53 protein-coding genes (1 of these 53 running past the window's edge) are annotated in these 56,932 nt (G+C 58.6%); 31 read left to right on the top strand and 22 right to left on the bottom strand.

Annotated features, from left to right (window positions below; genetic code table 11):
- Positions 1-405: 405 nt before the first annotated feature.
- From dctP to AR306_RS08700, 8 genes are all read left to right on the top strand, one after another.
- Positions 406-1,422: a TRAP transporter substrate-binding protein DctP gene (gene dctP, locus AR306_RS08735; RefSeq protein ID WP_101497186.1), complete on the top strand. Its 1,017-nt coding sequence runs from the start codon at positions 406-408 to the stop codon at positions 1,420-1,422.
- 75 nt (positions 1,423-1,497) lie between these two features.
- Positions 1,498-2,196: a TRAP transporter small permease gene (locus AR306_RS08730; protein WP_101497185.1), complete on the top strand. Its 699-nt coding sequence runs from the start codon at positions 1,498-1,500 to the stop codon at positions 2,194-2,196.
- Positions 2,197-2,199: 3 nt separating this feature from the next.
- On the top strand, positions 2,200-3,507 hold the full coding sequence (locus tag AR306_RS08725; protein ID WP_101497184.1) for a TRAP transporter large permease: 1,308 nt from the start codon (positions 2,200-2,202) through the stop codon (positions 3,505-3,507).
- A 299-nt stretch (positions 3,508-3,806) separates the two neighbouring features.
- The gene (locus AR306_RS08720; RefSeq protein WP_101497183.1) at positions 3,807-5,066 is read left to right on the top strand and encodes a D-amino acid dehydrogenase; all 1,260 of its coding nucleotides are present in this window, start codon (positions 3,807-3,809) and stop codon (positions 5,064-5,066) included.
- Positions 5,067-5,074: 8 nt separating this feature from the next.
- Positions 5,075-6,160 carry an alanine racemase gene (gene alr / locus AR306_RS08715; protein ID WP_101497182.1) on the top strand — a complete coding sequence of 362 codons (1,086 nt, stop codon included), beginning with the start codon at positions 5,075-5,077 and terminating at the stop codon, positions 6,158-6,160.
- Positions 6,161-6,544: 384 nt separating this feature from the next.
- Complete coding sequence (locus AR306_RS08710; protein ID WP_101497181.1) at positions 6,545-7,888, top strand: aspartate aminotransferase family protein; 1,344 nt, start codon at positions 6,545-6,547, stop codon at positions 7,886-7,888.
- Positions 7,889-7,986: 98 nt separating this feature from the next.
- On the top strand, positions 7,987-9,477 hold the full coding sequence (locus AR306_RS08705) for a CoA-acylating methylmalonate-semialdehyde dehydrogenase (protein ID WP_101497180.1): 1,491 nt from the start codon (positions 7,987-7,989) through the stop codon (positions 9,475-9,477).
- Positions 9,478-9,832: 355 nt separating this feature from the next.
- Positions 9,833-10,738: a LysR family transcriptional regulator gene (locus AR306_RS08700; protein WP_101497179.1), complete on the top strand. Its 906-nt coding sequence runs from the start codon at positions 9,833-9,835 to the stop codon at positions 10,736-10,738.
- Positions 10,739-10,895: 157 nt separating this feature from the next.
- Here AR306_RS08700 and AR306_RS08695 read toward each other — a convergent pair whose 3' ends face one another.
- The 6 genes from AR306_RS08695 to AR306_RS08670 form a co-directional block, all read right to left on the bottom strand.
- On the bottom strand, positions 10,896-11,798 hold the full coding sequence (locus AR306_RS08695) for a c-type cytochrome (protein ID WP_101497178.1): 903 nt from the start codon (positions 11,796-11,798) through the stop codon (positions 10,896-10,898).
- On the bottom strand, positions 11,791-13,170 hold the full coding sequence (locus AR306_RS08690; protein WP_101497177.1) for a cytochrome c: 1,380 nt from the start codon (positions 13,168-13,170) through the stop codon (positions 11,791-11,793). The genes AR306_RS08695 and AR306_RS08690 overlap by 8 nt, the downstream gene beginning before the upstream one ends.
- A 197-nt stretch (positions 13,171-13,367) precedes the next feature.
- On the bottom strand, positions 13,368-15,833 hold the full coding sequence (hrpB, locus tag AR306_RS08685) for an ATP-dependent helicase HrpB (RefSeq protein WP_101497176.1): 2,466 nt from the start codon (positions 15,831-15,833) through the stop codon (positions 13,368-13,370).
- Positions 15,834-15,917: 84 nt separating this feature from the next.
- The gene (locus AR306_RS08680; protein WP_101497175.1) at positions 15,918-16,451 is read right to left on the bottom strand and encodes a DUF523 domain-containing protein; all 534 of its coding nucleotides are present in this window, start codon (positions 16,449-16,451) and stop codon (positions 15,918-15,920) included.
- On the bottom strand, positions 16,448-17,353 hold the full coding sequence (locus AR306_RS08675) for a TIGR01777 family oxidoreductase (protein WP_101497174.1): 906 nt from the start codon (positions 17,351-17,353) through the stop codon (positions 16,448-16,450). The genes AR306_RS08680 and AR306_RS08675 overlap by 4 nt, the downstream gene beginning before the upstream one ends.
- Before the next feature lie 125 nt (positions 17,354-17,478).
- Positions 17,479-18,201 carry a 16S rRNA (uracil(1498)-N(3))-methyltransferase gene (locus tag AR306_RS08670; RefSeq protein ID WP_101497173.1) on the bottom strand — a complete coding sequence of 241 codons (723 nt, stop codon included), beginning with the start codon at positions 18,199-18,201 and terminating at the stop codon, positions 17,479-17,481.
- A 227-nt stretch (positions 18,202-18,428) separates the two neighbouring features.
- On the opposite strand from AR306_RS08670, the gene AR306_RS08665 reads away from it, so the two are divergent.
- Positions 18,429-19,784: an adenosylmethionine--8-amino-7-oxononanoate transaminase gene (locus AR306_RS08665; protein WP_101497172.1), complete on the top strand. Its 1,356-nt coding sequence runs from the start codon at positions 18,429-18,431 to the stop codon at positions 19,782-19,784.
- Between the two features lie 137 nt (positions 19,785-19,921).
- Positions 19,922-20,239, top strand: coding sequence for a DMT family transporter (locus AR306_RS08660; RefSeq protein WP_101497171.1), 318 nt, complete (start codon positions 19,922-19,924; stop codon positions 20,237-20,239).
- A gap of 24 nt (positions 20,240-20,263) precedes the next feature.
- On the opposite strand, the gene AR306_RS08655 is transcribed toward AR306_RS08660, so the two are convergent.
- Together AR306_RS08655 and rarD are read right to left on the bottom strand one after the other, a co-directional pair.
- Entirely contained in the window at positions 20,264-20,623 is a 360-nt protein-coding gene (locus AR306_RS08655; RefSeq protein WP_101497170.1) for a hypothetical protein, read from the bottom strand.
- A gap of 48 nt (positions 20,624-20,671) precedes the next feature.
- Entirely contained in the window at positions 20,672-21,568 is an 897-nt protein-coding gene (gene rarD, locus AR306_RS08650) for an EamA family transporter RarD (protein ID WP_101497169.1), read from the bottom strand.
- A 384-nt stretch (positions 21,569-21,952) separates the two neighbouring features.
- Here rarD and AR306_RS08645 point away from each other — a divergent pair, with 384 nt between their 5' ends.
- Positions 21,953-22,564: an SCO family protein gene (locus AR306_RS08645; protein WP_101497306.1), complete on the top strand. Its 612-nt coding sequence runs from the start codon at positions 21,953-21,955 to the stop codon at positions 22,562-22,564.
- Positions 22,565-22,767: 203 nt separating this feature from the next.
- On the opposite strand, the gene AR306_RS08640 is transcribed toward AR306_RS08645, so the two are convergent.
- The 4 genes from AR306_RS08640 to AR306_RS08625 all read right to left on the bottom strand — a co-directional run bounded on the left by AR306_RS08640 (position 22,768) and on the right by AR306_RS08625 (position 25,135).
- The gene (locus AR306_RS08640; RefSeq protein ID WP_101497168.1) at positions 22,768-23,385 is read right to left on the bottom strand and encodes a LysE/ArgO family amino acid transporter; all 618 of its coding nucleotides are present in this window, start codon (positions 23,383-23,385) and stop codon (positions 22,768-22,770) included.
- Between the two features lie 99 nt (positions 23,386-23,484).
- Positions 23,485-23,751, bottom strand: a complete 267-nt coding sequence (locus AR306_RS08635) for a cytochrome C oxidase subunit IV family protein (RefSeq protein ID WP_101497167.1) — start codon at positions 23,749-23,751, stop codon at positions 23,485-23,487.
- Positions 23,752-23,757: 6 nt separating this feature from the next.
- Positions 23,758-24,351 (bottom strand): cytochrome c oxidase subunit 3, encoded by a 594-nt coding sequence (locus AR306_RS08630; protein ID WP_101497166.1) that lies wholly within the window; start codon positions 24,349-24,351, stop codon positions 23,758-23,760.
- Entirely contained in the window at positions 24,329-25,135 is an 807-nt protein-coding gene (locus tag AR306_RS08625; RefSeq protein ID WP_101497165.1) for a CbbQ/NirQ/NorQ/GpvN family protein, read from the bottom strand. The genes AR306_RS08630 and AR306_RS08625 overlap by 23 nt, the downstream gene beginning before the upstream one ends.
- Positions 25,136-25,383: 248 nt before the next feature.
- Between AR306_RS08625 and AR306_RS08620 the strand changes: the two genes are divergently transcribed.
- The 13 genes from AR306_RS08620 to AR306_RS08560 all read left to right on the top strand — a co-directional run bounded on the left by AR306_RS08620 (position 25,384) and on the right by AR306_RS08560 (position 37,489).
- Complete coding sequence (locus tag AR306_RS08620) at positions 25,384-27,108, top strand: cytochrome D1 domain-containing protein (protein ID WP_101497164.1); 1,725 nt, start codon at positions 25,384-25,386, stop codon at positions 27,106-27,108.
- 59 nt (positions 27,109-27,167) lie between these two features.
- Entirely contained in the window at positions 27,168-27,482 is a 315-nt protein-coding gene (locus AR306_RS08615) for a c-type cytochrome (protein WP_101497163.1), read from the top strand.
- A gap of 65 nt (positions 27,483-27,547) precedes the next feature.
- Positions 27,548-27,844 carry a c-type cytochrome gene (locus AR306_RS08610; RefSeq protein ID WP_206167986.1) on the top strand — a complete coding sequence of 99 codons (297 nt, stop codon included), beginning with the start codon at positions 27,548-27,550 and terminating at the stop codon, positions 27,842-27,844.
- Entirely contained in the window at positions 27,841-29,037 is a 1,197-nt protein-coding gene (locus AR306_RS08605; protein ID WP_101497161.1) for a cytochrome D1 domain-containing protein, read from the top strand. Before AR306_RS08610 ends, AR306_RS08605 begins: the two co-directional genes overlap by 4 nt.
- Before the next feature lie 9 nt (positions 29,038-29,046).
- Positions 29,047-29,511: an Lrp/AsnC family transcriptional regulator gene (locus tag AR306_RS08600; protein ID WP_101497160.1), complete on the top strand. Its 465-nt coding sequence runs from the start codon at positions 29,047-29,049 to the stop codon at positions 29,509-29,511.
- Positions 29,508-30,011 (top strand): siroheme decarboxylase subunit beta, encoded by a 504-nt coding sequence (ahbB, locus tag AR306_RS08595; RefSeq protein ID WP_101497159.1) that lies wholly within the window; start codon positions 29,508-29,510, stop codon positions 30,009-30,011. The genes AR306_RS08600 and ahbB (AR306_RS08595) overlap by 4 nt, the downstream gene beginning before the upstream one ends.
- Before the next feature lies 1 nt (position 30,012).
- A complete protein-coding gene (locus AR306_RS08590; RefSeq protein ID WP_101497305.1) occupies positions 30,013-30,456 on the top strand; it encodes an Lrp/AsnC family transcriptional regulator in 444 nt (147 codons plus the stop codon).
- Positions 30,431-30,937 carry a siroheme decarboxylase subunit beta gene (ahbB, locus tag AR306_RS08585; RefSeq protein WP_101497158.1) on the top strand — a complete coding sequence of 169 codons (507 nt, stop codon included), beginning with the start codon at positions 30,431-30,433 and terminating at the stop codon, positions 30,935-30,937. The genes AR306_RS08590 and ahbB (AR306_RS08585) overlap by 26 nt, the downstream gene beginning before the upstream one ends.
- Positions 30,938-30,942: 5 nt before the next feature.
- On the top strand, positions 30,943-32,124 hold the full coding sequence (gene nirJ, locus AR306_RS08580) for a heme d1 biosynthesis radical SAM protein NirJ (protein WP_101497157.1): 1,182 nt from the start codon (positions 30,943-30,945) through the stop codon (positions 32,122-32,124).
- 208 nt (positions 32,125-32,332) lie between these two features.
- Positions 32,333-33,814 (top strand): esterase/lipase family protein, encoded by a 1,482-nt coding sequence (locus tag AR306_RS08575; protein WP_101497156.1) that lies wholly within the window; start codon positions 32,333-32,335, stop codon positions 33,812-33,814.
- 382 nt (positions 33,815-34,196) lie between these two features.
- A complete protein-coding gene (locus AR306_RS08570) occupies positions 34,197-35,888 on the top strand; it encodes a cytochrome D1 domain-containing protein (protein WP_101497155.1) in 1,692 nt (563 codons plus the stop codon).
- Between the two features lie 76 nt (positions 35,889-35,964).
- Positions 35,965-36,579: a NapC/NirT family cytochrome c gene (locus AR306_RS08565; protein ID WP_166627847.1), complete on the top strand. Its 615-nt coding sequence runs from the start codon at positions 35,965-35,967 to the stop codon at positions 36,577-36,579.
- A 34-nt stretch (positions 36,580-36,613) separates the two neighbouring features.
- Positions 36,614-37,489: an ethylbenzene dehydrogenase-related protein gene (locus tag AR306_RS08560; RefSeq protein ID WP_101497303.1), complete on the top strand. Its 876-nt coding sequence runs from the start codon at positions 36,614-36,616 to the stop codon at positions 37,487-37,489.
- Positions 37,490-37,561: 72 nt separating this feature from the next.
- Here AR306_RS08560 and AR306_RS08555 read toward each other — a convergent pair whose 3' ends face one another.
- Complete coding sequence (locus AR306_RS08555) at positions 37,562-39,094, bottom strand: glycerol-3-phosphate dehydrogenase/oxidase (RefSeq protein ID WP_166627846.1); 1,533 nt, start codon at positions 39,092-39,094, stop codon at positions 37,562-37,564.
- 320 nt (positions 39,095-39,414) lie between these two features.
- Here AR306_RS08555 and AR306_RS08550 point away from each other — a divergent pair, with 320 nt between their 5' ends.
- Complete coding sequence (locus tag AR306_RS08550) at positions 39,415-40,842, top strand: cytochrome D1 domain-containing protein (protein WP_206167993.1); 1,428 nt, start codon at positions 39,415-39,417, stop codon at positions 40,840-40,842.
- Between the two features lie 241 nt (positions 40,843-41,083).
- On the opposite strand, the gene AR306_RS08545 is transcribed toward AR306_RS08550, so the two are convergent.
- The 9 genes from AR306_RS08545 to gshB form a co-directional block, all read right to left on the bottom strand.
- Positions 41,084-42,382: an NAD(P)/FAD-dependent oxidoreductase gene (locus AR306_RS08545; protein ID WP_101497152.1), complete on the bottom strand. Its 1,299-nt coding sequence runs from the start codon at positions 42,380-42,382 to the stop codon at positions 41,084-41,086.
- 259 nt (positions 42,383-42,641) lie between these two features.
- Positions 42,642-43,343, bottom strand: coding sequence for a dethiobiotin synthase (bioD, locus tag AR306_RS08540; protein WP_101497151.1), 702 nt, complete (start codon positions 43,341-43,343; stop codon positions 42,642-42,644).
- 157 nt (positions 43,344-43,500) lie between these two features.
- Positions 43,501-44,775 (bottom strand): dihydroorotase, encoded by a 1,275-nt coding sequence (locus AR306_RS08535; RefSeq protein ID WP_101497150.1) that lies wholly within the window; start codon positions 44,773-44,775, stop codon positions 43,501-43,503.
- Positions 44,775-45,785 carry an aspartate carbamoyltransferase catalytic subunit gene (locus AR306_RS08530; RefSeq protein WP_101497149.1) on the bottom strand — a complete coding sequence of 337 codons (1,011 nt, stop codon included), beginning with the start codon at positions 45,783-45,785 and terminating at the stop codon, positions 44,775-44,777. Before AR306_RS08530 ends, AR306_RS08535 begins: the two co-directional genes overlap by 1 nt.
- Positions 45,786-45,859: 74 nt before the next feature.
- Positions 45,860-46,369, bottom strand: a complete 510-nt coding sequence (gene pyrR / locus AR306_RS08525) for a bifunctional pyr operon transcriptional regulator/uracil phosphoribosyltransferase PyrR (RefSeq protein WP_101497148.1) — start codon at positions 46,367-46,369, stop codon at positions 45,860-45,862.
- A 103-nt stretch (positions 46,370-46,472) separates the two neighbouring features.
- The gene (ruvX, locus tag AR306_RS08520) at positions 46,473-46,904 is read right to left on the bottom strand and encodes a Holliday junction resolvase RuvX (RefSeq protein WP_101497147.1); all 432 of its coding nucleotides are present in this window, start codon (positions 46,902-46,904) and stop codon (positions 46,473-46,475) included.
- Positions 46,901-47,464, bottom strand: a complete 564-nt coding sequence (locus tag AR306_RS08515; protein ID WP_101497146.1) for a YqgE/AlgH family protein — start codon at positions 47,462-47,464, stop codon at positions 46,901-46,903. The genes ruvX and AR306_RS08515 overlap by 4 nt, the downstream gene beginning before the upstream one ends.
- A gap of 35 nt (positions 47,465-47,499) precedes the next feature.
- Positions 47,500-48,390, bottom strand: a complete 891-nt coding sequence (locus tag AR306_RS08510; RefSeq protein WP_101497145.1) for an energy transducer TonB — start codon at positions 48,388-48,390, stop codon at positions 47,500-47,502.
- An 85-nt stretch (positions 48,391-48,475) separates the two neighbouring features.
- On the bottom strand, positions 48,476-49,435 hold the full coding sequence (gene gshB, locus AR306_RS08505) for a glutathione synthase (RefSeq protein WP_101497144.1): 960 nt from the start codon (positions 49,433-49,435) through the stop codon (positions 48,476-48,478).
- Positions 49,436-49,767: 332 nt separating this feature from the next.
- Here gshB and pilG point away from each other — a divergent pair, with 332 nt between their 5' ends.
- From pilG to AR306_RS08475, 6 genes are all read left to right on the top strand, one after another.
- Positions 49,768-50,172 carry a twitching motility response regulator PilG gene (gene pilG, locus AR306_RS08500; protein WP_101497143.1) on the top strand — a complete coding sequence of 135 codons (405 nt, stop codon included), beginning with the start codon at positions 49,768-49,770 and terminating at the stop codon, positions 50,170-50,172.
- Positions 50,173-50,231: 59 nt separating this feature from the next.
- Complete coding sequence (gene pilH / locus AR306_RS08495; RefSeq protein ID WP_101497142.1) at positions 50,232-50,594, top strand: twitching motility response regulator PilH; 363 nt, start codon at positions 50,232-50,234, stop codon at positions 50,592-50,594.
- 13 nt (positions 50,595-50,607) lie between these two features.
- Positions 50,608-51,141, top strand: coding sequence for a chemotaxis protein CheW (locus tag AR306_RS08490; RefSeq protein WP_101497141.1), 534 nt, complete (start codon positions 50,608-50,610; stop codon positions 51,139-51,141).
- 100 nt (positions 51,142-51,241) lie between these two features.
- Complete coding sequence (locus tag AR306_RS08485) at positions 51,242-53,281, top strand: methyl-accepting chemotaxis protein (RefSeq protein WP_101497140.1); 2,040 nt, start codon at positions 51,242-51,244, stop codon at positions 53,279-53,281.
- 66 nt (positions 53,282-53,347) lie between these two features.
- Positions 53,348-54,205 (top strand): CheR family methyltransferase, encoded by an 858-nt coding sequence (locus tag AR306_RS08480; RefSeq protein WP_166627845.1) that lies wholly within the window; start codon positions 53,348-53,350, stop codon positions 54,203-54,205.
- Positions 54,206-54,213: 8 nt separating this feature from the next.
- Positions 54,214-56,932, top strand: the 5' portion of a protein-coding gene (locus AR306_RS08475; RefSeq protein WP_101497139.1) for a hybrid sensor histidine kinase/response regulator. 3,827 nt of this gene lie beyond the right edge of the window; only the first 2,719 of its 6,546 coding nucleotides appear in the window; the start codon lies at positions 54,214-54,216; the stop codon falls past the right edge of the window.

The raw sequence follows: 56,932 nt of genomic DNA, 5'->3' as shown, positions 1-56,932 counted from the left end.
CCAGCAGCAAGGCCTCGGGCAGAAAACGGAGGGATCTCCTCTACCTACGAAAACTTTACCTGGAACGACTAAATCCAAGCTAGCTACTGAGTCGTTTTGTTATTTAAAAAATACAAGCCGACCTAGGTTGTACATCTGGCCAGCTGTTAACACTCCATAAACATCACGAACCAGCTCATGTTAGGGATGTAGGGTTTGTTCTTTTAAATCATTGAGTTAAGTCATGAGGCGTTTTGCAGTATTACGCTAGTAGGTTAAGCCTCAGCTTAACTAAGCTTAATATAATTCTGGTTTAACAGGATTAACCAAGCGTGCAGACTGAGATCAAGCTCATGCAGGAGTCCACATAGGTTTCTGTCATGGGCTAACTGACTACAAATATAATAAATGTCGGAGCAACTACAGATGATTAACATAAAGATCAAACCACTCGTGGGTTCGTGCGTTCTTGCCGCCTCACTCATCTTCCCTGCTATACAATCTGCCCAAGCTGCTGTAAAACTCACCCTAGCCCATGGATTTCCCTCGGAGCATATTTTCCACCTAACCTCCACCACCTTTATGGATGAGCTGAAAAAAGAAGGGGCCGACATTAATGTTGACTACCACCCTGGCGGCTCACTGGGTGACTGGGCATCCATATTCGAGCAAACCATGGAAGGCGTTGTCCCTATGACCATGAGTTTCGGCTCATCTGAGTTTGACTCAAGGCTTGACCTAACCTTCATGAGCTACATTGTTAGTGACTGGGACCAAGCACTTAAAGCATTTGGCCCCAAGGGACAAATGACCGAAGTTTATAATGAAATCCTGGATGAAATGGACCTGGCCGTGCTTGGCCTGGTACCCACAGGTTTCGGCTCCATTGTTATGCGCAAAGGCAATACCGCCGAGCCCACCAACCTGCCTGTCGACAGTAAAGGTATTAAGATTCGTGTGCCTGCCATCCAGGTCGGTATCGAGCGCTTTAAAAGCTTTGGCTTTAACCCTGTCCCCATCCCCCTGTCTGAGCTCTACACCGCACTGCAACTGGGCACTGTTGATGCCAGCGGTATTCAAACAGCCTCTGATGTTTGGCTGATTCGCGATGTGGTTGAATCTTACGTGCTCACCAAAGACTACTTTGAGCATGCTTTCTGGGTGGTTAATAAGTCCTGGCTGAAAAAGCTGTCGGAAGAAGATCGCCAAAAACTCTACACCGCTGCCGAAGCAACCATGGCCAAGGTCTGGGAAGAAGCCCAAGCGGTTGACGCTAAATTTCTCGAAAAAGTCCGAGATTCAGGCATCAAAATTGTTGAGCTAAGCGACGAAGAATCCGCCAAAGCCAAACAGATTGCCTACGACAACGAATGGCCATTCATGGCCAAGTCTCTTGGCCCAAAAATCATGGGCATACTGCGTAATATTGCAGGCCTAAATTAGCTTTAATCCATGTAAGACTCGCTGCCTTCTAGGCAGCGAGATCATCCTTATGACATTTAAAGTTAAGGTTAGACCATGAAGAATAATCAATTATCTTCCATGCAGACCATCTCCGTAACCAAGATTTATGACTATGACCCTGATCTTAGTTACCGCCCTGTTCGTCCGCACTTACACGCAATTCCCGCAAAGCCAGAATCCAAGATTGATAAGTATCTAATGTGCTTTGAGCAGATACTTAACTTCATCTTTAAAAGCCTTATGGTGGCCACTTGCCTGGCATTATCTTTTCTGGTTTTTTCTCAGGTTATAACCCGCTACTTTATGGACTCTTCATTCAACGGCATTGAAGAGACTTCCATCCTACTTGCCGTCTGGGTTTACTTTCTGGGCATGGGCTACGCAACGCGCAAGCGAGAGCACATCCATGGCGGAATCGTCACCCTGGTAGTTAAAAGCCAGCGTAAAATCGCCTGGATTCGTCTTATCAACACAGTCATCTGCATGCTTGCCGCCTGCTTTTTTGGCTACTTCGCTTACAAATACGCTATTGGGGAAATCCTGAAAGGCAGAGTGAGCCCAACACTGCGCTGGCCCCGTGGTATCTGGAGCGCCAGCATGATTGTTGGCTTTACCATGATGGTTGGTTATTTCCTTCTCGAAGCCATTACTCAATATAGGGATCTACTCAAACCATCCAGCAAGAGCAGTGATAACTCGGCTCAGGATCAAGTGGTTCCAACCACAACACAGATTGAAAGTCAGGAGGTTTAAGCCATGACTTTATTTCTAATTGCGATGCTGGTGATTATCGTCCTGGTGCTTATGGAGGTGCCGGTTGCTTTTGCCTTTGGCATTGGCGCTGTGTTCTTTGCCTACACCACAGGCAACGATATCTCTTTTTTAATTCCCCATGGTTTTAAAACAGCAAGTGGCTTTGCCTTAATCGCTATGCCTTTATTTATTTTTGCTGGCTTGCTCATGGCTGAGGGGGGAATTTCAGAACGGCTGCTTAACTTTGTTAACTCCTTTGTCGGACGCATCAAAGGTGGCTTGGGCGCAGTCACCGTACTGACCTGTGCGCTGTTTGGTGCTATCTCGGGTAGCTCTTCTGCGGCTATCGCTGCTGTGGGTCAAATCATGATCCCGCGCATGGTTCAAGAGGGCTACCCGCCTGGCCATGCCACTGCGCTGGTTGCTTGCTCTTCGGTGCTGGCCCTGCTTATTCCTCCCAGCATTCCCATGATTGTCTTTTCAATTGCGGGTGGTATTTCGGTAGGGGCTGCATTTTTGTCCACCATTATTCCGGGCATTATGCTGGCAATTATTTACTGCGTATTGAATGTCTGGTTTTTGCGTAAAGACACCAACATCAAAGTCGATCCACCCCTGCCCTTTAAGCAAGCTGCCAAAGGCGTAGTTAAAAGCGGATATAACGCCTGGTTTGCACTGTTAATGCCGGTCATTATTCTGGGCGCCATTTACAGTGGCATTGCAACACCAACCGAAGCCGCAGCCATTGCCGTTATTTATTCCATTCCTGTGGGTCTGTTTATTTATAAGGGCATGAGCATTAAGTCCCTAGGTTCTGTGACTGTACGCGCAGTAACCATGACAGGCTCTATTATGGCGGTGCTATTCTTCTTGTTTATCATGAGCCGTGCCATGATTCTGGAGCAAGTACCTCGCGACTTGGCTAATGCACTACTGCAAATCTCTGAAAACAAGTATGTGCTATTGCTGTTAATCAACCTGCTGCTACTAGTGATTGGTATGATTATTGATGATATTTCCGGCAGTGTGTTAGCCGCTATTATCTTCTTACCGGTCATCAATGCTTTGGGTATTGATCCTGTACACTTTGCTGCGGTAGTGGGTGTAAACCTAGGTCTAGGTAACATCTCCCCGCCCTGTGCACCCATGCTTTATATGGCAGGAGGGGTGAGTAAATTATCTTTAGATAGGTATATTAGTCCGACCATGAAATTTATCCTCCTAGGTCACTTACCCATGGTGTTCATTGTCACCTTTATACCGGAAATCTCCCTGTACTTGCCTAAGCTACTAATGGGTTACGGTGGCTAATAAGGCGATCCGTTAAGCATTAACAAGGGCTGCTGCTTAAACAAGAAACTGCAGCCCCTGTTAACTCTCTAGCAAAGTCGCTCTAGATAAAATAACTTTATTGGCCTTTAGCTGAGCCAACAAGCTCAATCAAATAGCTCGTCAATCTACCCACGCTGCTTTAGTTAAAAATAACACTTAGCTGACAATCTAGTATGTCGAGCCTTGCTCCTCTGTGCCCATAGCTCAAGTTAAACTAGTAGCCAGCATATAAGTTCTATATTTAAGTCAGCCGTATTTCTATGAGGGATTAAATCATCATGAATATTATTGTTTTAGGCGGAGGTGTCGCAGGTGTTTCTACCGCTTGGTATTTAGCCAAATCGGGCCATGAGGTCACTGTTATAGATAGGGCCAACTCTGTAGCGGACGAAACCAGTTTTGCCAATGCCGGCATGCTTTCCTACGGTTATACCAGCCCCTGGGCTGCGCCTGGCGTGCCATTAAAAGCCATGAAATGGATGATGCAAGACCTGGCCCCCATCCTGGTGAGCTCAAGCTCTTTTAATGTGCAGACCGCTAACTGGATGTTAAAAATGCTGGGCCAGTGCAACGAGGACGCATACAACCTTAACAAGCGCAAAATGCTCAGCATTTCAGAGTACAGTCGCACAACCCTTAACGAGCTGACCAACGAGCTGACACTCGACTTTGACCATAGGTCCCAAGGCACTATTGAGCTGATCCGCGATGAGGAAAAGCTTCAGGCTATCGAGCCCGACCTGGCCTCTCTGCGTGAATGTGGTGTAGAGCATAAGGTCATCAGCCATGCAGAATGCATCCAGCACGAGCCCGCCTTAGCCAATGTCGCGGAAAAGTTTGTTGGCGGCTTGCGCTTTCCTCAGGATGCTACCGGCGACTGTAATAAATTCACCCTGGCACTGGCCGAACACTGCCGCGCGGCTGGCGTAAAATTTCTGCTTAACACCGAAATCAACTCGCTAGAAGCCTCAGCAGGCCAAGTGATTGCGGTTAATACCTCGATCGGCCTGCTTAAAGCTGACGCCTATGTGGTGTGCCTGGGCAGTTATTCTCCCCTGCTGGTCAACCCTTTGGGCTTTAAGCTGCCCATTTATCCAATCAAGGGTTACTCCCTAACCTTGCCATTACTGGATGAATCCAAGGCGCCCCAATCCACTGTGATGGACGAAGCCTATAAGGTTGCAGTAACCCGTTTCGATGACCGTATCAGAGTAGGCGGCACCGCCGAAATTGCTCACTTCGACCTCAGCCTGCACGAAAAACGGCGCAAGCCTGCCGAGTTTGTAGTGAATGACCTATTCCCCGGGGCGGGCGACCTGAACAATGCAACCTTCTGGTGCGGGCTCAGGCCTATGACGCCTGACAGTGTGCCAATTATTGGTAAAACCCCTGTTAGCAACCTTTATATGAACACAGGCCACGGCACCCTTGGCTGGACTATGTCGCAAGGCTCTGCGCGCCTGGTTGCAGACATTATCAACAACCAAGAGCCCGAAATAGACAGCCAAGGCTTGTCGGTTTTCCGTTATGTAAAGTGAGTAAAAAGATGGCCAGACCTGCAGTTGCTGAAATCAATCTAAAAAACATCCAAGCCAACTTTAAATTGGCGTCCAGCTTTGCTCCCGCCGGAAAAACCCTAGCTGTAGTTAAAGCCAATGCCTATGGGCACGGGGCCGCGCGGGTAGCCCAGCATTTGGCGCAAGATGCTGAGGTGTTTGCCGTCGCCTGTATAGAGGAAGCCCTGGCTTTACGAAAGGCTGGTTTACAACAGCCCATCTTGCTTTTGGAAGGTTTTTTTGAAGCGGCCGAGCTTGAGGTCATCGCCCAGGAAGGCTTTTGGACTGCAGTGCATAGGCAAGAACAGCTGGACCAGCTAGCCCGCAGCGTGCTTGCCAAGCCCCTTTGTGTTTGGTTAAAAATTGATACAGGCATGCATCGGCTTGGCTTTAGCCCCGAGCAGGCGATTAAAGCCTACAACGACCTGCTCAACATGCCGCACGTCAAGCAGGTGGTGGTGATGTCGCACCTGGCCAATGCTGACGACAGCCTGGCTCCAGGGGCCTCGGTGCCAAGCCAGGTTGCTCAGCTGCCAGAATTTTTCTTAAACCCTGGAATTGAGCTAAGCATTGCTAACTCTGCGGCCATCCTAAGCCAGCCAACAGCGCTCAGGCACTGGCAACGCCCAGGCATCATGCTATACGGCTCATGCCCCTTGGCCATAGCCAACCAGCACAGCAACAGTCTACGTCCGGCCATGACACTAAAAAGCCAAGTTATTGCCACACGCTGGGTAGAACCCGGAGAAAGCGTGGGTTACGGAGGCCGTTTTGTGGCCGAGCGCCGCACCAGGGTAGGCACTGTGGCCATGGGCTATGCCGATGGCTATCCAAGACAGGCGGCAGAAGGTACCCCCGTTTTAGTAGATGGTCAGCGTACCCAGCTAATTGGGCGAGTTTCTATGGATATGTTAACCCTAGACTTAACCAACTTGCCCGATGCAGATGTAGGCAGTGAGGTCGAGTTTTGGGGTGAAAAGCTGTCTGCCAATGAGGTAGCCGCCCACTGCGACACTATCGCTTACCACCTGTTTACTGGCGTAACCGACAGGGTGCCACGCACATATATTGAGTGATGCCAGCCAAGTTTGGAGCTGCGGTAGTGAGGCTTTAAGCACGGCTGCCTCGGGATCTCCTGCGTCTGCTAACAGGCTAGATCGCCCTGCACCAACACAGAGCAACAGACAGGTTAAACATGCGGCTATATAGCTTGGCGCTGCTGTTTTGCAGCGGTGCCAAGCTTATTCATTTTCCCATTAACAACCTATTTAACTGCACACCTGCTAAAGCCAACCCAAGCCTAAGCTGGCTGCTGATGCCGAGCATGCGCAGCTCTAGAAGGACAAAAACATAAAGTTAAGCAATAACTAACCCATAGGTAAACACATCTGCATTTAACTTAACTATAGATCTGCTAGAAATGTACTTGCCTAAATACAAAAACCAAATGAGGTGTCTTCATGTCTACATTCGATACTAAAAAATCTGCCGGGCTCACTGCTGAACAACTTCAGGCGTTCTGGATGCCCTATACGGCCAACCGTCAGTTCAAAGCCGACCCACGCATGATAGTTGCTGCCGATGGCGCTTATTACACATCTGCCGATGGCCGCCAAATTTTCGATGGATTGTCTGGCATGTGGACCTGTGGTGCTGGCCATAACCGACCAGAAATTGCAGAGGCCGTACACAACCAATTGCGTCAGCTCGATTACGCCCCCACCTTCCAACATGGCCACCCTAAAGCCTTTGAGCTGGCCAACCGTATTCGCGATTTAATGCCCGCAGACCTGAACCACGTATTCTTCACTGACTCAGGTTCAGAAAGTGCAGACACATCCCTAAAAATTGCACGCGCTTACTGGCGTAAAAAAGGCCAGCCAACCAAGACTAAGCTTATCGGCCGCGCCAAGGGTTACCACGGCGTTAACTTTGGTGGCTTTAGCTTGGGCGGTATTGCGGGCAACCGTACAATTTTTGGCCAAGGCGTAGACGCCGATCACCTGCGTCACACCCTACTACCAGAAAACACCTTTACCCGTGGCATGCCAGACAAAGGCGTTGAGTGTGCTGAGGATTTGCTGGATTTGATTGCACTGCACGATGCCTCAAACATCGCAGCGGTCATTGTGGAGCCTATGTCTGGCTCTGCCGGTGTGCTGCCTCCACCAGTGGGCTACCTAAAGCGCCTGCGCGAAATCTGTGACCAGCACGATATTTTGCTGATCTTTGATGAGGTTATTACTGCCTTTGGTCGCGTTGGTTCCATGACAGGTGCCGAAGAGTTTGGCGTTGTGCCCGACATGATGAACATTGCCAAGCAGCTCACTAACGGTGCAGTACCCATGGGTGCTGTAGTAGTTAAGTCGGATATCTATGAAACCTTCATGGAGCACGGCGGCGAGCAATACATGATTGAGCTGCCCCACGGCTACACCTACTCCAGCCACCCGGTTGCCTGTGCTGCGGCTTTGGCCTCACTGGATATTTTGGAAAACGACAAGCTGATCGACCGGGTAAATGACCTGAGCCCGGTATTCGAAAATGCTCTGCACAGCCTAAAAGGCACGCGCTATATCACTGATATACGTAACTACGGTCTAGCCGGCGGCTTACAGATTGAAAGCTACCCAGGCGAGCCCGCGCGTCGTCCCCATGAAATTGCCATGAAGTGTTGGGAGAAAGGTTTCTACGTCCGCTACGGCGGCGACACCATCCAGCTTGGCCTGCCCTTTATCGTAGAGCCAGAAGAAATTGATCGCGTTATCAACGCAATTGGCGACTCAATCAACGAGCTTGACTAAAAACTCACTGAATAGTGCCTGTGCTAAAACACTGGCCACTATTCAGCCTTGCCCCAAATTAATTTGTAAACAACAAAAACTATAGAGAGACAATTAATATGAAAACCATTGGACACTTGATTAACGGCACCCTCCAAGTTGATAACGGTCGCACTCAGGATGTATACAACCCCTCGACCGGCGAGGTCTCCAAGCAAGTTGCCCTGGCCAGCAAGGCCACTGTTGAAGAAGCCATCGCTGCGGCTGAAGCAGCCTTCCCTGCTTGGCGTAACACCCCCCCGCTAAGACGCGCCCGGATCATGTTCCGTTTTAAAGAACTGCTGGAGCAAAACTCTCAACGCATCCTAGAGCTGATTGGCGAAGAGCACGGCAAAATTTCCCATGACGCTATGGGTGAACTGCAGCGCGGTATTGAAAACGTTGAATATGCCTGTGGTGCACCTGAGCTGCTCAAAGGTGAGCACAGCAAAAATGTAGGCCCAGATATCGACTCTTGGAGCGAATTTCAGCCCCTAGGTGTTGTGGCTGGTATCACGCCCTTTAACTTCCCCGCTATGGTGCCACTCTGGATGTTCCCTATGGCCATCGTCTGCGGCAACTGCTTCGTGCTAAAGCCCTCTGAACGCAACCCGAGCTCGGCCATGTTTATCGCTCAGCTGCTGCAAGAAGCTGGCCTGCCCAATGGCGTAATGAACGTAGTAAATGGCGACAAAGAAGCAGTAGATACCCTGCTAGAAGACAAGCGCGTTCAGGCGGTTAGCTTTGTAGGCTCCACGCCCATTGCTGAATACATCTACACCACCGCCAACGCCAATGGCAAACGCTGCCAAGCACTAGGCGGTGCCAAAAACCACGCCATTATCATGCCTGATGCCGATATGGATAACGCAGTAAACCACCTACTAGGTGCTGCTTTTGGTTCCTCTGGCGAGCGCTGCATGGCCCTGTCTGTAGCTGTGGCTGTAGGTGACAAAGCCGCCGATACCCTGGTAGAAAAAATGCAGGAGGCCATGAAGTCTCTGAAAGTCGGTGCTTACTCCGACAAGAGCAATGACTTCGGCCCAGTCATTACCAAGGCACACCAAGAAAAGGTGGTGGGTTACATCAATAGTGCCGAAGAGCAAGGTGCAAAAATTGTCGTAGACGGCCGTAACCCTAAGGTTCCCGGTTACGAGAATGGTTTCTTTGTAGGCGGCACGCTCATCGACAATGTCAGCCCAGACATGCTCAGCTACAAAGAAGAAATCTTTGGTCCAGTACTACAGGTAATGCGTGTTAACAGCATGCAAGAAGCCATGGATCTGATCGATGCCCACGAATACGGCAACGGTACCTGCATCTTTACCCGTGACGGTGAGGCTGCACGCTACTTCTCTGACAATATTCAAGTAGGTATGGTCGGTATCAACGTACCGCTACCTGTGCCTGTGGCTTACCACAGCTTTGGTGGCTGGAAGCGTTCCCTGTTCGGTGACCTTTCCGCATACGGCCCGGACTCTGTACGTTTTTACACGCGCCGCAAAACCATCACTCAGCGTTGGCCATCCGCTAGCCTGCGTGAAGGGGCGCAGTTCGCCTTCCCATCCTAAACCCTGTTTGCATAACCGAGGCTTTTGCCCCTCGGTTATGCTTGTGGCCAAGGACGGCCAACCTTATCTCCCCCCTTTGTTCTTCTGGCTCACTGCAGCTATAGCCAACTGAATTGCCACAAGAGGCTCCGCCTTTCTCCTGTTAGTACTTAATAGGCAGGCTGTGAAGCAACGCCAATTGCCCTGTCTACAGATAGCGCGGCTTACCTACTGCCAACCTACGTAAGTCACCACAGCACCCTTTCATTTCTAGCCAGCAAGGTCGTCCCTGTATTTAGTCTAAGCAGGCTTGTTTTAGCCCATATATTGAGCTAAACATTGACTTAATAATAAATGGTTATGAGAGCACTAAACAATGCGCAAGGTAAATGTACTTAACCAGGTCACCGACTTCGATCTTCGTTTGCTGCGGATCTTCAAGGTGGTGGTGGAAAGCGGCGGCTTTTCTGCAGCAGAAAGCACGCTAGGCATTACCAAGTCGGCCATTAGTCAGCACATGAGCGACCTTGAAAAAAGGCTGGGATTAAGGCTCTGCCAACGCGGACGAGCGGGCTTTAGCCTCACAGACGAAGGCGCTGAAGTTCTGCAAGCCACCAATTCTTTGTTGTTATCAATCGAAGACTTTAGGTCAGAAATTAACCAACTCAACAAACAACTAAAGGGCGTGCTCAATATTGGCATGGTGAACAACCTAGTCACCCAGCCGCAAATGCTCATTAGCCAGGCACTCAGCCGCCTGCAAGAAAAGAGCGATGGCGTCAAGATTGATATCAGCATGAGTACGCCATCAGAAATCACCAAAGGCCTGTTTGATGGTCGACTGCACGTTGGCGTCATTCCTTGGACTACCTCTTTATCGGGCCTAGAGTACAGGCTGCTTTACGAAGAGCGCTTCAATTTGTATTGCAGCCATGACCATCCTTTAGCTCAACACAAGGGCCCTATTGATAGGGGCATGATTTTAGAAGCCAATGCGGTAGTACCTAACTACCCAATGACCGAACAAGCCGTTGCTATGCACAAGTTTTTAAATTGCACGGCAACGGCCTCTGACCGTGAAGGCATTGCTTTTTTAATCATGACCGGCGCCTACATTGGCTTTCTACCCACCCACTACGCAGCAAACTGGCTGTCTAAGGGCGAGATGCAAGAGCTGGATGTTGGCTCCCAGTACTTCAACACTCGACTCGCTTTAGTGACTCGCCAAGGCAGACGTCCTAACTCAGTGCTAGAAAGCTTTCTTAACTTCGTAGACATATAGGATTGACTAAACTTAGCCAGGCTGCTGGCTCGTCAGCCCGCCACTTTCCACTGACTAAATGTAAACCGTAGCCAGCCGGTGCTTTGCCCCACCCAAAACAAAAAGCCCGGAAGGCTATGTAACCATTCCGGGCTTATAGGATTCACCACTGAAATAATCAGTAACGGGCATCCTTGGGTTTGGGCATGGTCGGCCAGTCGTTGACCTTGCCGGGAAAGTCCGGGCGCGGCTTGTGGGCGAAGAACTCGGACACATCCACGGCATCCTGGTCGCTGAGCACGTTGCCGTGGCCCCACAGGCCTTTGACCTGGATACCCATCGGCATGTTGTACTTCACGAAGGACGCCGCCTTGTAGGTACGGGCCAGGCCGGCGCCGATGTTGAACGACTCGTCACCCCAGAGTGGCGGGAAGACGATGTCGCCACGGCTGTCCTTGATGCCTTCACCGTTGTCACCATGACAGGTGGCGCACTGGGCATAGTAGATCTGCTCGCCACGCACAGGGTCGGCCACCAGAGACTCGTCTACCGCACCGGCGTTGCGGATGTCCACCAGCTGCTCCTTGGGTACGTTCTGCGACAGCCACTTCATGTAGGCGATCATTGCCTGCATCTCTTCCGACTCCGGCGGCAGCGGCTTGCCGTTCATCGAGCGCTGGAAACAGCCATTGATGCGCTGTACCAGATTCACTTCCTTGCCGGCACGCGGCATCACGCGAGGGTAGAAGTTATAGCTGTTGATGTAGGGGTCGCCGAGCGGGATCTTGCCCTGGGCGATGTGACAGCTGTTGCAGTTCATTGCCGCGCCGACATGATCAGGCAGCAGGCGCTTGGTCTCGTTGAGCAGGCGCTTGCCGTAGAAAATCTGCTCGGCATTGGGCTCGTCAAGGATGGCGGTGTCCTGGGGGATGGTATAGACCTTGATGTCTTCGTTGGGGTCTTCCAGTTGTACCAGATTGTACTGGGCCGGCTGGTGGGCTGCGGGTGCAGGCTTGTCACAACCGCTCAGAAGCAGGCTGCCAAAAGCGACAGCCAGCAGGGTCAAAGGCAGCTTATTCATTGCGTCCTCCTTGGCTGGGTGGAGTGATGAACTCGGGTGGCAGGTCGGTGCCCACCCTTGGCTTGATGCTGAGGAAGTGGCGCATTTTCACCACGTCATCCACAGTGATTTCACTGGCCTGGTTGGTCCAGCTGTTGCGCACGTAGTTGACCACTTCGGCAATGTCGGCATCGCTGAGCATGCTGAATTCCGGCATGCTGAAGGCCATGCGGTCGTGCGGTGTATCCGGCATGCGGCCGCCACTCATGGTGATCTGCAACACCGAATCCGCATGGTCGGAAAACACCGCGGTGTTGCCGTCCAGCGCCGGGAAGATGCGCGGAACGCCCTTGCCGTCGGCGCGGTGACAGACGGTGCAGTACTCGACGTACAGCAGCGCGCCACGGGAGTCATAGACGCCATCCAGCAGTTTCTGCGTGGTGGTGTCTTCCCTGGCCGGCAAAGTCACTTCCTTGCCGGGTGCCGGACTCAGGGTTTTCAGGTAGGCGGACATGGCGTGCAGGTCCTGGTCGGTCCAGTACTGGGTGCTGTGCTCTACCACCTCGGCCATGGCGCCGAAGGCGGCGGTGATGTCGGTACGACCGGTCTTGAAGAACTCGACCAGCTCGTTTTCGCCCCACAGACCCAGGCCGCGGTGCTCGCCGCGCAGGCTCTTGGCACGCCAGCCGTCAATGATGGCTCCGGCAAGGAAGCGGTCGGAACCGGCGTTGGTCAGGCTGACTTCCTGGAAGCCGATACCACGCTCGGTGTGGCAGGAGCCACAGTGGCCCGGGCCTTCGACCAGATACTGGCCGCGGTTCAGCACTTCGTCATCGCTGTCCGGCTTGAACTCGCGCTCGGGGGCAAAAATCGCCTGCCAGTAAGCCAGCGGCCAGCGCCAGTTGAATACCGGTGGCAGCTCGCTGGGCAGGTTTTCCAGTCGAACCGGCTTCACGCCGGACATGAAGTAGGCATACATGGCGGCCAGGTCTTCATCCGGCATGATCTGGTAGGACGGATAGGGCATCGCCGGATACAGGGCGCTGCCATCCTTGCGCACACCGTGTTTGGTGGCGTTGATGAAGTCATCCAGGCTGTAGTTGCCGATACCGGTTTCTTTATCCGGAGTGATGTTGGTGGAGTACACCGCGCCCAGCGGGGTCAGCATGGGCAGGCCGCCGGCGTATTCCTCGCCACCCAGGGTGCTGTGGCAGGCCACGCAGTCGGCGGTACGGGCGATGTATTCGCCTTTCTTGATCAGCGCAGGGTCGTTGATGTCAACGCTCAGCCCGCTGCTGGTGGTGCGCAGGTGGGGCAGCAACTGCCCCAGGGCGAAGGCTGCGATCAGCCCGCCAACCCCGGCAATGAGGGCGAACTTTAGCCATTTTTTCATATGCCTGAATTTCCTGAATAGATGGTTTATTTATGAGAGCTGTTCACAGCCGGGGCAGCGCCGCGTTGTAAATAGCAGTTTATATACTAATAAAGTATATACTAATTACATCACAGATAGTAAGGAAATTATTTGGAAGCAGGCAATTTGGCTGCTGCTTGCTGGAGTGCGAGCTGCCGACTCTGGTTGCAGGTCTGTCAGGGGCGTCTTTTTACACCCTGCTGGGCTTTGGCGGTGAGCGGATCTTCCGGCCAAGGGTGCTTCGGATAGCGGCCGCGCATGTCTTTGCGCACCTCGGCATAGGCGTTGCGCCAGAAGCTGTGCAGGTCGGCAGTGACGGCCAGTGGCCGGCTGGCCGGTGACAGCAGATGGATCAGTACCGGCACCCTGCCGGCGGCAACGGTGGGTGTATGCTCCAGCCCGAACATGGCCTGCAGTTTGGCGGCCAGTACCGGGCCGTTTTCCGCCAGATAATCCAGTCGTACCTGCTGGCCGGTGGGGATTGTCAGCGTGACAGGTGCCAGCTGGCCCAGTTGCTGCTGTTGCTGGTAATCGAGCAGACCGTTCAGGGCATTGTGCAGTTCCAGCCGCTGCAGGTCGGCCCAGCGCTGCATGCCGGCCAGGTAAGGCAGTAGCCAGTGCTCGAGCGTTGCCAGCAGGGCATCGTTGCCGACATCCGGCCAGTCGTCCGGAAACTCCCGAGCCAGCAGTTGCACCCTTGCCTGCCATTGGCGTGCGCTCTCGGTCCAGGGCAGGCTGTCGAGTCCTTTTTGTCGTACCGCATCCAGCAGTGCCTGCTGGATCTGTTCGGGAGCGGGTTTGCCCAGCTCCTTTTCTGCCAGGACCAGCTGGCCCAATTTGCGCACATGGCGCAGCACCACGGTGCCGCGCTGTTCATTCCAGACGGCTTCTTCGTTTTCGCTGAATAGATGCGGCTGGTCCTGCTCCAGCACGGCAGGGTTGACCGGTGCGGACAGATAGATCAGCGCTTCGCGGGCGCGACCATCCAGCTCGGCCGCTACCAGCCACTGTTCGCGTGCCAGCGGGTCGTCCTCGCGCAGGCTGGCACCACGGCCATTGCTGAGCTGGTAGCGATGGCTTTGTGCCCGGCGCAGGCCGATGCGGTCGGGATAGGCCAGTGCCAGCAGGCGGCCGGCCTGTTCGGGGGTTGGCAGAGTGCCGGGCTTGCCCCGGTGCAGCTGTCTGGCCGACTGGCGCACGGCATTGAGCCGGGCCCGGTCGATACCACGCGCCGGACGCTCGCCATGCAGCAGGCGTAGCCGCTCGTGCAGGTCGGCACCCTCTTGTGGACCGAGCAGGTCACGTTCGCCGAGCAGGGCGGCAATGTCGGCCGCTGCCGCACCCAGCCCGAGCCGGCGTCCATGCAAAATCATGTTGGCCAGCCGCGGGTGCACGCCCAGCTCGCGGGCGGCCTTGCCGTTGTCGCTGATGCTGCCGTCGGCATTGAGCAGGCCGAGCAGTTGCAGCAGGTCGCGGGCCTGGTTCCAGTGCGCGGCCGGTGGCGGGTCGATCCATTCCAGTTGGGCGGGATCGCGGGTGCCCCACTGCGCCAGCTCCAGCACCAGGGTGGCCAGATCGGCCTCGCGGATTTCCGGCGGGGTAAAGTCGGGCAGGGACGCCTGTTCGTTCTCGCTCCACAGGCGGTAGCACACGCCAGGCTCGATGCGTCCGGCGCGGCCCTTGCGCTGTTCGGCCGAGGCTTTCGACAGCCGGCCGGTAACCAGCCGGTTCATACCGCTGTTGGGGTCGAATACGGCGCGGCGTTGCAGGCCGCTGTCGATCACCACGCGCACGCCCTCGATGGTCAGGCTGGTTTCGGCAATGGCGGTGGCCAGCACCACTTTGCGTGTGCCTTGCGGGGCCGGGGCTATGGCGCTGTCCTGTTCGGCGGCCTGCAGGTTGCCGTACAGCGGTGCCAGCAGCACATCCGGCGGCAGCTGGTCTTGCAGGCGCTCGGCGACGCGGCGGATTTCGCCGATGCCGGGTAAAAACACCAGCAGCGAGCCGCTTTGCTCCTGCAGCACCTGAAGGATGCAGCCGCACACCGCCTCGGCCAGATTGCGCTGCAGCTCGCGCACCGGCTGGTAAATGACATCCACGGGGTAGGCACGACCTTCGCTGCTGATGACCGGAACATCACCGAGCAGGCGGACAATGGGTGCGCTGTCCAGCGTGGCCGACATCACCAGCGTGCGCAGATCTTCGCGCAGCGCCTGCTGGCTTTCACGTACCAGTACCAGCCCGAGATCGGCGTGCAGCGAACGTTCGTGAAATTCATCGAACAGCACGGCTGCATAGTTGTCCAGCATGGGATCCTGCTGGATCAGGCGGGTGAGGATACCCTCGGTGACCACTTCGATTTGTGTCTCGGCGGAGACCTTGCTGTCCAGCCGGGTGCGGTAGCCGACGGTCTGGCCGGCCTGCTCGCCCAGCTGGCGCGCCATGAACTGTGCTGCCGTGCGTGCCGCCAGTCGCCGGGGCTCCAGCATCAGGATCTTGCGACCGTCACGCCAGGGTGCATCCAGCAGTGCCAGCGGTACCTTGGTGGTCTTGCCGGCACCAGGCGGTGCCTGCAGCAGCACTGTTGGGTGTTTGGTCAGGGCTTGTTGCAGCCGGGGCAGTATGGTGTCGATGGGCAGCATGGTTTGAGGTGCGGTGAAAATTTGGCGTCCACTATAGCGGACTTGGTCGGCCGGCCAAAAGACGGCTGCAGTTACGGGAGGGAATCAGGCCGATGTGCCGGCAAGCCTGAGCTGGTGGTAATCCCGGGCTTGCTGCAAGAAATGCTCAAGCACTTCCGGATCTTGCAGACGGTCTTCCTGCTCCAGTGGCAGCAGCGGATAACGCTGGCGCAGGGCGCTGGCAAAAATGCCGCTGGTGCGCTCCTGTAGCAGCCGCCCCTTGTCATCGTGCAGCTTGACCTCGTGCAGTCCGCAGCTTGGCGAGCGCGGCATCAGGATAAAACCGTCCAGGCTGGCGAACTCTTCCAGCGGCTGCCGGAAGCCGGCCTCAAGTTGCGGGCGCAGGTCTGCGCCGGGATTGTCCACCAGTACCAGCTGCGGATGCTCGGCAGGGCCGCTCAGCTGCATGGGCGGCCGCGGCGTGCCGAAGCCGGCGGCCGCCTCCGGACAGAAGCTGACCAGCTCGGCCTGTGCTGCCAGTTTTTCGGCACACAGGCTCGAGTATTTGTGGCCGCCGTTATAGCGCACGGGCAGGCCGAGCAGACAGCTGCTGATGCCCAGCCGTAAAGGTCCGCTCATGCCGGTTTATGCAGCAACTGCTGTAGTGCTGCCGACAACTCCGGGTACTGCCAGTCGAAGCCGCTGTCGGCGGTGCGCTTGGGCATCACATGCTGGCCGCCGGTAAGCAGGATCGACATCTCGCCCAGTGCCAGGCGCAACAGCCAGGCCGGTGCCGGAAAAATGGCCGGACGGCGCACCGTCTGCGCCAGAATACGGGTAAATTCGGCATTGCGCACCGGCATCGGGCTGCAGGCGTTGTAGATGCCCTGGCAGCTGTCATTGCTCAACAAGTGATCGAATAGCCGGACCAGATCATCCAGATGGATCCAGGGCATCCACTGTTGGCCACTGCCCAACCGGCCACCCAGTCCTAGCCGGAATACCGGCAGCAGCCGCGCCAGCATGCCGCCGTCAGCCGCCAGTACCGGGGCAAAACGCAGGCAGGCCACTCGGGTGCCCAGCTCGGCAGCGCGCATGACTTCCGCTTCCCAGTCCTGACACAGCTGGCTGGCAAAGTCCGCCACAGGTGCGGCACTGGTTTCATCCAGCTGCTCCTCGCCACGATCGCCATACCAGCCGGTGGCGGATGCCGACAGCAGCACGCCGGGAGCCTGGTCGCGCCGGCTCATCCAGTCGACCAGATTGCGGGTCAGGTCGATCCGGCTTTCCCGCAGCATCCTGCGCCGGCCTTTGGTCCAGGGCCGGTCGGCGATGGGTGCGCCGGCCAGGTTGATGACGGCATCCACCGCATCGGTGACGTTCAGCTCTTCCAGACTGCCGATGCCGCGCGCACCGCTGCACAGCCCGGCAACCTTGCCCGGGTCGCGGCTCAGAACGATCAGTGAGTGTCCTTGCTGGCTGAAGTGTCGGCACAGGGCGCGGCCAACCAGCCCGGTACCGCCTGTCAGTAGAATCTGCATGGTGAACCCTCCCTCTCTGCCTGAATCCTGTCATGGGTCCATGCATATATAGACCGAGGTTTCATGCAAGGGTGCAATAGTGGTGCTACAGAGGTATTGCAGCAGGGGATAAGCCTATTGGCTGTTCAGGCCAGATCACCCCATAAAAACTGCGTCAGGCTCAGCGCCACCACAGGTGCGGTTTCGGTACGCAGCACGCGCGGACCGAAGCAAGCGGCATGAAAGCCGGCACTTTGAGCGGCGGCGACCTCGGCCTCGCTCAGGCCGCCTTCAGGACCGATCAGCAGTGCCAGCCGCTGCGGGCGGACGTGGCTGGCCAGCGGCTCGACACCAGGGTGCAGCACCAGTTTCAGATCCGCCTCAACCACGCCTTGCCACTGGCTGACGGCAACTGGAGGATGGATCTGCGGCACCGAGCTGCGGCCGCACTGCTCGCAGGCGCTGATCGCCACCTGTTGCCAGTGCTCCAGGCGTTTCTGTGCCCTGTCGTCGTTCAATCGTACCTCGCAGCGTTCGCTGAACAGCGGAGTGATCTGCGCCACGCCCAGTTCGGTGGCTTTCTGGATCGCCCAGTCCATGCGCTCGCCGCGGGACAGCACCTGACCAAGATGCACCTGCAAGGGTGAATCGGGTTGACCGGGCTCGCCATCGTCCAACTCGACGGTGACGGACTTCTTGCCAGCCTCGACAATCACCCCGCGAAACTCCAGCCCGCTGCCGTCAAACAGCTGCAGGGCGTCACCGGCCTGCATGCGCAGCACGCGGCTGATGTAATGGGCGCTGGCTTCCGGCAGCTGGATGCGGCCGCTGGCAAGGGACTGGTCAACATAAAAACGGGACAGACGCATGGCGGGTTGCCTGTATGAAAACGGGGTGGAAAGAAGGCTGCATTGTCCGTAGGCTGGGCAGGAAACTCAACCATTCTCAGCTCTGGCCGTTTTTTGTACAGTTGCCGCCATTGCATGCCAATACTGGCCTGCATGCGGTTGTCCCATGGATATCCACAGCCTGTTGCACGGCAAAGGTGGATATCCACAGTCCGTCCCGAACGACCAGCAGCACAAGGAAATACAGCATGACAACCGGCAACCGGCACTGGATGGAGCGTGACCTGCGTGTGGTCTGGCATCCCTGTACCCAAATGAAAGACCATGAAACCATCCCGCTGATCCCGATCCGCCGTGGCGAGGGCATCTGGCTGGAAGACCATGACGGCAAGCGTTATCTGGATGCGGTCAGCTCCTGGTGGACCAACATCTTCGGTCACTGCAACCCGCGCATCAATGAGCGCATCAAGCAGCAGGTGGACCAACTCGAACATGTGATTCTCGGCGGCTTCACCCATGCGCCGGTGGTGGAACTGTCGGAGCGGCTGGTGCAGCTGGCACCGGACGGCCTGACACGGGTGTTCTACGCCGACAACGGCTCGGCCGGCATCGAGGTGGCGTTGAAAATGAGCCACCACTACTGGCGCAATGTCGGCCAGCCGCAGAAGAAGCGTTTTCTCACCATCACCAACGGCTACCATGGAGAAACCCTTGGCACCATGTCGGTCAGCGATGTGGCGCTCTATACCGAAACCTATCAGGCGCTGTTGCTGGACTGCATCAAGGTGCCGAGTCCCGACTGCTATTACCGTGAATTCGGGCAAGGCTGGGAAGAGCACTCACGGCTGATGTTCCGCCACATGCGTAAAGCGCTGGAGCAGCATCACCACGAGATCTCGGCAGTGATTCTGGAGCCGCTGGTGCAGGGTGCCGGTGGTATGCGCATGTATCATCCGGTTTACCTGAGCCTGCTGCGCCAGGCCTGCGACGAGTTCGGCGTGCATCTGATCCTGGACGAGATCGCCGTGGGTTTTGGCCGTACGGGGACGATGTTTGCCTGCGAACAGGCCGGCATCACGCCGGATTTCATGGTGCTATCCAAGGCGCTGACTGGCGGCTATCTGCCGCTGGCCGCGGTGCTGACCACCGAGCAGGTCTATCAGGCCTTCTACGATGACTACAGCACCCTCAAGGCTTTCTTGCACTCGCACACCTACACCGCCAACCCGCTGGCTTGCAGCGCCGCTCTGGCTACGCTGGAGATTTTCGAGCAGGATGATGTGATCGAGAAAAATCGCGAGCTGGCGCAGGTAATGAGTGAGGCCACTGCCCACCTGGCAGACCATCCGCACATTGCCGAGGTGCGCCAGACCGGCATGATTCTGGCCATGGAGATGGTGCAGGACAAGGCCGGCAAAACCCCGTTCCCATGGCAAGAGCGGCGCGGCATGCGCGTCTACCGGCACGCACTGGAGCGCGGTGCGCTATTGAGACCGCTAGGCAACGTGGTGTACTTCATTCCGCCCTATGTCATCACCCCGGAGCAGATCCGCTGGCTGGCCGAAGTGGCCACGGAGGGTATCGATCTGGCCGTACGGGACTGAAGTTCCGTCGGACAGGCGGGAGTTGACCTTGCTGTCCGGTAATTCCATAATTGGCCTTCTACAGGAGGACGACCTCCCCCGTATCGGGTATTCATTCCAGGACGACCTGGCTCGTTTAATAGAGTCGGGAGCATTCCATGTCCTGGTTATACCTTGTCATTGCCGGCGTATTTGAAATCGTCTGGGCCTATGCGATGAAACAATCGCACGGCTTTACGCGGCTGACACCATCCATCATCACCATAGTCGCCATGCTGATCAGCTTCTGGCTGCTGGCCGTTGCCATGCGCAGTATCCCGCTGGGCACCGCTTATGTCATCTGGACCGGAATCGGCGCGGTTGGCGCCTTTGTCGTGGGCATTGTCTTTCTGGCCGAGCCGCTCAATGCCTTGCGCGTGCTGGCGGCGGTTCTTATCGTATCGGGCCTGGTGCTCATGAAGTTTTCTAGCGGCTAGTGTGCAGGCGTTTGCAAGAAGATCTTAATCAGCTATATCGCTGTCAGTTCCGCTCATATGAAACGCATGTAGCAGCCTGTGGGCAACCGGTGTCAGCAGGATGCCAGTCATGACGATGAAGAACAGGCTGGCATAGAAGCCGTAAAAGCCGAGAAAGATCTGGCCGGATACACTTTGTGGCTGGGTCATGTGGCCAAAGCCGAACAACAGAAAGCTGGTGTGCATGAAGGCGGCACTCCAAGAGTGCCCCTCAAAGCGCCAGTAGCCGAGCATACCGATCAGCAGGGAAACGGCCAGCAACAGCAGCACCAGCAAAAAGTGCAGCAGGATACGCCAGATGAAGGCCTTGCGACTGATCAGAGGTTCCAGCCTGGACTCGTACATGATGAGTGCTCTCCTTGACTGTGGGCAACGGTTGTTATGCCAGAACGGTCAGGTCGCTGCGGTTTTGCGCAGCACCCGCCAGGCATCCCAGGAATAGACCGCCAACGCTGCCCAGATGAAGCCGAAATAGATCCACGAGCGGCTTTCGAAGGGCTCGCCAAACCAGAGTACGGCCAGAAGCAGCAGCACTGTTGGCGTGATGTACTGTAAAAAGGCGATGGTGGCATAGGGCAGGTGCTTGGCCGCCCCGTTGAAGCACAGCAGCGGCAACAGGGTGATGGGGCCGGCGGCGGCCAGCCAGAGCATCTGGCCGGTACCCCAGAATGCCGGTTGGCTGCTTTCCGCCTGCGGGTTCAGGCCCAGCCAGAGCAGCGCCACCGGCAGCAGTAGCCAGGTTTCGATGGCAAGGCCGGGCAGGGCGGCAACCGGAGCCTGCTTGCGGATCAGGCCGTAAAATCCGAACGACAGGGCCAGGATCAGGGCCACCCAGGGCATCACCCCCAGCTGGATGATCTGCAGGCCGACACCGGTGGCCGCCAGCGCCACGGCGACCCACTGCAGCCGGCGCAGGCGCTCACGCAGGAAAATCATGGCCAGCACCACGTTGACCAGCGGATTGATGTAATAGCCCAGGCTGGCCTCCACCATGTAGTCGTTGTGTACCGCCCAGACATAGGTCAGCCAGTTGACGGCAATCAGCGCGCCGGAGGCGGTCAGTGCCAGCAGGCGTTTCGGGTGAGCCAAAAGTTCGCGAAACCAGCCCGGGTGGCGCCAGATCATTAGCAGCAGTGCACCAAACAGTGCCGACCAGAGTACCCGGTGTACCACCACCTCGATCGCCGGAATGCCTTCCAATGACTTGAAATACAGCGGGAACATGCCCCAGGTACAGTAAGCGGCAAGACCGAGAATGTAGCCCCGGCGCGGGTTGGCGGTGAAACTCATGATGAAAGGCCTGTTGTGATGTCCACGGGATACCCCGCATGAAATAATCGGCAAGTGAAGTGACATGCATGACGGGCACGGTGTGACGGGAGTGGCGGCAGCAAGTTTTGAAGAGCGTTACCCGGGTGGCCGGTGCAGGCAGGTGCGGCCCAGTGTACTCCTGTTTCGACCGGTGCGGCAGCTTGCCGCCGGCCAGGTCGCTGCCGTGCTGTCACACCATACAATAGCCGGTCAGGATTATGTTAATGTGACCGCGCAATGCCGGGCCTTCAGCGGGTCGGCGCATATCAACAACGCAGATTTAACGCTATCGACAGCATCGGCTTGTCGCATATTCCGGCAGGAGGGCAGGTGATCAAGGCACAAGGAAACAACCGGTTGCAAATGGTGGTGCTGGGTGTCAGCGCAGTGTTGTTGCTGACGCTACTGGGGCTGCTGGGCCGGCAATGGCTGTCTGGCCCGGATGCCCGGCAGCAAGCGCAGCGCGAGGCAGGCATTGTCCTGCTGTCGGAAAGTCGTGCGTTGCCGGTGGTGCCGCTGCGCAGTACAGCCGACACGGATTTTGCCGCCACGGCGCTGGCCGGGCGCTGGCAGCTGGTTTTTTTCGGTTATACCTATTGCCCGGATATCTGTCCGACCACGCTGGCCGAGCTGCGCCGGATCCATTCCGCATTGCCGCCGGCGGTGCGTGACCGTCTACAGGTGTGGATGGTTACTGTCGATCCTGACCGGGATACGCGTGAGCAGTTGCGGGCCTATCTGGATTTCTTCGAGCCGTCCTTCCAGGGACTGACCGGTGAACTGGCCGACATTCAGGCTTTGAGCCAGGCGCTGAGCATCCCCTTCATTCCGGGTGATACCGGCAAGCCGGGATATACCGTCGACCATAGCGGCAATCTGGCGATTATCGGCCCGGATGGCCGCCAGAGCGGTTTCATTCGTGCGCCCCTGCAAGTCGATGCGCTGATTGAGCAGTTGCCGCTGCTGATGGAGTGAGGGCGGGGCAGTGGTCGCCACGTTTTGGTCTGTAGGCAAGTGCTAGTGGCCTGTACGGCTAATTCCATTAGTCAATTTCGGCGTCTGAGGCTCCGATGCTGCGTTGCTGCTCCTCGCCATAGCCCCGCTATGACTCGTCACAGCGCCTTGCCCCGAATCCCCGGCCATCCGAACTTGAGTTAACGAACTAGCCGTTCAGGCCACTAGTGCAACGGATTGAGCAGCAGCAAGGTACAGAGGGTCAGCATGAACAGCGCTATGCCGCCGTCAAGCACTTGCCAGGCCCGAGGTTTGCGGAATACCGGCTGCAATAGCCGGGCACCGAAACCCAGTGCGGAAAACCACACCAGGCTGGCGGCGCAGGCACCCAGACCGAATGCCCACTGGGCCATGCCCGGATAGCGGGTCGACAGGCTGCCCAGCAGTACCATGGTGTCCAGATAGACGTGCGGATTGAGCCAGGTGAAAGCCAGGCAGGCCAGCAGTACCTGGCGACGGCTTGCTGCACTGTCCTGCGCCACGGCCAGGGCACTGGTGCCGCGCCATGCACGCTGTGCCGCCAGCAGGCCATACCAGGCGAGAAATGCCGCTCCGCCAAAGCGCAGTATTTGCAGCAACTGTGGCCACTGCAATACCAGGGCACCGATGCCGGCAACGCCAAGCAGGATCAGGGCCATGTCGCTGAGGGCGCAAACTGCAACCACAAGGCCGACGTGACGGCGTTGCAGGCCCTGGCGCAGGACAAAAGCATTCTGCGCGCCGATGGCGATGATCAGACCCGCGCCGGTGACGAAGCCGGCGGCGATAGCGGAAAGAAGCATGCGGTATCCACGGAGGCAGGAAAGCGGGCCATCCTGCCGGGATTTTTCTGTCAAGTCCAGTGTGGTTGTTTTCGGCGTGACGCTGCGGGGGTTGTCTGCTCACTTGGTGAGCAGGGTTGCGCCCACCACCACTGCCATCAGCACCGGCCAGCCGTACATGATCAGCCGCCATTTGCTGCCGGCACTCCACAGCTCCATGAAGCCGTCGATGATGACGCCGGACTTGAAGACGGCGATCAGCATGATGACCATGACCTGCAGGGTCAGGCTGGTGGCATGGGTCCCCCAGTAGACGGTACCCATGGTGGCCAGCATCAGGGCGATCCAGCAGCCAAGCAGGGCAATTTCGTGTTTCAGGTTGTTCATGCCCGCTTACCCCAACAGATAGACCAGTGGAAAGATGATCACCCAGACCAGGTCGATCATGTGCCAGTACAGCACACCGGATTCGACGCCGGTATGGTTGTGTGCACCAAAGTGGCCGCGCAGACAAAGCACACCGAGGATCGCCAGCACCACCAGTCCCAGCAGCACGTGCAGGAAGTGGAAGGCGGTGGTGATCCAGTACAGGGTGAAGAAGGTGTTGTACTCCAGATCGAAGCCGATGCTGGCCAGATGCGCGTACTCTTTCACCTTCAGCACCACATAGACCATGCCGCTGGCGATGGCGGCCAGCAGCAGCAGTGCGGCCTGGCGGGCGTGATCCTTGCGTACCCGCTCCACAGCCAGGGCAGCGATGAAGCCCGAGGTCAGCAGGCCGGCGGTCATCGCCCAGCCGGTTGAGCTGTCCAGCTGGGCCCGGCCTTCGGCAAACAGTTCTGGCTTGAGCCACTGGGTGAAGCTGAAGCCCAGAATGAACAGGGTAAATGCGGTCAGCTCGGCGAGAATGAATATCCACATGGCCAGGTCGCCGGTGAGGCGTCCCCGGCCAGCGGCGGACGGATTAGTCTTCGCTGAAGTGGACATCGACTACATCCATCAGTGCGCGAACGGTTTGCAGGTCGTCGGACAGCGGCTCGGCCAGACAGGCCAGACAAGCCTGGCGTACCGGCACGCCGGCCTTGATCATGCGGGCGGCGAAAATCAGCAGACGGGTCGAGGCAACCTCTTCCAGGTCGTGGTTTTCCAAGCGGCGGATGGCGTTGCCCAGACGTACCAGCTGGCCGGCCAGACGGTCATCAATGCCGGCTTCGGTGGCGACAATCCGTGCTTCCTGTTCGGGCTGTGGATAGTCGAAACGCATGGCGACAAAGCGCTGACGGGTGCTGGGCTTCATGCCCTTGAGCAGGTTCTGGTAGCCGGGGTTGTAGGACACCACCAGCATGAAGTTGTCCGGTGCCTGCAGGGTTTCACCGGTGCGCTCGATGAACAGCTCGCGGCGGTCATCAGCCAGCGGGTGCAGCACCACGGTGGTGTCCTGGCGCGCTTCGACCACCTCGTCGAGATAGCAGATGCCGCCTTCGCGCACGGCGCGGGTCAGCGGGCCGTCTTGCCACCAGGTGCCTTCGGCGCCGATCAGGTGGCGACCGACCAAGTCGGTGGCGCTCAGGTCGTCATGACAGGCAACGGTGTACAGGGGCAGGTTGAGCTTGTGTGCCATGTACTGGACAAAGCGGGTCTTGCCACAGCCGGTTGGTCCCTTGATCAGGGCCGGCAGGCCGTGCTTCCAGGCTTGTACGAAGAGTTCTTCCTCATTGGCAACCTGTTGATAGAAGGGTTGGCCGGTGGGAAGGTGGTCAGTTTGCTGCATGGTAATATCCTACCTGTGTGCTTGGTTATTGCCAGCTTACCGAGCGCTTGCCGTGTGCTCAAGGGCATGACTGGAGTGAATTGATCTTTATCAAGAGATAGCAAAGGGTATGTCGGGTTTGTGCCGGGTGCATGTATCCGGGGGGTACCTGTTTGGTGATAGGATCAACGCCCTTGCATGCACCGTCCGGTCTACGGGTCCTGGCGGGTCAAGATACGAAAAGATAATAATACCGAGGAAACACTGCTATGAACTGTGTAACCAAGAAGTTTATAACCGGAACGGCCACAGCACTATCGCTGATGAGCCTTTCGATTGCCAGCGCACTTGCCGATACCAAGGTGAGTGATCCGGAAGCGGCCTACATGGGTGCTGCCACGCCCGAGGTGTTGAAGGACGCCACCATCATCCGCACCACCGGTGCGCCGGATCTGACCGATGCCGAGTTCCAGCAGGCACGGGAGATCTACTTCCAGCGTTGTGCCGGCTGTCATGGTGTGCTGCGCAAGGGTGCCACCGGCAAACCGCTGACACCGGACATCACCCAGGCCCGCGGCCAGCAGTATCTGGAAGCGCTGATCACCTACGGCTCGCCTGCCGGCATGCCCAACTGGGGTACCTCGGGCGAGCTGAACGCCGAACAGATCACCCTGATGGCCAACTACATCCAGCACACCCCGCCGACTCCACCGGAGTGGGGCATGGCCGAGATGCAGGACTCCTGGAAGGTCATCGTACCGCCGGAAAAACGTCCGAAGAAACAGCTGAACAAGCTGGACCTGTCCAACCTGTTCTCCGTCACGCTGCGTGATGACGGCAAGATTGCACTGATCGACGGTAACAGCAAGAAAATCGTCAAGCTGATCGAAACTGGCTATGCGGTGCATATCTCCCGCATTTCCGCTTCTGGCCGCTACCTGATGGTTATTGGTCGTGACGCCAAAGTTGATATGATCGACCTGTGGATGAAGAGCCCGGGCGTGGTTGCCACCATCAAGATCGGTATTGAGGCGCGTTCGGTTGAAACGTCCAAGTATGAAGGCTACGAAGACAAATATGCTATTGCTGGTGCCTACTGGCCGCCGCAGTTTGCCATTATGGACGGTGAAACCCTTGAGCCGTTGCAGATCATGTCCACGCGCGGCATGACCGCAGATACGCTTGAGTACCATCCCGAACCGCGTGTGGCTGCCATCATCGCCTCGCACGAACATCCGGAGTTCATCGTCAACGTCAAGGAAACCGGCCGTGTCATGCTGGTCAACTATGAAGACATCGAGAACCTTACAGTTACCAACATCGCTACCAGTCTGTTTTTGCATGACGGCGGCTGGGACAGCTCGCACCGCTACTTCATGACTGCCGCCAACGAGTCCAATCAGATCGTGGTGGTGGACTCCAGGGATCGCAAGCTGGCTGCGGTAGTGGATGTGGGCCGCACCCCGCACCCGGGTCGTGGTGCCAACTTCGTGCACCCCGAGTTCGGGCCGGTGTGGGCCACTAGCCACCTGGGTGATGACACCATCAGCCTGATCGGTACCGATCCCGAGGGCCACCCGGAGCAAGCGTGGAAAGTGGTTCAAACCCTGAAAGGCCAGGGCGGCGGTTCGCTGTTCATCAAGACCCACCCCAAGTCCAGCAACCTGTATCTGGATACCACCTTCAACCCGGTCGAGTCGGTCAGCCAGTCTGCCGCAGTGTTTGACATCAACAATCTGGACGCCGGCTACAAGGTGCTTCCGATTGCCGAGTGGGCTAATATTGATGGCGGCGTCAAGCGTGTATTGCAGCCCGAGTACAACAAGGCGGGTGACGAGGTCTGGTTCTCTGTCTGGAGCCAGCAGGACGAGGTTTCTGCCATCGTGGTTGTCGATGACAAGACACTAAAGCTGAAAAAGGTGATCAAGGACAAGCGTTTGATCACTCCAACCGGTAAATTCAACGTAAACAATACACAACACGACGTTTACTGACGTAGACTTACAGGGCGGGCGGATAGCCTGCCCTGTTAATGCCTTGAGGATGCACTAAAATGAAAAAAGTACTGATCCCCCTGTTTTCCGTTGCTGCCCTGTTCGCTTTCCAGAACGCCAGCGCCGCTGACGCCGAAAGCCTGCTGAAGACCAAAGCCTGTCTGGCTTGCCACAGCGTTGACAACAAGCTGGTTGGCCCTTCCTACAAAGAAGTAGCCGCCAAGCACGCCGGTGAAGAAGGCGCGGTTGCCACTGTTGCCGACCACATCAAGAACGGCAGCTCCGGTGTCTATGGTCCTATCCCCATGCCACCTAACGCGGTAACTGAAGAAGAAGCAACCATTCTGGCCGAGTGGGTACTGTCCCTGCAGTAATAGTTGCTTGTAAAGGAGACGCCATGAGCACGTTCAATAAACGCCAAATACGGCGCCTTGTTCTCATGGCGTCTTTTTTTGTGCCGCTGCTGGCCCAGGCCGGCACGCCGGATGCAAACCGGCAGGCGGAACTGAAACACCTTCTGATCCAGGATTGCGGTTCGTGCCACGGCCTGCGCATGAAGGGAGGGCTGGGACCGGCCCTGACACCAGACGACCTGGCCGGCAAGCCGAAGGAAAGCCTGGTAGCCACCATCATTCACGGTCGCCACGGTACGGCAATGCCGCCATGGAGTGCCTTGCTCACTGAAAATGAAGCAGAATGGCTGATTGACCAGTTGTTGCAGGGGGTTTCTCCATGAAAAAAATTTTTCTGACACCGCTGCTGGCGTTGTCACTCACTGCCTGTAGCCTGTCCGGCACGCAGGAGTCCGCTTTGCGCGGCACCGGTGATCTGGGTGTGATCATCGAGCGTGCCGACGGCAATGTGTTGATCGTCGAGCACAGCAACAACGAAATTTTGGCCCGGGTGGAAGGCCTGGGTGACCTGTCGCACGCTTCTGTAGTGTTTTCCCGTGATGCGCGCTACGGCTATGTGTTCGGCCGTGATGGCGGTCTGACCAAGATCGACCTGCTCAAGCAGCGCATCGACAAACGCATCATCCAGGGCGGCAACAGCATTGGTGGTGCCATCAGTGAAGATGGTCGCCTGATTGCCGTGGGCAACTACGAGCCCGGCGGCGTCAAGGTATTCACCGCCGATACCCTGGAGCTGGTCGCCGACATTCCGGCTACAGCGCTGGCCGATGGCAGCAAGAACTCCCGCGTGGTCGGCATGACCGACGCGCCGGGACAGAAGTTCATGGTCAGCCTGTTTGATACCGGCGAAATCTGGATCATCGATTTCAGTGACAAGACCACGTCTGAACCGCAGATCACCAAATTCGAGAACATCGGCAAGCAGCCCTACGACTCCATGCTGACACCGGAAGGCCGTTACTACATGGCCGGCCTGTTTGGCGAGGATGGCCTGGCAATGCTCGATCTGTGGCATCCGGAAAAGGGCGTCACGCGCGTGCTGGATGGCTACGGCAAGGGCGAGCAGCCGCTGCCGGTCTACAAGATGCCGCATCTGGAAGGCTGGACGGTCGCCGATGACAAGGTTTTCGTACCGGCCGTCGGCCGTCACGAAGTGCTGGTGATCGACCAGAAGACCTGGCAGCAGAAAGACCGCATCGAGATGATCGGACAGCCAGTGTTTGTCATGGCCCGCCCAGATGCCCGCCAGATCTGGGTCAACTTTGCCGTACCGGACAACCAGTATGTGCAGGTGATCGACAGCGAGACTGCCGAGATCATCAAGACCATCGAGCCGGGTCCGGGTGTATTGCACATGGAGTTCAGCCCGCGTGGCGAACAGATCTGGATTTCGGTGCGGGACCGCAACGAAGTACAAATCTGGGACACTGCCACCCTGGAGCACCTCTATACCCTTGAAGCGGATAGCCCCAGCGGCATCTTCTTCACCAACCGGGCCCACCGTATCGGGCTGTAGGGATTCATTATGGATTTACTGACACAACGCATGCTGGATCGCTTCCAGCATGGCGTGCCAGTATGTGCCCGGCCCTATCAGGCGATGGCCGAAGAGCTGGGTTGTAGCGAGGCGGACATTCTGGAACGCCTTGCCCGGCTGCAAGAAACGGGAGCGTTGTCACGTATCGGTCCGGTGATGGAGCACAGCAAGGCCGGCTCCAGTTCACTGGTGGCGCTGGCCGTGCCGCTGGCAGATATCGAACAGGTGGCCGCCTATATCAACAGCCTGCCGGAAGTGAACCACAACTACGAGCGTGAACACGACTACAACCTCTGGTTTGTGCTGACCGGGCCCAGCCGCAGTCATCTGGATGCGGTGCTGCTGGATATCCATCAGCACACCGGCCTTGAGCCGCTGGACCTGCCGATGGTCAAACCCCACCGCATTGATCTGGGCTTTCCGATGTTCCAGGACTCGGAGGTGCCACAATGAGCGGACAACTGACGCAAGCACAGCGGGAAACCCTCTGGCGCCTGCTCGAGCAGGGCTTGCCGCTGGTGCCGCAACCTTATGCCGCGCTGGCGCAACAGGCCGGTTGCAGCGAGGCACAGGCGCTGGCGCAAGTGCAGGACTGGCAACAGCAGGGCCTGTTCCGTCGTTTCGGCGTGGTGGTCAGGCACCGGCTTCTGGGCATTGATGCCAACTGCATGCTGGTACTGGACATCCCCGATGAGCTGGTGGATGCCGTGGGTGACCGGCTGGCCGCATCGCCCGGCGTCAATCTGTGCTATCAGCGTCCGCGCCGGCCCAACTGGCGATATAACCTGTTTTGCATGGTGCATGGCCGTTGTCGTGAAGCAGTCGTCCGTCATGTTGACGGGTTGCTGGAGCAGCACGGACTGAGCCAGCGTCCGCACCACCTGCTCTTTAGCACCCGTGCCTTCAAGCAGCGCGGTGCCCGTTATTCCATGCCGGAGATGCTCAATGACTGAACTGGATGATTTTGACCGCCGCCTGCTCAATCGTTTGCAGCACGGCCTGCCTCTGGTACGCCATCCCTGGCAGGAACTGGCCAGTGAACTGGATGCGCCGCAAGAGCGCATCCGCCAGCGCCTGCAGGAACTGCTGGATGACGGTACCCTGACCCGTTTTGGCCCCATGTATGACATCGAGCAGTTGGGCGGAGCCTTTACCCTTGCGGCATTGAGTGTACCGGAAGAGCGTTTTGACGAGGTGGCGCGGCAACTCGACCAGATCGCGGCAGTTGCCCACAACTACCGCCGCGAGCATGAATATAACATGTGGTTCGTACTTGCTACCGCCACCCCGCAGGGCATTCTGGACACTATCGGGGAGATCGAGCAACTGACCGGCCTGAGCGTGCTCAACCTGCCCAAGGAGACGACCTATCATGTCGGATTGCATTTCCCCCTCTGACCTGAAGCTGGCGCAGCGCCTGATGTCTTTCACCGAGGCCGGCATGCCGCTGGTGGATGACCCCTGGGCCTGGCTGGCCGGGCGCATGGAATTGCCGGTGGAGGAAACCCTGGCCCTGTTGCAGCGCCTGCAGGACAGCGGTGCCATCCGCCGCATTGCCGCTGTGCCGAACCATTACCGTCTGGGCTATACCTTCAATGGCATGACGGTCTGGGACGTGGACGACGAACACATTGACCGCCTCGGCCAGGAAGTCGGCAATTTCCATTTCGTCAGCCACTGCTATCGCCGGCCACGCCGCGAAGGCTGGCGCTACAACCTGTTTGCCATGGTGCACGGCCTCAGTGCCGAAGAGATCGAGCGTGAGCGCGATCTTGTTCGCCGTCATTTGGGTGAGCATTGCCGTGCTGATACGATGCTGGTCAGTAGCAAAATCCTGAAAAAAACCGGCTTGCGCATTCACAGCAAGCCCAAGGAGTAGTCGCCATGATGAGGATCAGCAGTTATCTGCGCGCCATAGCCGGCCAGGCCCCGGAACCGCGGGCGGCCAAGCCGGGCAGTACCCGGGCGCCGGTAGTGATCTGGAATACCCTGCGTCGCTGCAACCTGACCTGCAAGCACTGTTACTCCACTTCGGCCGATATCGACTTCAAGGGTGAGCTGGATACCGCCGAGGCGCTGGACGTGATCGACCAGTTGCATGAGGCTGGCGTAAAAGTGCTGGTGCTCAGCGGCGGCGAGCCCTTGATGCGCCCTGATATCTTGCAGTTGGCCAAATATGCCCGCGATTACGGCTTCTATGTGGCGCTGTCCACCAACGGCACCCTGATCAACGACAGCAATATCGAAGAGATCGCTGACTGCGACTTCGACTATGTCGGCATCAGCATCGACGGGCTGCCGGATATCCATGACGAATTCCGCCGCATGAAGGGCGGCTTTGATGCCGCCATGAACGGCGTGCGCCTGTGCCGCGAGAAAAACCTCAAGGTTGGCCTGCGTACTACCCTGACCCAGCACAACTACCCGCAACTGCCGGCGCTGCTGGACCTGATGCGCGAGTATGACGTACAGAAATACTACCTGTCGCACCTCAACTATAGTGGCCGCGGCAAGCGCAACCAGTCGGTCGACGCGCACCGCAGCATGACCCGCTCGGCCATGACGCAGATTTTCGAGCGTGCCTGGGAGGACGTGCAACGCGGCGTGGAAACCGACTTCGTCAGCGGTAACAACGATGCTGACGGCGTATTGCTGCTGCAGTGGATCAAGGAAAAGATGCCGGAGCATGCCGAACAGATGGAGCGTATGCTGCGTGCTTGGGGCGGCAACGCATCCGGTGCCGGCATTGCCAACATCGACAATCTGGGTGATGTCCACCCGGATACCTACTGGTGGCAGCACACCGTGGGCAACGTGCGCGAGCGCCGCTTTGCCGACATCTGGCTGCACCAGCCCGATCCGCTGCTGACCGAGTTGCGTCAGCATCCGCGTCCGGTCAAGGGACGCTGCGGGCAGTGCCAGTGGCTGGCAGTCTGCAACGGCAATACCCGCACCCGTGCCTGGGCCCAGGGTGACATGTGGGCCGAAGATCCCGGTTGCTACCTGACGGACGAAGAAATCGGCCTGCAACAACCCGAGCTGATTGGTGCTGTCGAGCTAACCTGACCCGCTACTGACTGATGGCGTCTGGACGATTATGGCTGAAGCGGGGTGTTTTTCAGGACTGGCTTGTGCGTGCAGTGTGAGCGGTTTGGCATAACACCTTTTTACCGCTTTTCTTTGCCGCCCGGCTGGACGATGCTTGCATCAGGCGGGGCTGTCCTGCAGCCCCGGTCATCCCGTCGAGGCACAGGGTTTGTGCAGGAGGCTTGCCATGGCAACTCGAGTCGCACCTTTCTACCCGATCATCTATGTACGTGGTTACGCCATGACCCAGGGCGAGATTGATGACGCAACGTCCTCGCCCTATATGGGGTTCAACCTGGGATCGACCAAGATCCGTCAATCCTGGGACAAGAAAGTACAAAGGCACATCTTCGAATCGCCGCTGATCCGGCTGATGAAGGACTACGGCTATCAGGACAGTTTCTGTGACGGCACGGAACAGGATGCGCAGCTGCCGGCCAGAAGCGTGGTCATCTATCGTTATTATGAACAGGCCGACCCGGATCTGGGTGGCGATCGCCGACCTACGCTTGTCGAGGCAGCGCGGGGGCTGAAAGAGCTGGTGTACCGGGTCAGGGAGAGGGTGTGCGGCAATGATGCGGAACAGCGTGAGCAGTTCCGGGTACATCTGGTTGCGCACTCCATGGGCGGGTTGGTGGTGCGTGCGTTCCTGCAAAATGATGCCATCAGCGATGTAGCCGACCGGCAATTGGTCGACAAGGTCTTCACCTATGCAACGCCCCATAACGGCATCGAGATGGCGGGCATCAATGTTCCGGCCTTCCTCGGGCTGTGGGACATCAACAACTTCAACCGCCAGAAGATTGCCGAATACCTGGGTTTGCCCGGCAAGCCCGGGCGCGTCGACTCGCTCAATGGCGCTTTCGATCCGCAGCGCTTTTTCTGTTTCGTGGGCACCAACAGCCAGGACTATGCGGCGGCGGCCGGCATCTCGAGAAAGCTGGCCGGCGAGATGAGTGACGGGCTGGTGAGTATAGAAAATGCAACGGTGGCAGGTGCGCCCAGGGCCTTTGCCTACCGTAGCCACAGTGGTCCCCATGGCGTGGTCAATTCGGAAGAGGGCTACCAGAATCTGGTGCGTTTCCTGTTTGGCGATGTACGGGTTGACGGCCGGCTGGAGGTCGAAGCCTTGCCGTTGCCGCCTTCGGTACAAAAAGCCAAGGATGCCGGCAGCGCCGTGCGGGCCTCTTATTACTTCGAGGCGGTCGTGGTGCCGCGTGGTGCTTTCAGCGTACGCCTGAGCGAGCGCCGACGGGAAACCTTCAGCGCCGTCTTGCGCAGTTATGATGAGCTGCTCAAGCCGGAAAATGCCGGTGAAAGCGCACCGCGCTCTCCGGTGCTGTTTTCCGCCTTCCTGGATAGCAAGAAAATCACCCAGGGCCGGACCCTGGTGTTCAATCTGGAGCTGGCGGTATCTGCCACCGGCTACACGATTGATTCCAGACTGTGGAAGAGTCATGTCGAGGGCGAGTACCTGTTCCGGGATACCCTGACCCTGCGGCTGACCCGTGCTCCGGACGGCTTCAACCTGCGCCATCTCAGTGCCGACGAGCGCTGGAGCGAGGGCACAGGAGTGCTTGCCGAACGCCTGCGGGACGGCTACCTGATTCCGCTGGCATCAGGTAAAGGTTTTCGTGGCCATCTGTATTTGCAAGTGCAGGACCGGTAAAGGCACATTGATAAGCTCTTTTTATGAGATAGATCATGTCTTGCTCATCTAATGGGTGCGTATGCTTGTCGCACAAGGATCGACATAGCAGTATTTACAGTGCATGCAGGTGCGGTGTCTTGATCCGGACCAGCATGTTTTTCCCTCCGTGGGCAGCCATACGGTTGCCCGGCCTCACTCCCGGGCTGACACGATAAAAAAAGCTGTTGGCGGTTCGGCGAGATCTTGATTGTAATCATGTATCTCGATGTTTCGGTCAGACTAGTATTAAGTCAGCATTAAGAAAACACCTGAGCCTCTGTCTAGGGAGTGAACCAAAATGCCAAATAACCATCCTTCTAAATACTCTGAAGAAGCCAAGCTGCTTCCAAGGAAAGATCGTATGACTATCGCTGGTAAAATTTCCAAAGCCGGCTTCGTCGCCGCTTTCTCACTGCTGGGCCTAGCTGTATCCCACGCCAGTGCCAACGAAGCGCCGGCCATGACCGATGCAGAGAAAGAAGCTGCAAAACTGATTTATTTCGAGCGCTGTGCAGGTTGTCACGGTGTTCTGCGTAAGGGCGCAACCGGTAAGAACCTTGAGCCACGTTTCACCCAGACTCTGGAAGACGGCACCAAGATTGAAGGCGGTACGCTGCGTCTGGGTACCAAGCGTCTGGAAAACATCATCGCTTACGGTACCGAAGGCGGGATGGTCAACTATGACGACATCCTGACCCCTGAAGAAATCAACATGATGGCCCGCTACGTACAGCACGAGCCACCAGTACCACCCGAGTTCTCCCTGCAGGACATGAAAGACAGCTGGAACCTGATTGTTCCGGTTGAAGACCGTCCAACCAAGCAGATGAACAACATCAACCTGAGCAACGTATTCGCAGTAACCCTGCGTGACGCGGGCAAGCTGGCCCTGATCGATGGTGATACCCACAAGATCTGGAAAATTCTGGAAAGTGGTTACGCGGTACACATTTCCCGCATGTCCGCTTCCGGTCGTTACGTCTACACCACCGGTCGTGACGGTCTGACCACCATCATCGACCTGTGGCCTGAAGAGCCGATGACTGTTGCTACCGTTCGTTTCGGTTCCGACATGCGTTCGGTTGACGTATCCAAGTACAAGGGCTACGAAGACAAGTACCTGATCGGTGGTACCTACTGGCCACCACAGTACGGTATCGTAGACGGCCTGACCCTGGAGCCGATCAAGGTTGTCTCCACCCGTGGCCAGACCATCGACGGCGACTACCACCCGGAGCCGCGTGTTGCTTCCATCGTAGCCAACCCGGAGAAGCCTGAGTGGGTAGTGAGCGTCAAGGAAACCGGTCAGATCCTGCTGGTTGACTACACTGACCTCGACAACCTGAAGACCACCACCATTGCATCGTCCAAGTTCCTGCATGACGGTGGTTGGGACATGTCCCACCGTTACTTCCTGGTTGCCGCCAACGCCTCCAACCAGGTGGCTGCGGTTGACACCAAGACCGGTAAGCTGGCTGCGCTCATTGACACTGCCAAGATCCCTCACCCGGGGCGTGGTGCCAACTTTGTCCACCCCCAGTTCGGTCCCGTCTGGGCAACCGGTCACCTGGGGGACGATGTTGTTTCCCTGATTTCCACCCCGAACGATGACAAGAAGTTCAAGAAGTACAAGGAGCACAACTGGAAAGTGGTTCAGGAGCTGAAGATGCCGGGTGCGGGCAACCTGTTCGTCAAGACCCACCCGAAATCCACCAACTTCTGGGCCGATGCCCCGATGAACCCAGAGCGTGAAATCGCCGAGTCCGTTTACGTCTTCGACATGAACGACCTGACCAAGGCACCTCGTGTTCTGAACGTGGGCAAGGACTCCGGTCTGCCACAGGGCGACGCCATCCGCCGCGCTGTACAGCCTGAGTACAACAAGGCCGGTGACGAAGTCTGGATCTCCCTGTGGGGTGGCAAGGCTGACCAGTCCGCGATTGTTGTCTATGACGACAAGACGCTGAAGGTCAAGACTGTGATCACCAGCCCAGAGGTCATCACTCCGACTGGCAAGTTCAACGTCTTCAACACAATGAATGACGTGTACTAGTCAGTACCTGTGAACTGCTAAATTCCCCCCGTCCCGCATGTTGCGGGGCGGGGCGGAGCGAAGAAGGAATACACCAATGGCAGAACAAGACAGCAGTAACACAGGAGCCAGGGGCCTTTCCGGCCTGATTGCTGCCCTGCGTCGTCCAAGTGTCCATTATTCCCTTGCCAGCCTCCTGTTGGTCGGATTTGTGGCCGGCATCATTTTCTGGGGTGGTTTCAACACGGCCCTGGAGTTGACCAACACTGAAGAATTCTGCATTTCGTGTCACGAGATGCGCGATAACGTATACCCGGAATACAAGGAAACCATCCACTATTCGAACCGGACCGGCGTGCGTGCAACCTGTCCTGATTGCCATGTGCCCAAGGAGTGGGGATACAAGATGGTGCGCAAAATCCAGGCATCCCGCGAGCTGTGGGGCAAGATGGTCGGCACCATTGATACACGCGAGAAGTTCGAGGCCAAGCGTTTGACCCTGGCACGCAGCGAGTGGAAACGGATGAAAAACTCCGACTCCCGCGAATGCCGCAACTGTCACAACTTCGACAGCATGGATACCGAAAAGCAGAAAAAACGTGCCAGCGTGCAGCATGAGATGGCCATGGAAGACAACATGACCTGTATCGACTGCCACAAGGGCATTGCCCACCACCTGCCGGAAGACATGACGGACGAAGATTGGGATTAGACATCCCGGCCAATCAACTGGAGAGTAAGCAATGATGAAAAAAATGATGATGACTGGCGTTGCCAGTGCTGTATTTGCTCTTGCCACTGGAAGCGCGCTGGCTGCTGCTCCGGCAGACTGGAGCAAGGTCGCGGCGACCAATGTTGATCTGCTGTATCCGGGTGTGTCACCGGTCGAATGGATCATGCGCGGACCGTCCCACGGAGGTGCCCGTGTCCTCAAGCGTGGTGAATCCTGCACAAGTTGCCACTCGGAAGAAATTGGCGACATGGGCCGGCTGATTGTCAGCGGCGGCAAGATCGAGCCGACGCCGATTCCAGGCAAGGCCGCCTTCATCAACGCCAAGGTTCAGGCTGCACATGACGGTGAAAACCTGTATTTGCGCTTCACCTGGAAGCAGCCGGAAGCTTCGGGCGCACCCAAGATGGACGAGGCCAACCCGGTCAAGATTGCCTACATGCTGGAAGATGGCGGCAAGGTTGAGCTGGCCGAACAGGGTGGTTGCTGGGGCAGCTGCCACGGTGATGCCCGCACCATGCCGGACGGCACCGACGGCAAGACCAAGTACGTCAAGGATGGTTCACTGGCCAACGGTGTCTACTATGACCTCAACCAGTGGCGCAGTGGCGAGAACAAGGCCTATGACGGCCATGTTGCCGACAAGCGCGTGATGGAAGGCGGCCAGGCGCTGGTCGCTGCTGAAGGCAAGCTGGAAGACGGCAACTGGAGTGTGGTCTTCACCCGCAAACTGACCGGTGGCGAGGGTGACGTTGCCCTGAAATCCGGCAATACCTACAACTTCGGCTTCGCCATTCACGATGACAACGCTGAAGGCCGTTTCCACCATGTATCCCTGGGCTACAGCCTGGGTATCGATGCGGATGCGGATATCGTTGCCAAAAAGCAGTAATTCTTTCTGGCAGCACTGATACTGTAGCCCGCTTGCGGGCTACAGTTGTTTCCGGCCTTTACTGACGGGCGGTTACAGCAACGGGTCGGCTGCGAGCCGGCCGGCAGCTTGCGCGTCGAGAAAGCCGATGCGCAGGCGCCTGTACAGGATGTCTTCCGTTGTCATTGCCATTTCATGGCGGCGGGCCCAGTCGATTTCTCCGCGTATATAAGGATGACCAGCCAGCAAGCGCTCGCAGCCCTGTCGGCCGGCGTGCTCCAGAAGCTTTCGGGCCAGTCCGCCATAGGCTTGTGCCAGGTGCCGGGCAATATCCTTGTCCAGCCTGAATTCGAGAGCCAGTTGTCCGGCCAGATCCGGGGTGAAGCCGCCGGCACCCAGAAGCTTAAGTGCAGCTGTCACGCAGGGACCGGAGGGTTTGAGTCCGGCCGTGACGATAGCCTGGTCAACGGCCTCTTCGGCCATTTTCCGGTAGGTGGTCCATTTGCCGCCCAGCACGCTGATCAGGCCCTTGCGGTCGGTCTCTATCAGATGTTCGCGCACGATTCCTGCCGTGTCTGTTCCGGTTGCGGCGACCAGCGGACGCAACCCGGCCCAGCGGGCCAGAATGTCGTTTTCACTGATATCTGTAGTGAACCACTGGCGCAGGTGCTGCAGCAGATACTGTTCCTCATCGTGGCCGGGCTGCAGGTCATCCTGCAGGGTGACCTGCACATCGGTGGTGCCGACCAGGGTGTGTTCCTGCCAGGGCAGAACGAACAGCACGCGGCCGTCGCTGGTGGCCGGAATCAACAGGGCGTCGCTGGCAGGTGTCCAGCTTTTGTCCAGCACCAGATGGCTGCCACGGCTGAGGGTCAGATGCGGTTTGCTGCCGGGTTGCTCCAGCTGTCGCAGGCGGTCGCTGTGCGGGCCGGTGGCGTTGATGATGGCGCGAGCCCTGACGGTATGGCGGCTGCCACCCAGCCGGTTGATTGCATGTGCCGCGCACAGGCGGCCACTGGCTTCTTCAAAGCCTTTGACCTCCATGTAGTTGGCAATCACCGCACCTTGACGTTCAGCGGTCAGCAGCACAGTAATGGCCATGCGGGCATCATCGAAGCCGGCATCGTAATAGGCGATGCCTCCTTTCAGGCCGGTACTGTCAAGGTGTGGAAAGGAGGCCAGCATCTGCTGGCGCGACACGCGTGTACTGGGGGCGATCAGCGCTTGTCCGGCCGCACGGTCATACAGCCAGAGTCCGCAGCGGTGCCTGAACAGCTGATACCAGCTGCGCGCCGGTACTAGTGTGCGCAGCGGATAGACCAGGTGAGGGGCGATAGAGAGAAGGGTGGCCCGTTCACGCAGGGCTTCACGCACCAGCCGCCACTGGGCCGGGTCGAGCCGGGTGATGGCGGCTTTAAGGTAGCGCACGCCGCCATGGACCAGCTTGCTGGAGCGGCTGGAAGTGCCGCTGACAAAGTCGCCACGCTCGACCAGTGCCACCGACAGGCCACGACTGGCGGCATCCAGAGCAATGCCTGCGCCGGTGGCACCACCACCGATGACCAGCAGGTCGAACTCCTGTTCGCCGAGTCGCTTCAGGTGCTGGTTGCGGCAAAGTTCTGGCATGGGCTGGTATCCTGTGTCCGGGTGCACACCTTGTAGCGCCGGTGTGCATGGCATGAAGTATGAGTCTCGGCAACACTGCTGTACAGGCTTCGTGCAGCGTGGCCGCCGGGCTTTGCCCGCTGGACCGGATGCCGGGAGTGCCGGCAGATCAATCAGCTTGCAAAAATTGGCCTTTAGCCAATCCATATCAAGGCAGTGAACAGTGTAATCGTCTACCTTGAGCCCAAAATACGGTTGGAGAAAATCCCATGTCCAGAAAAGTGCTGTTGTCCGGTTTTGCCGCTACGCTGCTGGCTTTGTCCATCACCCAGGTTAGGGCCATGGATGAAGAGGCTGATGCGCTTTATCAGGAGCACTGTGCGGTATGTCATGGCGAGCAGCGTATTGGCGGGCTTGGCCCGGCGTTGCTGCCCGAAAGCCTCGGCCGGCTGAAAAAGCCGCAGGCGATTGACGTGGTTGCCAATGGCCGCCCGGCCAGTCAGATGATCGGTTATCAGGATGTACTGGGCAGTGACAAGGTTGCACAGCTGGTCGAGTATCTGTACACGCCAGCCGATGTTGCGCCGACCTGGACGGAAGCCGATACCAGGGCCACCCATAAATTGTTCGTTGACCCCGGGCAGCTGCCGGATACGCCGCAGCATGGCTCCGACCCGATGAACCTGTTTGTCGTGGTCGAGGCGGGTGATCACCATGTCACCATTCTCGACGGTGACGAGTTTGAGCCGGTGGACCGCTTCCAGAGCCACTTTGCCCTGCATGGCGGGCCCAAGTTCTCGCCGGACGGGCGTTTCGTTTATTTCGCCTCCCGCGATGGCTGGGTCAGCAAGTATGACATCCACAACCTGACCATGGTCGGCGAGGTCCGGGTGGCCCTCAATACCCGCAATCTGGCAGTGAGCAATGACGGCAAATGGGTGATGGTCGGCAACTATCTGCCCGGTAGCCTGGTGATTCTGGATGCGCATGACCTGAGCTTCGTCAAGGAGATCCCGGTGATTGGCCAGGACGGCAAGCCGTCGCGGGTCAGTGCGGTGTATACGGCGCCGCCACGGGACAGCTTTGTCGTGGCGCTCAAGGATACGCGCGAGGTCTGGGAGTTTCCCTATCTGGACAATCCCGGCTTTGAGCCGCGCCGCATTCTGGCCGATGACTTCCTGGATGATTTTTCCTTCACGCCGGACTACCGCTACCTGCTCGCCACCTCGCGCAAGGCCAAAGGCGGACAGGTGGTCGACATGGAGCTGGGCAAGACTGTCAGTGAAATCCCCCTGCCCGGCATGCCGCACCTGGGGTCCGGCATCTACTGGCAGCGCGGCGACCAGTGGGTGTTCGCCACTCCCAACATCAGCCAGGGGCTGATCTCGGTGCTGGACATGTCCAGCTGGCAACTGATCAAGGAAATTCCCACCGAGGGTCCGGGGTTCTTCATGCGCAGCCATGCCAACTCGAAGTATGCCTGGACCGACGTGTTCTTCGGGCCCAACAACGAAGCGGTACACGTCATCGACAAGCAGACGCTGGAAGTGGTCAGGACCCTGCGGCCGATGCCGGGCAAGAATGCCGCACACGTCGAGTTCAGCAAGGACGGTAGCCACCTGATCCTGAGTGTCTGGGACAAGGAGGGTGCGCTGATCGTGTACAACTCGGACACGCTGGAAGAGGTCAAGCGCATTCCGATGAACCTGCCATCCGGCAAGTACAATGTGTACAACAAGATCAACTTCGCCGAGGGGACCTCGCACTAGTGGCCTGAACGGCTAGTTCGTTAACTCAAGTTCGGATGGCTGAGGTTTCGAGGCAAGGCGCTGTGACGAGCCATAGCGGGGCTATGGCGAGGAACAGCAACGCAGCATCGGAGCCTCAGACGCCGAAATTGACTAATGGAATTAGTCGTACAGGCCACTAGACGGGTGATGGCAGCGGACAGGCGAGGTGGCCTGTCCGCAAGCAGGCGAGCTTGCCGCTTTTGCGGCACAACAGCTGCTGTCAGTGCAGCTTCATTTTTGGATGGGTGCGCTTGCCGATGCGGTCACTGAGCATCAGCAACAGCGTGCGGAAGCGGCCATACAGTACCATCTGGTGCATGCGGTACAACGAGATGTAGAACATGCGCGCCATCCAGCCCTCCAGATTGACGTTGCGCATCAGGCCGCCCATCAGGTTGCCCACGGCGGTGAAGCTGGACAGCGAGACCAGCGAGCCGTAGTCCCGGTACTGGTAATGGGGCAGGGGCTTGCCCTGCAGGCGCAGGACAAGGGATCTGGCCAGCAAATCGGCTTGCTGGTGCGCACTTTGCGCCCGGGGTGGCACGTTGCGTTCGCTGCCCGGCTCCAGCGGGCAGGCGGCACAGTCGCCCATGGCAAAAATGCTTGGGTCCAGAGTCGTCTGCAAAGTGGTTTCCACCACCAGCTGATTGATGCGGTTGGTTTCCAGTCCGTCCAGTTCGCGCAGGAAGGCGGGGGCACGCACACCGGCAGCCCAGACCTTGAGGGTGGCCGGAATCAGCTCGCCCTCGGCAGTGACAAAACCCTCGGCAGTGACTTCCTTGACCTGCGCTCCCAGCCGCACCTTGACGCCGAGCTTGAGCAGCTCCTGGTGCACGGTGGTCGCTAGGCTCTCGGACAGTGCCGGCAGGATGCGGGGACCGGCTTCCAGGATGCTGATGTGCATGTTTTCCGGGCGGATGTGGTCAAGTCCGTAGTCTGACAGCATCTTGGCCGCATTGCGCAACTCGGCGGCCAGCTCCACACCGGTGGCACCGGCACCGACGATGGCCACGCTGACCTGCTCGTTGTCATCCTCGCGGGCGTGGGCGCTGAGGTATTCACCGAGCAGGCGCTGGTGAAAATGCTGCGCATTCTGCAGGCAATCGAGAAAGATGCAATGCTCGCTGGCACCGGTGGTACCGAAATCGTTGGTCAGGCTGCCGACGGCAATCACCAGGCTGTCATAACTGATGCTGCGGGCCGGTACCAGCTCAACCCCCTTGTTATCCAGGGTGGCGGCCAGCCGGATGGTTTTGGCGCTGCGGTCAAGGCCGGCCAGGCGGCCGAGCTGGAAGTCGAAGTGGTTCCACTTGGCCTGGGCCAGATAATTCAGTTCGTTGTCGGTGGTGTTGAGCGAGCCGGCGGCCACTTCGTGCAGCAGCGGTTTCCAGATGTGGGTGAGGTTGACGTCGACCAGGGTGATGCGTGCGCGCTTGCGCTTGCCCAGGCTGCGACCGAGACGGGTGGCCAGCTCAAGGCCGCCGGCTCCGCCGCCAACAATGACGATGTGATGTTGCATGGGTTTCTCCTTTTAGCGTGAAAGCAGTTAGCGGACTTGTGCCTGCGCCGGCAGCGGATACAAATGCCTGGCTGGTCCGGGTACCGTCACGGGGCCTGTTGCCGGTGGCACGGCCATGTGTTCTGTACTCCCGGGCCGGATGGCGAGTCGGGCTTCTGGCATGCTGGCGTACTGATGACCAGGGGCCAGCATGGGAGCCGGGCGCATTGGCTGCCACTGTACTTTGTCAGTTGCAGGGTGCTGTTTTGGTCGCAGTCATTTATGCCAGCAGGGTGGCCAGGGCTGGCTCCAGATGCGGAACCAGGGCCGCAGGTTGTGTGGATTGCAAGTGGGGAATGACGCCAAGGCAGGGGGCCGGCATCCACTGCTGCAGTGTGTGTATATTGTCGGCCTGGCAAGCCATGTGCGGATCGGTGCAGTTGGCGACCCAGCCGGCCAGTGTCAAGCCGTCGCGGAGCACGGCTTCGGCACTGAGCAGGGCATGATTGATGCAGCCCAGCTTGATGCCGACCACCAGAATCACCGGCAGTTGCAGGGCGATGGCAAGATCAGCCAGGGTCTCATCGGCGTTGAGGGGGACGCGCCAGCCACCGGCTCCTTCGATCAGGGTCAGGCCGGCGTGGTGTGCCAGGATGCGCCGGACATCCGCCAGCAGCTCCCGGCCGTCCAGGCGGACGCCCGCACTGGCTGCTGCCAGGTGCGGGGCAATGGCTGGTGCGAAGGCATGCGGGTTGATGTGTGCATAGGGCACCTGGATGCTGCACTGGCTGGCCAGCCAGAGGGCGTCATCGTTGCGCAGTCCGTCACTGGTGTGCTGCGAGCCGGATGCCACCGGTTTGCAGGCCAGTGTGCTGAGCCCGCGCTGGCGGGCTGCGGCCAGCAGGCCGGCCGATATCGTGGTTTTGCCGGCATCGGTATCGGTGGCGGTGACAAAAAAAGCCGGGGGACGGGTGGTATCCATGGTATTTCTACAGGAGGCTCCGGTCGGGGGCGAGCGACCAATAACGAATTGAGGGCAACGGGCAGGCGTGTGTCAACGTGTGCCGCCCTTGCGTACAGCCGCAAGGGCGGAGTGTTTGTGCGGAGCGGAAGTTCATGCCGTTGTGCAGGCTCCGCTGTCAATCCTGGCGGAAGCTGATGCGGCCGTTGAGCATGGTATAACGTACCCGCCCCGGCAGGCAGTGGCCAATGAATGGGCAGTTGCCGCCTCTGGACAGCCAGTTGTCTCCGGCCACTGTTTGACCGTCGGGGTCAAACAGCACCAGATCGGCACGGGCACCAATGCTCAGGCTGCCGGCGCCCAGCCGCATGGCGCGGGCCGGGCCGCTGGTCAGGCGTTCGATGGCGGCCGGCAGATCGAGCACGCCCTCCTGTACCAGGCTCATGGCCAGCGGCAGTAGCAGCTCGATGCTGCTGATGCCCGGCTCGGTGGCGGCAAAGGGGTCCTGTTTGGCGTCAACCTCGTGGGGCTGGTGATGGCTGGCAATGGCACTGATGACGCCGCTGCGTACCGCCTCGCGCAATCCTTCACGGTCTTCCAGCGAGCGCAGCGGCGGCTGGACATGGTACAGGCTGGAAAAATCCAGCAGGGCTTCATCGGTGAGGATCAGCTGGTACATCGCCACGTCGGCGGTGACCGGCAGGCCACGCTGCTGGGCCTTGGCAATCAGGCGGGCGCCACGGGCGGTGGTAATCTGGCTGAAGTGGGCGCGGACACCGCTTTGTTCCACCAGCAGCAGGTCGCGGGACAGGGCCACGGTTTCGGCGGTTTCCGGAATACCGCCCAGACCGCGGAAACTGGCTGCCGCGCCCTCGTGGGCAATACCGCCCTCGGCCAGGTCGCGGTCCTGGGGCTGGAAAATCACGGTCAGGTCAAACGTGGCGGCATACTCCAGGGCATGGCGCAGCAGGCGGTTGTTGGCAAAAGGTACCAGCCCGTTAGTGAAGGCGACACAACCGGCGTCACGCAGGGTGACCAGTTCGGCGAGGTTGTCGCCGGCCAGCCCCTGGGTAAAGGCACCGAGCGGATATACCCGGGCAGCACCATGGTCACGGGCCTGATCCAGAATCAGCTCGGCCACGGCGGGCGTGTCCAGTACCGGCTTGGTGAAGGGCGTACAACACAGGCTGGTGACGCCGCCAGCCGCCGCGGCGCGGGTTTCGCTGGCGATGGTGCCCTTGCGGCCGTAGCCGGGTTCGCGCAGGGAGGCGTTGATATCGACCAGACCGGGAATGGCGATCAGGCCGCGGGCATCAATCAGCTGCTCGACCGAAAAACCGGACGGCTTGTCGCCCAATGCGGCAATTTTGCCGCCCTCGATGAAAATGTCGCATGTCTGGTCAAACTGGCTGGCAGGGTCCAGCAGGCGTGCACCACTGATTTGAATACGCATTAGCGGGCCTCCTGCTGTGCGGATTTTTCTGCGTCGAGCTGACGCTGCTCGTTCTGTCCGCTCATGGTCATGGACAGTACCGCCATGCGCACGGCAATGCCGTAGGTCACCTGGTTGAGGATCATGGCACGCGGGCTGTCGGCGACGCTGGAGTCGATCTCGACCCCTCGGTTGATCGGGCCCGGGTGCATGACGATGGCTTCGGGATGGGCCAGCGCCACGCGCTGTTCGCTGAGGCCGAACAAGCGGTAAAACTCGCTCTCGCTGGGCAGCAGGCCGGAGCGCATGCGCTCGCGCTGCAGGCGCAGCATGATGACCACATCGACATCCTTCAGGCCCTGCTCGATATTGTGGTAGACATTGACGCCGTATTGCTCCAGCCCGACCGGCAGCAGGGTCTTGGGCGCGATCACGCGGATATCCGGGCAACCCAGAGTTTTCAGCGCGATCATGTTGGAGCGTGCCACCCGTGAGTGCAGGATGTCGCCGACAATCGCCACTTTCAGCTGGCTGAAGTCGCCTTTGTGACGACGGATGGTCAGCATGTCGAGCATGCCCTGGGTCGGGTGTGCGTGACGGCCGTCACCGCCGTTGATGATCGCGACATTGGGGCTGACATGCTCGGCAACGAAGTGGGCGGCGCCGGAGTCGGCGTGGCGCATGACGAACATGTCGGCGGCCATGGCTTCCAGGGTGCGCAAGGTGTCGGTCAGGGTTTCGCCCTTGCTGGTCGAGGAGGTTGACACGTTCAGGGTGATCACGTCTGCCGACAGGCGCTTGGCGGCCAGTTCGAAGGTGGTACGGGTGCGTGTCGAATTCTCGAAGAACACGTTGCACACCGTCATGCCGCGCATCAGGGGGACTTTTTTCACTGCACGGGCACCGACCTCAAGGAAGGAGTCGGCCGTATCAAGGATTTCTGTCAGCAGCTCGCGGGGCAGGCCGTCAAGGGAGAGGAAGTGGCGCAAGCGCCCGTGATCATTGAGTTGCAGGGGGCAGGCGGGAGTCATCGGGTGGTTCTCATGTCAGCTGGAGCAGATGCCGGAACACCGGCAGGGCGGCCCGGTGGCCACCCTGCCGGATGTTACTGTGGATCGAGTTCGCGCAGCTCGATGGCCAGCGGCTCGGGTCCGGTCAATTTTACCCGCTGGTTTTGCGGCAGGGAAAGGGTCTGGCCGACAATATCGGGCCGGATCGGCAGCTCGCGGGCGTTGATTTCCAGCAGGCAGACCAGGGTCACGCTGGCCGGACGGCCATAGTCGAACAGTTCGTTGAGGGCGGCGCGAATGGTGCGGCCGCTCATCAGCACGTCATCGATCAGCACCAGGTGCTGGTTCTCGATATCGAACGGCAGCTGCGACGGGCGTACCTGCGGATGCAGGCCCTTGCGGCTGAAATCGTCACGATAGAAGGACACATTGAGGATGCCCAGTGGCTCGTCGGCCAGGTCCATGGCTTGCAGCAGGGCATTGGCGACCCAGACACCACCGGTGTGAATGCCGACAAAGCGTGGTTCTTCGATGCCCTGCTCGGCCAGGTGACGGTTGAGGCCGGCGGCCATTTCTTCAATCAAGGATGCGGGTTGCGGCAACATGGGACTCTCCTTGCAACGACAGACAGAAAACTTCTGGGGATCAGCTGCCAGATTAACAGAAAATGGCAGGAAGCGATTGATTTGCTGCAGTATTGCGATGGGATCAGGGCTGTGCTTCGAGCCAGCCCTGCAATAGCAGGCTGGCGGCCAGGGCATCAACCGGGTCCTCACGGAAATTGCGCGCAAAGTTGCCCTGCTGGCGGCGTTCGCCTTTGGCGGCAAAGGTGGTCAAGCGCTCGTCATGGGTGTGTACCGGCAGGCCAAAGCGGCCATGCAGGCGGTTGGCGAATTTCTGTGCCCGGGCGCTCATGGCACTGGCTGTACCGTCCATGTTCAGGGGCAGGCCAACTACCAGTGCCCCGGGTTGCCATTCCCTGACCAGCGCCTCGATCTGTTCCCATTGCGGAATGCCGTCACGGGCCTTCAGGTTGCACAGGGGGCGTGCCTCACGGGTCAGGGTCTGGCCAACGGCAACACCAATTTGCCGGGTGCCGAAATCAAAGCCCAGCAGCAGGTGCGGTTGGGTGTTGCTCATGCGTTGCCGGCCAGATGGCTGAGCTGCGACAGCTGGATGCCCAGGCTGGCTGCCGCCGCGCTGCGCCGGTCTGTGGCGGGCGTATCGAAGATGATGGTGTGGCTGGCGGGGCAGCTGAGCCAGGTGTTGCTTCTGAGTTCGTCTTCCAGCTGACCGGCGCCCCAGCCGGCGTAACCCAGCGCGATCAGGTACTGGCCGGGACCGTTGCCTGTTGCGATGGCATCCAGGATGTCCTGCGAGTTGGTGATGCTCAGAGCGCCCAGATCGACCGTGCTCTGGTAGCGCTGACCGGGCGGGTGCATGACGAACCCGCGTTCGGTCTGTACCGGGCCGCCGGCATAGACCGGAATATCGCCGGTATGACCGGCAGGTTCCGTTTCCGGATGCAGCTGGGCCAGTACGTCGGCAAGGCTGAGTTCGGTTGGCTGGTTGACAACCAGACCCATGGCTCCTTCGGGGGTGTGTTCGAACAGATAGACCAGCGACTGGCCAAAAAAAGGATCCTGCAGGGCCGGCATGGCAATCAGGAAATGGTCGGCCAGCGAAGTGAAATGGGTCATGAAACAGGTTCCTTTATAGCTGCGTGATGCCTGGCTCACTGGCTGGACAGACGGTCGCCACGCTCAAAACGCCAGGTCCGGATGATTTCCACCTGGTCATAGCGGGCAGCCAGTTCGCCGGAAAAAGGCGAAAACGGGGCGGACAGGCGCACAATATTGAGCGCGGCCTGATCCAGGACTGCCTGGCCGGATGATTCCAGCACCGCCATCTTGTCGATGCTGCCGTCGCTGCGGATCACCACGAGCAGTCGCAGGCTGCCATAAATGCCGTTGCGCCGCGCCTCATCCGGATAATTCAGGTTGCCGATGCGCTCGACTTTCTTGCGCCAGTCGTCACGATACCAGGCACTGACATCACGGCGGGTGCTGGCAGTGTGCTGATGGCTGATGCGCGGGCGTTTGGCATATTGCTGGCGTTCACGAGCATACTCGGCTTCCAGGCTGGCAATATCGGCGGCCAGTTGTTCGCGGTCCATGACCGGTGCCTGGCGTTGCGGCTCCTGAACCGGTACCGGTTTTTCTGTCTGCCGGACTTTTTGCGGGCTGGGCTGACGGGTTGCCAGTACCGGTGCCGGCGTATCCACCGGGCTGGGCGGCTGCACGGTGCTATCCACACTGACCTCGTGCACCTGCTCGTCCTGGACAACAGCTTGCTGGTCGGTGCTGGGTGCGGCCTCGTGTTCCAGGGTGCCGCTGCCTTGCTGGTTGGCCTGGGCGATATAGTCGGCCTGGTCCGGAGCCCTGTCGCTGGCGAAGCTGGCCAGGGTCACTTCCAGGCCGCGGCTTTGTGCCGGCAGGTCTTCCACGGCAAAGCCGACGCCAAGAATGATGGCGGCATGCAGCAGGCCGGCAATCAACAGGGTGAAGCCGAGCCGGTCACGGGGCCGGATGTCCGGTTGCAGGGAAAGGGGCAAGCTGTCGTTCATGATATCTGCTGGCTGAAAGGCAGACCGGAGTCTGCACCGGTCCCCGGCAAATGTCCACTATTGCGGGGACGGTACAAACAGACCATTAGCCGCGACGCTGCTGCAGCTTGTGCTCGATGGCTTGCATCAGCTGGCCGGCAATGTCGGTATCGTAGGCAGCGTCAATTTCACGGATGCAGGTCGGGCTGGTGACATTGATTTCGGTGAGGCTTTCGCCGATTACGTCCAGACCGACAAACAGCAGGCCGCGTTTGCGCAGTTCAGGGCCGACCGTTTCGGCAATGCGCCGGTCACTGTCGCTCAATGGTTGTGCCACGCCACGACCGCCGGCGGCCAGATTACCACGGGTCTCGCCTGTGGCCGGAATGCGGGCCAGGCAATAGGGTACGGGTTCGCCGTCGATCATCAGGATGCGTTTGTCGCCATCCTTGATGGCCGGCAAATACTGCTGCACCATGATTTGCTGGCTGCCATGGACAGTGAGGGTTTCCAGGATCACCGACAGATTGGGGTCGCCGTTGCGGTGGCGGAAAATCGAGGAACCTCCCATGCCGTCGAGCGGCTTGAGGATGATGTCGTCATGGGTTGCGGCGAACTCGCGAATGATGTCGGCACGACGGCTGACCAGGGTGCCCGGGGTCAGTTGCGGAAACAGCGTGGCAAACAGCTTTTCGTTACAGTCGCGCAGGCTTTGCGGCCTGTTGACCACCAGGCAGCCGGCCTGCTCGGCCATTTCCAGCAGGTGCGTGCAGTACAGGAATTCGTTGTCGAATGGCGGGTCCTTGCGCATCAGGATCACGTCCAGGTCGGCCAGTGCCATGTCCAGTTCGCCGTCCAGCCGGTACCAGTTGTCGGGATTGCGCTGCACCTGCAGCGGACGCATGCGGGCGCGGGCTTCGCCCAATGACTGATACAGGTCCTGCTGTTCCATGTAGTAGAGTTCCCAGTCGCGGTCCTGTGCTGCCCACAGCATGGCCAGCGAGCTGTCTTTTGCGTAGGAAATGCCGGAAACAGGATCCATGACAATGCCAAGGCGAATACTCATGTGTATGCTCTCCATCAAATATCCGGCATTATGCGTTGGTCGTGACTGATGCGCTACCCCGGGTTCGGGCCTGGTTGCCCGGACACAGGGATAAAGACTTGTGAATACAAGGGCTTTATGGATTGCAACCAGATATTATGCTAAAAAGACCGCTCGCCTGTGCTGCTTGCAAGTTTTACATGATATTTGCATAGCCGGTACTGGCTGGCTGCGGGTCGCCAGAGCCGGGTCATGACGGGCATGTATCCGGGTTACGGGGCTGCAACCGGGCCGCACCGGACCGGCCAACAGCTGCAAACTATTGCGACCCACCAACAATGAGTAGGGTAAACATGGAACAGAACTCAGACGGTTTGAAGGTAATGGTGATCGACGATTCCAAGACGATTCGCCGGACAGCAGAAACGCTGCTCAAGAAAGTAGGGTGTGAGGTCATTACGGCGGTTGACGGCTTTGACGCGCTGGCGAAAATTGCCGATACCCGGCCTGACGTGATTTTTGTCGATATCATGATGCCGCGCCTGGATGGCTATCAGACGTGCGCACTGATCAAGAACAACAGTGAATTCAGAAGTACGCCGGTCATCATGCTGTCATCCAAGGACGGTCTGTTTGACAAGGCGAAGGGTCGCATTGTCGGCTCTGATCAATATCTGACCAAGCCGTTCAGCAAAGAAGAGCTGATAGGTGCCATCAAGGTGCATGTTCCGGGCTTCGTGCCCGCTGCGGATGCCTGATGATGGCTGATCCCGCCTGGCCGCAAGGCCGGCACAGAACAGAATAATAGAGGAAAACAATGGCTCGTGTACTGATTGTGGATGACTCGCCAACCGAGGTATACAAGCTGGCTGCCATGCTTGAGAAGAATGGCCATCAGGTCTACAAGGCCGACAATGGAGCAGATGGCGTGGCACTGGCCAAAAAAGAATTGCCTGATGCCATATTGATGGACATTGTCATGCCCGGCCTGAACGGTTTCCAGGCAACGCGACAATTGACGCGGGACCCTGATACCAGCCACATACCGGTGATCATCGTGACCACCAAGGACCAGGAAACCGACAAGGTCTGGGGCAAGCGCCAGGGCGCCCGCGGCTACCTGACCAAACCCGTGGAAGAGGCCGTGCTGGTCCGCGCCCTTGCTGACGTGCTTGGCTAGGGAGAGGGCATTCATGATTCAGCCGCATCCTTTCCAGTTACTGCTTGGGCTTGAGAACCGCTATCGGCAGCAGGCTGCGAGCTTGCCGGCCCAGCAGGACAACCGTGAAATCTGGAGCGGCATCGGTTTCCGGATTGGCGGACAGCATTACGTGGCACCGATGGACGAGGTCGGCGAAGTCCTGCCGGAGCCGCGTTTTACCCAATTGCCCGGCGTCAAGGCCTGGGTCATGGGGGTGGCCAATGTGCGTGGCCGTCTGCTGCCGGTGATGGACCTGGGGGCCTTTCTCGGGTTGCAGCTGTCCGATAGCCGCAAGAATCGCCGGGTCATGGTTGTGGAGCGTGACGGGCTGTTTGCCGGGCTGACAGTGGATGAGGTGCTGGGCATGCAGCACTTTGATGTCGACTGTTTTGACGAGACTGTAGGCGATATCCCGGACAGCATCAGGCCTTATGTGCATGGCACATTCCGGCGCGGACAGGACTGGGTGGTGTTCAGCCCCCATGTGCTGGCCACGGATGACGAATTTCTCGATGTGGTGGCCTGAGCTTCCGGGAGCGGGCCGCAGGCATGCATTGCAGCGGGTCCGGCAGCGGCCCCGTTATGGTTAGAAACTTTAAAGGACAGGTCCGGGTGGGGGCCAATCAATGAAAAAACTGAAGATCGACAACCTGTTTGCAGGTACGCGTAGTGCGACCCTGACCACGGTGCTGTTTGTGGCACTGCTTGTTTCGGCAATACTGCTGTTTGCCAACTTCTTCTACCTGGGCAAGCAGGCCACCCATGACAAGGAATACCTTGCCCATGCCGGTGAGCTGCGGGTCCTCTCGCAGCAGATTGCCAAGAACGTGTCCGAGGCGGCCGCCGGCAGTATTGAAGGTTTCCGTGAACTGGGCGAGGCCCGTACCGACTTTGACCGTCGCTGGGGCTTCATCCAGAACGGCGATTCGCTGACCGGCCTGCCGGCAGCTCCCGCAGAGCTGTCAGCAGAAATCGAAGCCGTGGCACGTGACTGGCAGCAGCTGCGCCGCCACGCCGGCGTGATCCTCGATAGCCGGGAAACGGTTGGCGCGCTGCACAGCCTGGCATCGACTCTGGCCGATACCATTCCGCAGCTGCAGCTCGAATATGAGGAGGTTGTCGATATTCTGTTGCGCGTTGGCGCGCCTGCAGACCAGGTGGCGATTGCCCAGCGCCAGTCGCTGCTGGCCGAGCGTATCAACACTTCGGTGACGCGGGTACTGGCCGGTGATGAAAACGCCGTCCTGGCCGCCGACATGTTCAGCCGTGACGCCAGCCTGTTTGGCCGGGTCCTGAAGGGCATGCACGAGGGCGACCAGGCGATGCAGATCTCCCGGGTTACCGATGCCGAAGCCATGGAGCGACTGGAGGAAATCAGCGAGCTGTTTGCCCTGGTTGCCCGCTCGGTGGACCAGATCCTGGACACCTCGCCCGAGCTGTTTGGTGTGCGTGAAGCCGCCGACGGTACATTCAGTGTTTCACAAAGCCTGCTGGCCAACGCTTCAAACCTGGTCGAGCGTTTTGAAGAAAGGGCTGACAGTCGCGTGCTGAACGTGCTGGCCGGCTACCTGCTGGGTGCCATGATTTTGGCTACCATCATCCTGATCGGTCTGGTCAACATGCGTGAAACCCGCCGCCGGTTGAAGGAAACCGCCGAGAAAAACGAGCGTAACCAGACTGCCATCTTGCGTCTTCTCGACGAGATCGGCGACCTTGCCGATGGTGACCTGACTACCGAGGCAACGGTTACCGAAGACTTCACCGGCGCCATTGCCGACTCCATCAACTTCACCATCGACCAGCTGCGTGACCTGGTGGGTACCATCAATACCTCGGCGGTCCAGGTATCATCGGCCGCCCAGGACACCCAGTCGACCGCCACCCACCTGGCGGAAGCATCCGAACACCAGGCGCAGGAAATTGCCGGTGCCTCTGCCGCGATCAACCAGATGGCCGTGTCGATCGACCAGGTATCAGCCAACGCCTCCGAGTCGGCTGCGGTAGCCGAGCGTTCGGTTGCCATCGCCAACAAGGGCAGCGAGGTGGTGCACAACACCATTGCCGGCATGGACCGGATTCGCGAGCAGATCCAGGATACCTCCAAACGGATCAAGCGTCTGGGTGAGTCTTCCCAGGAAATTGGTGACATCGTCAGCCTGATCAACGACATTGCCGACCAGACCAACATTCTTGCCCTTAACGCCGCTATCCAGGCGTCGATGGCCGGTGATGCCGGCCGGGGCTTTGCGGTGGTTGCTGACGAAGTACAGCGCCTGGCCGAACGTTCGTCTGCCGCAACCAAGCAGATTGAGGCCCTGGTAAAAACCATTCAGACCGACACCAACGAAGCGGTGATCTCGATGGAACAGACCACCACGGAAGTGGTGCGTGGTGCCGCACTGGCGCAGGATGCCGGTGTGTCGCTGGAGGAAATTGAAAACGTTTCCAGAAGCCTGGCAAACCTGATCCAGAACATTTCCAACGCGGCCCGTCAGCAGGCGTCATCTGCGGGTCACATCTCCAACACGATGAACGTGATTCAGGAAATTACCTCACAGACCTCATCGGGTACCCTGGCAACAGCCCAGAGTATTGGACACCTGGCCAAGCTGGCGAACGAGATGCGTGATTCCGTATCCGGCTTTACCCTGCCGAACCAGAACTAGGCACAGTTGCTGGCGCGGCAGCTGTAGGCTGCGCCACACAGTCAGCAAGCAGAAGAAGAGCAACATATGCATCCGGATTCGGGGTGGGCACTGCAACCGTTGGCCGACATGTCGACCGCCGAGTTCGACAACTGGTGCCAGTTGCTGGAGGAGCGTTCGGGTATTGTCTGGCGGCATGACCGCAAGGCATACCTTGAGGTCCGCCTGACCGCGCGCATGCGTGAACTGGGCATCAGCAATTATGACGGCTACTACCGCCAGGTCCTGCAGGGCGCGCGCGGTGCGCTCGAATGGTCATGCCTGCTGGATCGTCTGACCGTCCAGGAAACCCGTTTTTTTCGACATCAGCCTTCCTTTGATCATGTTGCTGAATACTTGCAGCAGCGGCTGGCTGCCGGGCAGGAAAACCTGTCCCTGTGGAGTGTCGGCTGTGCAACCGGAGAGGAAGCCTGGTCGCTGGCAATGACGGCGGCGGAGGTGGTGGGCACCTGTGGCGGTACTGCAGGGTTTTCCGTGCTGGCAACCGATATCAGTCGTACCGCGCTGGCCACCGCACGGGATGGCTGTTACTCGGCACGGTCGGTTGCCGGAGTGTGCGGGGCACTGCGTGAACATTACCTGCTGGCAGATGGCAATGGCGGGGTCCGGGTCTGCGAAGCGCTTGCCAGGCGAGCATGCTTCTCGCGGATCAATATCCTGGAGCTGGCACAGACGCCGGTGATTGGCATGGATGTGATCTTCTGCCAGAACGTACTGATTTATTTTCGCCGCTGGCAGCGGCGCAGCATATTGAACCAGCTGGCTGCACGCTTGCTGCCGGGCGGCATGCTGATACTGGGCGTCGGCGAGATTACCGGCTGGACACACCCACAGCTGGTGGCGGTCGACAATGACAAGATTTTGGCTTTTGTCCGAAAAGGATAGTGAGCGTTATGAGTGGATTAGACATGGGTGACCGTCACGACTATGTGGCGCTGGAATGGGTCAAGGGCGAGATTGCCGAAACCCTGAAACAGGCGCGACAGGCCCTGGAAGACTATGTCGAGCAGCCACGGGACAATGCCGGGCTGGGCTTCTGTCTGACCTATATCCATCAGGTGCACAGCATTTTGCAAATGGTGGAGTTTTTCGGTGCTGCCCTGCTTTCCGAGGAAATGGAGCTGCTGGCTCAGGCCCTGCTGGATGAACAGGTCACCAATGTCAACGAGGCGCTGGAAGTGCTGATGCAGTCCATTCTGCAACTGCCACGCTATCTGGAGCGCATCCAGAGTGCGCGCCGCGACCTGCCGATGGCCGTACTGCCCCTGCTGAATGACTTGCGTGCGGCCCGCGGAGAGAAATTCCTGTCGCAGTCCAGCCTGTTCAACCCGCACCTGCCGGAAGCCTTGCCGGCACTTCAGCCCGCCCGCCTGCAACGACTGGCAGGTCCGCAACTGGACGGCTTGTTGCGCAAGATGCGCCAGGCCATGCAAATGGCCATGATCGGCCTGCTGCGCGACCAGCAGTCGGCTCAGGGCCTGACCCAGCTGGCGCGGGTGTTCGCCGGCCTGGAAAAACTGTGTCAGGGTGCTCCGCTGCTGCCCTTGTGGCAGGTGGCCTCGGGCCTGATCGACGGGCTTGCCAACCGCAGTCTTGAGCTCAGCACGTCGGTACGCTCTTTGTTGCGCCAGCTTGACGGGCAGTTGCGTGAGCTGGTCAGGCTGGGTGCGCCGGGCCTGAATCAGCCGGTACCGGAAGAGCTGCTGAAGAACATTCTGTTCTATGTGGCCAAGGCCCAGCCGAACTCGGCGCGCCTGCAGCAGTTGCACCAGACATACGGCCTGGCCGAAGCCTTGCCGGTGGATGCACTGGAAGATACCACGGCAGACCGCGACGCAATACGCTCGGTGGTTTCAGCCCTGTGTGAGGAGCTGGTGCGGATCAAGGACAGCCTTGACCTGTTTGTGCGCAGCGATCGCTCTGCCCTGTCCGAACTGGATAACCTGCAGCAACCGCTCAAGCAGATTGCCGATACCCTGGCCGTTCTGGGCTTTTCCCAGCAGCGCAAGGTGGTGCTGGAACAGGCCGACACCCTGCGGGCGATTGCCGCCAGCAACACGCCGGTCAGCGATGCCAGCCTGATGGATGTGGCGGGTGCCCTGCTGTATCTGGAGGCGACCCTGATCGGGATGGTGGGCAGTGCTGGCCAGGCTGGTGACGTACCGCCCGGACTGACGGCAGCGACCGATATGGCCCAGGTGCAGCGGCTGGTCATTCGCGAGGCACGGACCGGCCTGGAAGAGGCAAAAGACGGCATCATCGAGTTCATTGCTTCCCAGTGGCAGCACCAGCATCTGGAGCCGGTGTCAACCCTGCTCAACCAGGTGCGTGGCGGGCTGGCAATGATTTCGTTGTCGCGCGCATCCGGGCTGGTGGACAGCGCCAGACGCTATATTGACGAAAAACTCCTGGCCCCGCAGGCGGTGCCCGGCTGGCAGGAGCTGGATACGCTGGCCGATGCCATCACCAGCGTCGATTATTATCTTGAGCGCCTGCACGAGGACCAGACCGGTGACAATGAGCTGGTACTGGATACTGCCGCTCTGAGCATGGCAGCGCTGGGTTATCCGTTGCCCGAGCCGGCCCTGCAGGAAAAAACCGTCGAGCAGACATCCGGGCTGGACTGGGTGATTGACCAGAGTGCTGCCATCGATGCAGATGAAGGCGACGACACCGGCATCAGCCAGGAAGCCGCCACAGGGGATGACCAGGACGAGGAATCCTTGCAGGATGCACTGGATGCGGCGGTTGCACCGCTGCTGTTTGACAGCCTGACCGGCCCTGAAACAGGGCAGGAACCTGAGGCGGAAGAGGAAAGCCGGGGCGGGGCAGCCACGGTCATGTTCGTACCTGCTGATGAGGAGGTAATCGAACATGTTCTGCTCGACAGTTTCGAGTTGCCGGATGTCGAGCTGCCACAGCAAAGCGTGATGCCGGCCGGCAACGAAGACGCACCATCCGGGGTGCAGGATATCCTTGCCACGCCGATCAACCAGCTCAATCCGCCGGCAACCGAAATGCTGGAGCACCTGCTGCCGCCGCCAGCTGATGAAGAGCCGGTCGACGAAGAACTGCAGGAAGTCTTTGTCGAAGAAGCGGGCGAGGTGCTGGACACCCTGAACGAGTTCTTCCCGTTGTGGCAACAGGATCCGGATAACAGCAAGGCGCTGACTGAAGTGCGCCGGGCTTTCCATACCCTCAAGGGTAGCGGTCGCATGGTACGGGCGCTGGTAGCCGGCGAGCTGGCCTGGTCGATCGAGAACATGCTCAACCGGGTGATTGAAGGCAGTGTCGAGCCGTCAGCCGAGCTGCTGCAAGTGATTGCCGATGTCATCGCCCTGCTGCCGGCGCTGATTGAGGAATATGCCGGCCGTAGCCAGCGTCAGCGCGATGATGTTGATCGCCTGGCAGCGATTGCCCATGCGCTGGCCAGAAAAGAGCCGGTGCCGGTTTTCACGGTAACCGGACAGCAGCCGTTGGCGGTTGTTGAAGTCACGGCAGAAGGGGATGACATTGTAGAGCCCGAAGAGCCGCTTGATCCGGTTCTGGTTGATATTTTCCACAGCGAGGCAGTCGGGCACTTGCAGATACTGCAGGACTTCGTGGCCGGTT

It is taken from the genome of Thiopseudomonas denitrificans (genome assembly GCF_002866065.1).
In the GTDB taxonomy this organism is placed as follows: Bacteria; Pseudomonadota; Gammaproteobacteria; order Pseudomonadales; family Pseudomonadaceae; genus Thiopseudomonas; species Thiopseudomonas denitrificans.
Note: the sequence above shows the minus strand (reverse complement) of the source record. Positions and strands in the feature narration are given on the sequence as shown.

Bases quoted from the DNA above. Each gene is read 5' to 3' on its own strand.
- AR306_RS08570 (WP_101497155.1), top strand. From the start codon at position 34,197: ATGACTATCGCTGGTAAAATTTCCAAAGCCGGCTTCGTCGCCGCTTTC.
- pyrR (WP_101497148.1), bottom strand. From the start codon at position 46,369: ATGTTGCCGCAACCCGCATCCTTGATTGAAGAAATGGCCGCCGGCCTC.
- rarD (WP_101497169.1), bottom strand. From the start codon at position 21,568: ATGAGTTTCACCGCCAACCCGCGCCGGGGCTACATTCTCGGTCTTGCC.
- hrpB (WP_101497176.1), bottom strand. From the start codon at position 15,833: ATGCTGCCCATCGACACCATACTGCCCCGGCTGCAACAAGCCCTGACC.
- AR306_RS08510 (WP_101497145.1), bottom strand. From the start codon at position 48,390: ATGAACGACAGCTTGCCCCTTTCCCTGCAACCGGACATCCGGCCCCGT.
- AR306_RS08615 (WP_101497163.1), top strand. From the start codon at position 27,168: ATGAAAAAAGTACTGATCCCCCTGTTTTCCGTTGCTGCCCTGTTCGCT.
- AR306_RS08535 (WP_101497150.1), bottom strand. From the start codon at position 44,775: ATGCGTATTCAAATCAGTGGTGCACGCCTGCTGGACCCTGCCAGCCAG.
- AR306_RS08555 (WP_166627846.1), bottom strand. From the start codon at position 39,094: ATGCCAGAACTTTGCCGCAACCAGCACCTGAAGCGACTCGGCGAACAG.
- AR306_RS08600 (WP_101497160.1), top strand. From the start codon at position 29,047: ATGGATTTACTGACACAACGCATGCTGGATCGCTTCCAGCATGGCGTG.
- AR306_RS08730 (WP_101497185.1), top strand. From the start codon at position 1,498: ATGAAGAATAATCAATTATCTTCCATGCAGACCATCTCCGTAACCAAG.
- pilG (WP_101497143.1), top strand. From the start codon at position 49,768: ATGGAACAGAACTCAGACGGTTTGAAGGTAATGGTGATCGACGATTCC.
- AR306_RS08565 (WP_166627847.1), top strand. From the start codon at position 35,965: ATGGCAGAACAAGACAGCAGTAACACAGGAGCCAGGGGCCTTTCCGGC.
- gshB (WP_101497144.1), bottom strand. From the start codon at position 49,435: ATGAGTATTCGCCTTGGCATTGTCATGGATCCTGTTTCCGGCATTTCC.
- AR306_RS08630 (WP_101497166.1), bottom strand. From the start codon at position 24,351: ATGTCCACTTCAGCGAAGACTAATCCGTCCGCCGCTGGCCGGGGACGC.
- AR306_RS08550 (WP_206167993.1), top strand. From the start codon at position 39,415: ATGGATGAAGAGGCTGATGCGCTTTATCAGGAGCACTGTGCGGTATGT.
- AR306_RS08485 (WP_101497140.1), top strand. From the start codon at position 51,242: ATGAAAAAACTGAAGATCGACAACCTGTTTGCAGGTACGCGTAGTGCG.
- pilH (WP_101497142.1), top strand. From the start codon at position 50,232: ATGGCTCGTGTACTGATTGTGGATGACTCGCCAACCGAGGTATACAAG.
- AR306_RS08695 (WP_101497178.1), bottom strand. From the start codon at position 11,798: ATGAATAAGCTGCCTTTGACCCTGCTGGCTGTCGCTTTTGGCAGCCTG.
- AR306_RS08575 (WP_101497156.1), top strand. From the start codon at position 32,333: ATGGCAACTCGAGTCGCACCTTTCTACCCGATCATCTATGTACGTGGT.
- AR306_RS08515 (WP_101497146.1), bottom strand. From the start codon at position 47,464: ATGACCCATTTCACTTCGCTGGCCGACCATTTCCTGATTGCCATGCCG.
- AR306_RS08610 (WP_206167986.1), top strand. From the start codon at position 27,548: ATGGCGTCTTTTTTTGTGCCGCTGCTGGCCCAGGCCGGCACGCCGGAT.
- AR306_RS08720 (WP_101497183.1), top strand. From the start codon at position 3,807: ATGAATATTATTGTTTTAGGCGGAGGTGTCGCAGGTGTTTCTACCGCT.
- dctP (WP_101497186.1), top strand. From the start codon at position 406: ATGATTAACATAAAGATCAAACCACTCGTGGGTTCGTGCGTTCTTGCC.
- ruvX (WP_101497147.1), bottom strand. From the start codon at position 46,904: ATGAGCAACACCCAACCGCACCTGCTGCTGGGCTTTGATTTCGGCACC.
- AR306_RS08560 (WP_101497303.1), top strand. From the start codon at position 36,614: ATGAAAAAAATGATGATGACTGGCGTTGCCAGTGCTGTATTTGCTCTT.
- AR306_RS08675 (WP_101497174.1), bottom strand. From the start codon at position 17,353: ATGCAGATTCTACTGACAGGCGGTACCGGGCTGGTTGGCCGCGCCCTG.
- AR306_RS08605 (WP_101497161.1), top strand. From the start codon at position 27,841: ATGAAAAAAATTTTTCTGACACCGCTGCTGGCGTTGTCACTCACTGCC.
- AR306_RS08710 (WP_101497181.1), top strand. From the start codon at position 6,545: ATGTCTACATTCGATACTAAAAAATCTGCCGGGCTCACTGCTGAACAA.
- AR306_RS08545 (WP_101497152.1), bottom strand. From the start codon at position 42,382: ATGCAACATCACATCGTCATTGTTGGCGGCGGAGCCGGCGGCCTTGAG.
- AR306_RS08530 (WP_101497149.1), bottom strand. From the start codon at position 45,785: ATGACTCCCGCCTGCCCCCTGCAACTCAATGATCACGGGCGCTTGCGC.
- ahbB (WP_101497159.1), top strand. From the start codon at position 29,508: ATGAGCGGACAACTGACGCAAGCACAGCGGGAAACCCTCTGGCGCCTG.
- AR306_RS08640 (WP_101497168.1), bottom strand. From the start codon at position 23,385: ATGCTTCTTTCCGCTATCGCCGCCGGCTTCGTCACCGGCGCGGGTCTG.
- AR306_RS08620 (WP_101497164.1), top strand. From the start codon at position 25,384: ATGAACTGTGTAACCAAGAAGTTTATAACCGGAACGGCCACAGCACTA.
- AR306_RS08670 (WP_101497173.1), bottom strand. From the start codon at position 18,201: ATGCGTCTGTCCCGTTTTTATGTTGACCAGTCCCTTGCCAGCGGCCGC.
- AR306_RS08680 (WP_101497175.1), bottom strand. From the start codon at position 16,451: ATGAGCGGACCTTTACGGCTGGGCATCAGCAGCTGTCTGCTCGGCCTG.
- AR306_RS08665 (WP_101497172.1), top strand. From the start codon at position 18,429: ATGACAACCGGCAACCGGCACTGGATGGAGCGTGACCTGCGTGTGGTC.
- AR306_RS08625 (WP_101497165.1), bottom strand. From the start codon at position 25,135: ATGCAGCAAACTGACCACCTTCCCACCGGCCAACCCTTCTATCAACAG.
- alr (WP_101497182.1), top strand. From the start codon at position 5,075: ATGGCCAGACCTGCAGTTGCTGAAATCAATCTAAAAAACATCCAAGCC.
- AR306_RS08700 (WP_101497179.1), top strand. From the start codon at position 9,833: ATGCGCAAGGTAAATGTACTTAACCAGGTCACCGACTTCGATCTTCGT.
- ahbB (WP_101497158.1), top strand. From the start codon at position 30,431: ATGTCGGATTGCATTTCCCCCTCTGACCTGAAGCTGGCGCAGCGCCTG.
- AR306_RS08725 (WP_101497184.1), top strand. From the start codon at position 2,200: ATGACTTTATTTCTAATTGCGATGCTGGTGATTATCGTCCTGGTGCTT.
- nirJ (WP_101497157.1), top strand. From the start codon at position 30,943: ATGATGAGGATCAGCAGTTATCTGCGCGCCATAGCCGGCCAGGCCCCG.
- bioD (WP_101497151.1), bottom strand. From the start codon at position 43,343: ATGGATACCACCCGTCCCCCGGCTTTTTTTGTCACCGCCACCGATACC.
- AR306_RS08705 (WP_101497180.1), top strand. From the start codon at position 7,987: ATGAAAACCATTGGACACTTGATTAACGGCACCCTCCAAGTTGATAAC.
- AR306_RS08635 (WP_101497167.1), bottom strand. From the start codon at position 23,751: ATGAACAACCTGAAACACGAAATTGCCCTGCTTGGCTGCTGGATCGCC.
- AR306_RS08490 (WP_101497141.1), top strand. From the start codon at position 50,608: ATGATTCAGCCGCATCCTTTCCAGTTACTGCTTGGGCTTGAGAACCGC.
- AR306_RS08690 (WP_101497177.1), bottom strand. From the start codon at position 13,170: ATGAAAAAATGGCTAAAGTTCGCCCTCATTGCCGGGGTTGGCGGGCTG.
- AR306_RS08660 (WP_101497171.1), top strand. From the start codon at position 19,922: ATGTCCTGGTTATACCTTGTCATTGCCGGCGTATTTGAAATCGTCTGG.
- AR306_RS08645 (WP_101497306.1), top strand. From the start codon at position 21,953: ATGGTGGTGCTGGGTGTCAGCGCAGTGTTGTTGCTGACGCTACTGGGG.
- AR306_RS08655 (WP_101497170.1), bottom strand. From the start codon at position 20,623: ATGTACGAGTCCAGGCTGGAACCTCTGATCAGTCGCAAGGCCTTCATC.
- AR306_RS08480 (WP_166627845.1), top strand. From the start codon at position 53,348: ATGCATCCGGATTCGGGGTGGGCACTGCAACCGTTGGCCGACATGTCG.